General features: G+C 69.0%; 62 protein-coding genes and 2 tRNA genes (1 of these 64 running past the window's edge). 34 read left to right on the forward strand and 30 right to left on the reverse strand.

Going from position 1 to position 53,198, the window contains the following annotated elements:
• The 3 genes from ACWEVS_RS31335 to ACWEVS_RS31345 all read left to right on the forward strand — a co-directional run.
• The coding region (locus ACWEVS_RS31335) for an ATP-binding cassette domain-containing protein (RefSeq protein WP_452554361.1) at positions 1-522 on the forward strand (522 nt) is incomplete at its 5' end.
• Between the two features lie 211 nt (positions 523-733).
• A complete protein-coding gene (locus ACWEVS_RS31340; protein ID WP_452554430.1) occupies positions 734-1,138 on the forward strand; it encodes a Rid family hydrolase in 405 nt (134 codons plus the stop codon).
• Between the two features lie 118 nt (positions 1,139-1,256).
• Entirely contained in the window at positions 1,257-1,787 is a 531-nt protein-coding gene (locus ACWEVS_RS31345) for an NUDIX domain-containing protein (RefSeq protein WP_452554362.1), read from the forward strand.
• On the opposite strand, the gene ACWEVS_RS31350 is transcribed toward ACWEVS_RS31345, so the two are convergent.
• Positions 1,772-1,999, reverse strand: a complete 228-nt coding sequence (locus ACWEVS_RS31350) for a hypothetical protein (protein ID WP_452554363.1) — start codon at positions 1,997-1,999, stop codon at positions 1,772-1,774. The genes ACWEVS_RS31345 and ACWEVS_RS31350 overlap by 16 nt on opposite strands.
• A gap of 486 nt (positions 2,000-2,485) precedes the next feature.
• Between ACWEVS_RS31350 and ACWEVS_RS31355 the strand changes: the two genes are divergently transcribed.
• The 8 genes from ACWEVS_RS31355 to ACWEVS_RS31390 all read left to right on the forward strand — a co-directional run bounded on the left by ACWEVS_RS31355 (position 2,486) and on the right by ACWEVS_RS31390 (position 8,098).
• Positions 2,486-3,016: a DUF6879 family protein gene (locus ACWEVS_RS31355; protein WP_452554364.1), complete on the forward strand. Its 531-nt coding sequence runs from the start codon at positions 2,486-2,488 to the stop codon at positions 3,014-3,016.
• A gap of 22 nt (positions 3,017-3,038) precedes the next feature.
• Complete coding sequence (locus tag ACWEVS_RS31360; protein WP_452554365.1) at positions 3,039-3,890, forward strand: helix-turn-helix domain-containing protein; 852 nt, start codon at positions 3,039-3,041, stop codon at positions 3,888-3,890.
• A gap of 64 nt (positions 3,891-3,954) precedes the next feature.
• Positions 3,955-4,263: a hypothetical protein gene (locus ACWEVS_RS31365; RefSeq protein WP_452554366.1), complete on the forward strand. Its 309-nt coding sequence runs from the start codon at positions 3,955-3,957 to the stop codon at positions 4,261-4,263.
• Positions 4,260-4,499: a hypothetical protein gene (locus ACWEVS_RS31370; protein ID WP_452554367.1), complete on the forward strand. Its 240-nt coding sequence runs from the start codon at positions 4,260-4,262 to the stop codon at positions 4,497-4,499. Before ACWEVS_RS31365 ends, ACWEVS_RS31370 begins: the two co-directional genes overlap by 4 nt.
• 52 nt (positions 4,500-4,551) lie before the next feature.
• A complete protein-coding gene (locus ACWEVS_RS31375; protein ID WP_452554368.1) occupies positions 4,552-5,613 on the forward strand; it encodes an alpha/beta fold hydrolase in 1,062 nt (353 codons plus the stop codon).
• Between the two features lie 36 nt (positions 5,614-5,649).
• Complete coding sequence (locus ACWEVS_RS31380) at positions 5,650-5,922, forward strand: hypothetical protein (protein WP_452554369.1); 273 nt, start codon at positions 5,650-5,652, stop codon at positions 5,920-5,922.
• Between the two features lie 11 nt (positions 5,923-5,933).
• On the forward strand, positions 5,934-6,926 hold the full coding sequence (tgmB, locus tag ACWEVS_RS31385) for an ATP-grasp ribosomal peptide maturase (RefSeq protein ID WP_452554370.1): 993 nt from the start codon (positions 5,934-5,936) through the stop codon (positions 6,924-6,926).
• A complete protein-coding gene (locus tag ACWEVS_RS31390; RefSeq protein WP_452554371.1) occupies positions 6,914-8,098 on the forward strand; it encodes a protein-L-isoaspartate O-methyltransferase family protein in 1,185 nt (394 codons plus the stop codon). Before tgmB ends, ACWEVS_RS31390 begins: the two co-directional genes overlap by 13 nt.
• Positions 8,099-8,187: 89 nt before the next feature.
• Here ACWEVS_RS31390 and ACWEVS_RS31395 read toward each other — a convergent pair whose 3' ends face one another.
• The 5 genes from ACWEVS_RS31395 to ACWEVS_RS31415 all read right to left on the reverse strand — a co-directional run bounded on the left by ACWEVS_RS31395 (position 8,188) and on the right by ACWEVS_RS31415 (position 11,473).
• Entirely contained in the window at positions 8,188-8,727 is a 540-nt protein-coding gene (locus ACWEVS_RS31395) for a hypothetical protein (RefSeq protein ID WP_452554372.1), read from the reverse strand.
• Positions 8,727-8,987, reverse strand: coding sequence for a hypothetical protein (locus tag ACWEVS_RS31400; protein WP_452554373.1), 261 nt, complete (start codon positions 8,985-8,987; stop codon positions 8,727-8,729). The genes ACWEVS_RS31395 and ACWEVS_RS31400 overlap by 1 nt, the downstream gene beginning before the upstream one ends.
• A 71-nt stretch (positions 8,988-9,058) precedes the next feature.
• A complete protein-coding gene (locus ACWEVS_RS31405; protein ID WP_452554374.1) occupies positions 9,059-9,670 on the reverse strand; it encodes a hypothetical protein in 612 nt (203 codons plus the stop codon).
• Positions 9,667-10,776, reverse strand: coding sequence for a hypothetical protein (locus tag ACWEVS_RS31410; protein ID WP_452554375.1), 1,110 nt, complete (start codon positions 10,774-10,776; stop codon positions 9,667-9,669). Before ACWEVS_RS31410 ends, ACWEVS_RS31405 begins: the two co-directional genes overlap by 4 nt.
• A gap of 409 nt (positions 10,777-11,185) precedes the next feature.
• Entirely contained in the window at positions 11,186-11,473 is a 288-nt protein-coding gene (locus ACWEVS_RS31415) for a helix-turn-helix domain-containing protein (RefSeq protein WP_452554376.1), read from the reverse strand.
• A gap of 519 nt (positions 11,474-11,992) precedes the next feature.
• Between ACWEVS_RS31415 and ACWEVS_RS31420 the strand changes: the two genes are divergently transcribed.
• Genes ACWEVS_RS31420 through ACWEVS_RS31430 form a run of 3 tightly spaced genes read left to right on the forward strand, consistent with a single transcriptional unit; the run spans position 11,993 to position 14,044 of the window.
• Positions 11,993-12,544, forward strand: a complete 552-nt coding sequence (locus tag ACWEVS_RS31420; RefSeq protein ID WP_452554377.1) for a hypothetical protein — start codon at positions 11,993-11,995, stop codon at positions 12,542-12,544.
• Positions 12,541-13,809 (forward strand): tyrosine-type recombinase/integrase, encoded by a 1,269-nt coding sequence (locus ACWEVS_RS31425; RefSeq protein WP_452554378.1) that lies wholly within the window; start codon positions 12,541-12,543, stop codon positions 13,807-13,809. The genes ACWEVS_RS31420 and ACWEVS_RS31425 overlap by 4 nt, the downstream gene beginning before the upstream one ends.
• A 58-nt stretch (positions 13,810-13,867) precedes the next feature.
• The gene (locus ACWEVS_RS31430) at positions 13,868-14,044 is read left to right on the forward strand and encodes a CopG family ribbon-helix-helix protein (protein WP_452554379.1); all 177 of its coding nucleotides are present in this window, start codon (positions 13,868-13,870) and stop codon (positions 14,042-14,044) included.
• Positions 14,045-14,138: 94 nt separating this feature from the next.
• Here the strand turns inward: ACWEVS_RS31430 and ACWEVS_RS31435 are convergent.
• Positions 14,139-14,211 (reverse strand) — tRNA-Arg (locus tag ACWEVS_RS31435).
• A gap of 154 nt (positions 14,212-14,365) precedes the next feature.
• On the opposite strand from ACWEVS_RS31435, the gene ACWEVS_RS31440 reads away from it, so the two are divergent.
• Complete coding sequence (locus tag ACWEVS_RS31440) at positions 14,366-15,505, forward strand: sensor histidine kinase (protein ID WP_449929988.1); 1,140 nt, start codon at positions 14,366-14,368, stop codon at positions 15,503-15,505.
• A gap of 179 nt (positions 15,506-15,684) precedes the next feature.
• Positions 15,685-16,308 (forward strand): response regulator, encoded by a 624-nt coding sequence (locus tag ACWEVS_RS31445; RefSeq protein WP_452554380.1) that lies wholly within the window; start codon positions 15,685-15,687, stop codon positions 16,306-16,308.
• A gap of 14 nt (positions 16,309-16,322) precedes the next feature.
• On the opposite strand, the gene ACWEVS_RS31450 is transcribed toward ACWEVS_RS31445, so the two are convergent.
• From ACWEVS_RS31450 to ACWEVS_RS31460, 3 genes are read right to left on the reverse strand one after another with little or no spacing between them, the layout of a single operon-like run.
• The gene (locus ACWEVS_RS31450; protein ID WP_354908899.1) at positions 16,323-16,787 is read right to left on the reverse strand and encodes a MaoC family dehydratase; all 465 of its coding nucleotides are present in this window, start codon (positions 16,785-16,787) and stop codon (positions 16,323-16,325) included.
• Positions 16,788-16,797: 10 nt separating this feature from the next.
• Positions 16,798-18,006, reverse strand: coding sequence for a TolB family protein (locus ACWEVS_RS31455; protein ID WP_452554381.1), 1,209 nt, complete (start codon positions 18,004-18,006; stop codon positions 16,798-16,800).
• Positions 18,006-18,491, reverse strand: a complete 486-nt coding sequence (locus ACWEVS_RS31460; protein WP_452413242.1) for a SigE family RNA polymerase sigma factor — start codon at positions 18,489-18,491, stop codon at positions 18,006-18,008. The genes ACWEVS_RS31455 and ACWEVS_RS31460 overlap by 1 nt, the downstream gene beginning before the upstream one ends.
• Before the next feature lie 196 nt (positions 18,492-18,687).
• Here ACWEVS_RS31460 and ACWEVS_RS31465 point away from each other — a divergent pair, with 196 nt between their 5' ends.
• Positions 18,688-19,869, forward strand: coding sequence for an ATP-binding protein (locus tag ACWEVS_RS31465; protein WP_354917099.1), 1,182 nt, complete (start codon positions 18,688-18,690; stop codon positions 19,867-19,869).
• Between the two features lie 78 nt (positions 19,870-19,947).
• On the opposite strand, the gene ACWEVS_RS31470 is transcribed toward ACWEVS_RS31465, so the two are convergent.
• Both ACWEVS_RS31470 and ACWEVS_RS31475 read right to left on the reverse strand, forming a co-directional pair.
• A complete protein-coding gene (locus ACWEVS_RS31470) occupies positions 19,948-20,727 on the reverse strand; it encodes a MauE/DoxX family redox-associated membrane protein (RefSeq protein WP_452554382.1) in 780 nt (259 codons plus the stop codon).
• A 5-nt stretch (positions 20,728-20,732) separates the two neighbouring features.
• Positions 20,733-21,674, reverse strand: coding sequence for a hypothetical protein (locus tag ACWEVS_RS31475; protein WP_449930000.1), 942 nt, complete (start codon positions 21,672-21,674; stop codon positions 20,733-20,735).
• Positions 21,675-21,853: 179 nt separating this feature from the next.
• Here ACWEVS_RS31475 and ACWEVS_RS31480 point away from each other — a divergent pair, with 179 nt between their 5' ends.
• Positions 21,854-22,360 carry a SigE family RNA polymerase sigma factor gene (locus ACWEVS_RS31480; RefSeq protein WP_449930002.1) on the forward strand — a complete coding sequence of 169 codons (507 nt, stop codon included), beginning with the start codon at positions 21,854-21,856 and terminating at the stop codon, positions 22,358-22,360.
• Here ACWEVS_RS31480 and ACWEVS_RS31485 read toward each other — a convergent pair.
• Entirely contained in the window at positions 22,317-22,811 is a 495-nt protein-coding gene (locus ACWEVS_RS31485) for a MarR family winged helix-turn-helix transcriptional regulator (RefSeq protein WP_452554383.1), read from the reverse strand. The two genes, ACWEVS_RS31480 and ACWEVS_RS31485, sit on opposite strands and share 44 nt — an antisense overlap.
• 102 nt (positions 22,812-22,913) lie before the next feature.
• Between ACWEVS_RS31485 and ACWEVS_RS31490 the strand changes: the two genes are divergently transcribed.
• Entirely contained in the window at positions 22,914-23,477 is a 564-nt protein-coding gene (locus ACWEVS_RS31490) for a YceI family protein (RefSeq protein ID WP_449930006.1), read from the forward strand.
• 162 nt (positions 23,478-23,639) lie between these two features.
• Positions 23,640-23,728: transfer RNA gene (locus ACWEVS_RS31495), tRNA-Ser, on the forward strand.
• A gap of 84 nt (positions 23,729-23,812) precedes the next feature.
• On the opposite strand, the gene ACWEVS_RS31500 is transcribed toward ACWEVS_RS31495, so the two are convergent.
• Positions 23,813-24,403 carry a tyrosine-type recombinase/integrase gene (locus ACWEVS_RS31500; protein ID WP_452554384.1) on the reverse strand — a complete coding sequence of 197 codons (591 nt, stop codon included), beginning with the start codon at positions 24,401-24,403 and terminating at the stop codon, positions 23,813-23,815.
• 59 nt (positions 24,404-24,462) lie between these two features.
• Positions 24,463-25,044 (reverse strand): tyrosine-type recombinase/integrase, encoded by a 582-nt coding sequence (locus ACWEVS_RS31505; protein WP_452554385.1) that lies wholly within the window; start codon positions 25,042-25,044, stop codon positions 24,463-24,465.
• 781 nt (positions 25,045-25,825) lie between these two features.
• Here ACWEVS_RS31505 and ACWEVS_RS31510 point away from each other — a divergent pair.
• Positions 25,826-26,428, forward strand: a complete 603-nt coding sequence (locus ACWEVS_RS31510; RefSeq protein WP_452413239.1) for a hypothetical protein — start codon at positions 25,826-25,828, stop codon at positions 26,426-26,428.
• 439 nt (positions 26,429-26,867) lie between these two features.
• Here the strand turns inward: ACWEVS_RS31510 and ACWEVS_RS31515 are convergent, their stop codons facing one another.
• Positions 26,868-27,272, reverse strand: coding sequence for a hypothetical protein (locus ACWEVS_RS31515; RefSeq protein ID WP_452554386.1), 405 nt, complete (start codon positions 27,270-27,272; stop codon positions 26,868-26,870).
• A 47-nt stretch (positions 27,273-27,319) separates the two neighbouring features.
• Complete coding sequence (locus ACWEVS_RS31520) at positions 27,320-27,856, reverse strand: hypothetical protein (RefSeq protein ID WP_452554387.1); 537 nt, start codon at positions 27,854-27,856, stop codon at positions 27,320-27,322.
• A 209-nt stretch (positions 27,857-28,065) separates the two neighbouring features.
• Here ACWEVS_RS31520 and ACWEVS_RS31525 point away from each other — a divergent pair, with 209 nt between their 5' ends.
• Both ACWEVS_RS31525 and ACWEVS_RS31530 read left to right on the forward strand, forming a co-directional pair.
• The gene (locus ACWEVS_RS31525; protein ID WP_452554388.1) at positions 28,066-28,614 is read left to right on the forward strand and encodes a GNAT family N-acetyltransferase; all 549 of its coding nucleotides are present in this window, start codon (positions 28,066-28,068) and stop codon (positions 28,612-28,614) included.
• A gap of 1,209 nt (positions 28,615-29,823) precedes the next feature.
• The gene (locus ACWEVS_RS31530; RefSeq protein WP_452554389.1) at positions 29,824-29,958 is read left to right on the forward strand and encodes a hypothetical protein; all 135 of its coding nucleotides are present in this window, start codon (positions 29,824-29,826) and stop codon (positions 29,956-29,958) included.
• A gap of 150 nt (positions 29,959-30,108) precedes the next feature.
• Here the strand turns inward: ACWEVS_RS31530 and ACWEVS_RS31535 are convergent, their stop codons facing one another.
• Both ACWEVS_RS31535 and ACWEVS_RS31540 read right to left on the reverse strand, forming a co-directional pair.
• Positions 30,109-30,606, reverse strand: coding sequence for a hypothetical protein (locus ACWEVS_RS31535; RefSeq protein WP_452554390.1), 498 nt, complete (start codon positions 30,604-30,606; stop codon positions 30,109-30,111).
• Positions 30,607-31,421: 815 nt separating this feature from the next.
• Complete coding sequence (locus ACWEVS_RS31540; protein ID WP_452554391.1) at positions 31,422-31,829, reverse strand: MerR family transcriptional regulator; 408 nt, start codon at positions 31,827-31,829, stop codon at positions 31,422-31,424.
• A 79-nt stretch (positions 31,830-31,908) separates the two neighbouring features.
• Between ACWEVS_RS31540 and ACWEVS_RS31545 the strand changes: the two genes are divergently transcribed.
• Positions 31,909-32,799: an NAD(P)-dependent oxidoreductase gene (locus ACWEVS_RS31545; RefSeq protein WP_452554392.1), complete on the forward strand. Its 891-nt coding sequence runs from the start codon at positions 31,909-31,911 to the stop codon at positions 32,797-32,799.
• Positions 32,796-33,236, forward strand: a complete 441-nt coding sequence (locus ACWEVS_RS31550; protein WP_449930016.1) for a PPOX class F420-dependent oxidoreductase — start codon at positions 32,796-32,798, stop codon at positions 33,234-33,236. Before ACWEVS_RS31545 ends, ACWEVS_RS31550 begins: the two co-directional genes overlap by 4 nt.
• A 65-nt stretch (positions 33,237-33,301) precedes the next feature.
• Here the strand turns inward: ACWEVS_RS31550 and ACWEVS_RS31555 are convergent, their stop codons facing one another.
• On the reverse strand, positions 33,302-33,790 hold the full coding sequence (locus ACWEVS_RS31555) for an N-acetyltransferase family protein (RefSeq protein WP_452554393.1): 489 nt from the start codon (positions 33,788-33,790) through the stop codon (positions 33,302-33,304).
• Between the two features lie 151 nt (positions 33,791-33,941).
• On the opposite strand from ACWEVS_RS31555, the gene ACWEVS_RS31560 reads away from it, so the two are divergent.
• Positions 33,942-34,619, forward strand: a complete 678-nt coding sequence (locus ACWEVS_RS31560; RefSeq protein WP_452554394.1) for an alkylmercury lyase family protein — start codon at positions 33,942-33,944, stop codon at positions 34,617-34,619.
• A gap of 21 nt (positions 34,620-34,640) precedes the next feature.
• Here ACWEVS_RS31560 and ACWEVS_RS31565 read toward each other — a convergent pair whose 3' ends face one another.
• Positions 34,641-35,186 carry a helix-turn-helix domain-containing protein gene (locus ACWEVS_RS31565; protein WP_449930022.1) on the reverse strand — a complete coding sequence of 182 codons (546 nt, stop codon included), beginning with the start codon at positions 35,184-35,186 and terminating at the stop codon, positions 34,641-34,643.
• 1,023 nt (positions 35,187-36,209) lie between these two features.
• Between ACWEVS_RS31565 and ACWEVS_RS31570 the strand changes: the two genes are divergently transcribed.
• Positions 36,210-36,938 (forward strand): hypothetical protein, encoded by a 729-nt coding sequence (locus ACWEVS_RS31570; protein WP_452554395.1) that lies wholly within the window; start codon positions 36,210-36,212, stop codon positions 36,936-36,938.
• A 15-nt stretch (positions 36,939-36,953) separates the two neighbouring features.
• On the opposite strand, the gene ACWEVS_RS31575 is transcribed toward ACWEVS_RS31570, so the two are convergent.
• Positions 36,954-38,210 carry an MFS transporter gene (locus ACWEVS_RS31575; protein WP_452554396.1) on the reverse strand — a complete coding sequence of 419 codons (1,257 nt, stop codon included), beginning with the start codon at positions 38,208-38,210 and terminating at the stop codon, positions 36,954-36,956.
• 442 nt (positions 38,211-38,652) lie between these two features.
• On the opposite strand from ACWEVS_RS31575, the gene ACWEVS_RS31580 reads away from it, so the two are divergent.
• Positions 38,653-40,290, forward strand: a complete 1,638-nt coding sequence (locus tag ACWEVS_RS31580; RefSeq protein ID WP_452554397.1) for a PHP domain-containing protein — start codon at positions 38,653-38,655, stop codon at positions 40,288-40,290.
• A gap of 94 nt (positions 40,291-40,384) precedes the next feature.
• Here the strand turns inward: ACWEVS_RS31580 and ACWEVS_RS31585 are convergent, their stop codons facing one another.
• The gene (locus ACWEVS_RS31585; RefSeq protein WP_452554431.1) at positions 40,385-42,583 is read right to left on the reverse strand and encodes an FtsX-like permease family protein; all 2,199 of its coding nucleotides are present in this window, start codon (positions 42,581-42,583) and stop codon (positions 40,385-40,387) included.
• Complete coding sequence (locus ACWEVS_RS31590) at positions 42,583-43,314, reverse strand: ABC transporter ATP-binding protein (RefSeq protein WP_449930030.1); 732 nt, start codon at positions 43,312-43,314, stop codon at positions 42,583-42,585. Before ACWEVS_RS31590 ends, ACWEVS_RS31585 begins: the two co-directional genes overlap by 1 nt.
• A 97-nt stretch (positions 43,315-43,411) precedes the next feature.
• Here ACWEVS_RS31590 and ACWEVS_RS31595 point away from each other — a divergent pair, with 97 nt between their 5' ends.
• A complete protein-coding gene (locus tag ACWEVS_RS31595) occupies positions 43,412-44,020 on the forward strand; it encodes a response regulator transcription factor (RefSeq protein ID WP_354917050.1) in 609 nt (202 codons plus the stop codon).
• Here the strand turns inward: ACWEVS_RS31595 and ACWEVS_RS31600 are convergent.
• On the reverse strand, positions 43,998-45,992 hold the full coding sequence (locus ACWEVS_RS31600) for a histidine kinase (protein WP_452554398.1): 1,995 nt from the start codon (positions 45,990-45,992) through the stop codon (positions 43,998-44,000). The genes ACWEVS_RS31595 and ACWEVS_RS31600 overlap by 23 nt on opposite strands.
• Before the next feature lie 94 nt (positions 45,993-46,086).
• On the opposite strand from ACWEVS_RS31600, the gene ACWEVS_RS31605 reads away from it, so the two are divergent.
• The gene (locus ACWEVS_RS31605) at positions 46,087-46,614 is read left to right on the forward strand and encodes a hypothetical protein (protein WP_452554399.1); all 528 of its coding nucleotides are present in this window, start codon (positions 46,087-46,089) and stop codon (positions 46,612-46,614) included.
• Between the two features lie 43 nt (positions 46,615-46,657).
• Here ACWEVS_RS31605 and ACWEVS_RS31610 read toward each other — a convergent pair whose 3' ends face one another.
• Both ACWEVS_RS31610 and ACWEVS_RS31615 read right to left on the reverse strand, forming a co-directional pair.
• The gene (locus ACWEVS_RS31610; protein ID WP_354917043.1) at positions 46,658-47,722 is read right to left on the reverse strand and encodes a sensor histidine kinase; all 1,065 of its coding nucleotides are present in this window, start codon (positions 47,720-47,722) and stop codon (positions 46,658-46,660) included.
• Entirely contained in the window at positions 47,719-48,408 is a 690-nt protein-coding gene (locus ACWEVS_RS31615; RefSeq protein WP_354917040.1) for a response regulator transcription factor, read from the reverse strand. The genes ACWEVS_RS31610 and ACWEVS_RS31615 overlap by 4 nt, the downstream gene beginning before the upstream one ends.
• Positions 48,409-48,467: 59 nt before the next feature.
• Between ACWEVS_RS31615 and ACWEVS_RS31620 the strand changes: the two genes are divergently transcribed.
• The 3 genes from ACWEVS_RS31620 to ACWEVS_RS31630 are packed head-to-tail and all read left to right on the forward strand — an operon-like array spanning position 48,468 to position 49,505.
• Positions 48,468-48,635 (forward strand): hypothetical protein, encoded by a 168-nt coding sequence (locus ACWEVS_RS31620; protein WP_354917037.1) that lies wholly within the window; start codon positions 48,468-48,470, stop codon positions 48,633-48,635.
• Positions 48,636-48,857 carry a DUF6412 domain-containing protein gene (locus ACWEVS_RS31625; protein WP_354917034.1) on the forward strand — a complete coding sequence of 74 codons (222 nt, stop codon included), beginning with the start codon at positions 48,636-48,638 and terminating at the stop codon, positions 48,855-48,857.
• A 33-nt stretch (positions 48,858-48,890) separates the two neighbouring features.
• Complete coding sequence (locus ACWEVS_RS31630) at positions 48,891-49,505, forward strand: YidC/Oxa1 family membrane protein insertase (RefSeq protein ID WP_354917031.1); 615 nt, start codon at positions 48,891-48,893, stop codon at positions 49,503-49,505.
• Here ACWEVS_RS31630 and ACWEVS_RS31635 read toward each other — a convergent pair.
• Both ACWEVS_RS31635 and ACWEVS_RS31640 read right to left on the reverse strand, forming a co-directional pair.
• On the reverse strand, positions 49,475-49,903 hold the full coding sequence (locus ACWEVS_RS31635) for an ATP-binding protein (RefSeq protein ID WP_354917027.1): 429 nt from the start codon (positions 49,901-49,903) through the stop codon (positions 49,475-49,477). The genes ACWEVS_RS31630 and ACWEVS_RS31635 overlap by 31 nt on opposite strands.
• Positions 49,904-50,044: 141 nt before the next feature.
• Positions 50,045-51,883 carry a PAS domain S-box protein gene (locus ACWEVS_RS31640; RefSeq protein WP_449930039.1) on the reverse strand — a complete coding sequence of 613 codons (1,839 nt, stop codon included), beginning with the start codon at positions 51,881-51,883 and terminating at the stop codon, positions 50,045-50,047.
• Between the two features lie 62 nt (positions 51,884-51,945).
• Between ACWEVS_RS31640 and ACWEVS_RS31645 the strand changes: the two genes are divergently transcribed.
• Entirely contained in the window at positions 51,946-52,488 is a 543-nt protein-coding gene (locus ACWEVS_RS31645; protein ID WP_354917021.1) for a methylated-DNA--[protein]-cysteine S-methyltransferase, read from the forward strand.
• Here ACWEVS_RS31645 and ACWEVS_RS31650 read toward each other — a convergent pair.
• A protein-coding gene (locus tag ACWEVS_RS31650; RefSeq protein WP_452554400.1) for a purine-cytosine permease family protein crosses the window boundary here: on the reverse strand, positions 52,485-53,198 show its 3' portion. 642 nt of this gene lie beyond the right edge of the window; 714 of the gene's 1,356 nt are visible here — the last part of the coding sequence; its start codon lies beyond the right edge, outside the window; the stop codon is at positions 52,485-52,487. The two genes, ACWEVS_RS31645 and ACWEVS_RS31650, sit on opposite strands and share 4 nt — an antisense overlap.

Raw genomic sequence — 53,198 nt, forward strand, 5'->3', positions numbered from 1 at the left:
CCGCAGGAGTTCGCCCGCTGGCCGATGACCGCCCGGGAGAACATCCACCTCGGTCAGCCCCAGCCCGGCGGGGATGACGCCGTCCATCGCGCCGCAGCTGCAAGCGGCGCCGACGCGGTGATCAACGTGCTGCGCAGTGGCCTGGGCACGCTGCTGGCCCGTGAATGGTGGGGTGGCCAGGCCCTGTCCTCAGGCCAATGGCAGCGCATCGCGGGCGCCCGGGCAATCCACCGCAACGCCGGCCTGCTGGTGATGGACGAGCCCACCTCCGACCTGGACGCCCGCGCCGAACATCTGGTGTTCACCGGGTTGCGCCAGCTCGCGCAAGACCGGGCGATCGTTCTGGTCACCCACAACCTCGCCAACACGGTCGTCGCGGACCGGATCGTGGTCATGGAAGGTGGGCGCGTGACTGCCGAGGGCACGTTTTCCCAGCTGACGACCCGAGCCGGTCTCTTCCGCGATCTTTGGCTCCTCCAGCAGGACCGCGGTAACGCACCGCTGGACGAGGAGACATCATGACCGGCCGCCAGGCAGGGGTCCTCGGCCATGATGGGCGGCCGTACCGCTGGAGGGCCGCATCCGCCACCTTCCCCTGGCCGGGTGGCGGAACTTTGCCTCCGGTTCCGGCCGCATCTCCGAGGCAGCCGCGCGGGGCGTCGCCCCGCGCACGTGGTCGGTCACAGACGCCCTGGCCGCAGTCCGCGGCTGGGGCCTGAGGAAGGGACGCGTGATGGTTCAGACAAGGTGCGTGCGCGAGGCGACGAGGGTCTTGTCGGGCGGCGTCTGGGAGGACAAGTACGGCTACGCCAGGGCGGTGGTGGTAGGGCCGAGGGTGGTGGTCTCCGGGTGCACGGCCACGGTCGACGGTGAGGTACAGCACGAGGGCGACGCCTACCTGCAAGCCATGACGGCCTTCAGCATCGCGCTCGACGCGGTCGAGGCGGCTGGTCTGACCCGGGAGGACGTGGTCATGGTGCGCTACTACGTGGTGGATGACAGCCACTACGACGCGGTCGGCGCGGCGCTGTCGGAGGTGCTCGGGCACGTCAGGCCAGCGTGCACAGGCGTCAAGGTGGCGGGGCTGATCGACAAGCGGATGCTGGTCGAGATCGAGATCGAGGCGTTTCGGGGATGAGTCGCGGGTCGAGTTCCGGCCTGCTCGCTGCTGCCTGACCCCGCGCCCCGCGGGCCCCGAGAGCGGAAGCTCAACCGTTCACCAGATACCCGGGCCTGCGCGGGGCAATACTGCCTCCATGACCGACCCGACCGCGCCTTTCTCCCGCGTGAAGATTCGCACTGGCGCCCTGGTGTTCTGCGGCGACGATGTCGCGCTGATCCGCCGTGACCGGCCGACCGGCTCGCACTACACACCGCCTGGCGGCAACGTGAACACCGGGGAAGACCTGATCGACGCCCTCCGCAGGGAACTCGCCGAGGAACTGCTGCTCGACCTCAACGACGCGACCCCGCCCGAGCTGTGCTGGATCCAAGACCAGATGGTCACCCGCCCCGGCCCTACCCCATCCCCGCGCAAGATCCACTTGATATTCCGGTGCCATATCACCCCGGATGTGAGAGCCCGACTCGCCACCGTCGAACACGATGACTTCCCGGACGGCGGCCAGGAACTCGGGATCATCGACTGGGTCGACTACCGCAAAGCGGCCGAGCTTCCGCTGTTCCCCCTGATCGGTGGACAGCTGAGCGCGCTCCTCACCCCACACTCGCCCACGGGGAACCCATGGCTGCCGCCCATCACCGACGCCAACTACACCTGGAAATAGCAGCCGCTCGCCAGCCACGTGCACTCCAGACCGGCGACACGTGGTGCCGCACGAGTGTCCACCCGCTCAGACGCTGAGCCGTGCGGCAGCGGGACGATCTCCCCAATCGCGTCCTGGTCGGTCTTGGAACGGCGGATCGCGACCTCCAGCCCGCCACCGGTGGTGGTCATGTGGGCGATGTCGAGCGCGGCCAGCTCGGAGCGGCGGCCCATGAGTGCGAAGCCGCGGACCAGGACGATGCGGCTCGCGCAGGCCGACGAGGCTTTCCAGGTTGGTGGTGTCCACGAGGGCGCGCAGCATGGTCAGGTCGGCTGGCAGGTGCGTTGCGGGTGCGGTGTCCGGCGGAGCTGCGCTCCCGGCGGTAGTTGCGCAGGGCACCGCCCTTCGGCGGACCACAACCACCCTTGACCGCCCGCACATCCGCAGTCAGGCTCACGGTGAAGTCGCAAGGAGCCGCAAACCCCCGACAGCGGAGGACGTCATGACGCTACGGTTCGTTGGCATCGACCCCGAGACGCCGGGCGGCAACTGCCCTTCGGTCTGGGTGGATGAGGTGGACGGTTCGATCGTGGTCTAGGGCTGGGAGGTGACCGACCCGGAGGAACGGGCGCAGATCGCTACCCGCAGCCCCATCCTTGACCACGAGCGCATCGTCCGAATCCCGGCGCGGATGCGGCACATTCTGGCGGAGGCATGCAGTGACCCAGCAGCACCCGGAGCAGGACCAGACGACCATCATTGACATGATCGCTGCCGCCCGCCGCGAGGCCGTCCACCTGGAAACGCGCGACGCCTACACCCCCGACGACCCGGTGTTCGCCGACTGGCAGGCGGGCAAGCCCATCGACGCGGTGGAGCGCTGGCGGGACTGGTACGAGGTGGTCAAGGCAGCTGTGGGGCGCGGGCTGCGGATCCGCCGGGCACGCATCGTCTCCGAGCCGATCACCGACTTCATCCGCTACGAGTACGACCTGACCGGGGCGATGAACCTGGGCGCGGGCGAAGAGGTCCGCTGGCTGCCACGACGACAGGCGTCCGATCTGCTTGTGCCGGTCAATGACTTCTGGGTGGTCGACGGCGCACTGGTTCGGTTCAGCCACTTCGCTGGGGACGGCCGCTACCTCGATGACGAGGTGAGCGACGACCCGGCGATTGCTCAGATGTGCGCGACCGCGTTCGAGGCGGTCTGGAGCAGGGCCATCGACCACGCGGAGTACCAGCCGAAGTAGGCACAACCAGCACCCCCGGCCCATGTCCAGCCCTCACTCTGGCGCCCAGCTAGCTCGCCAGGCCCTGGCCGACCGCCTGCGTGAGCTTCGCCTGGATGCCGGTCTCACCTCCCGGGCTTTGGCCGCCGCTGCTGGCTGGCACGAGGCCAAGACCAGCCGGATCGAGCACGGCAAGAAGGCCCCCTTCGAGGCCGATGTGCGGGCGTGGGCGGACGCCTGCGGCAGGTCAGAGCTGGTCGCCGAGCTGATCGCCGAGCTGCGCGCGGCTGACTCCATGTGGCTGGACTGGCGCAGGGCCGAGCGCAGCGGGCTGAAGCATCTGAACGTCGCGGTCCGGGACCTGTATGAACGGACGCGGCGGTTCCGCATCTACTCCTCTGTCATGATCCCCGGCCCCGTCCAGACAGCCGATTACGTGACTGCCGTCTTGACGGCGATCCGCCGTCGTCGGGGCGTGACTGTCGATGATGTGGCCGCCACTGTGGCCGAGCGGATGGCCCGCCAGCACATCGTCTACGAAGGTGATCACCGCTTCGCCATCCTTTTGGAAGAGGCGACCTTGCGGATGCGCATCGGCGGCTCCGCCGTACTGGCTGGCCAGCTCCGGCACCTTCTGGCCATCCAGAACCTTCCGTCGATGGCGCTGGGCATCATTCCCGCCGAGGCGGATCGCTCCGCCTATTGGCCGGTGGAGATGTTCTTCTGCTTCGACGACGCCCAGGTCAGCGTGGAACTCGTCAGCGGGTTCCTCACCGTCACCAGCCCGCGCGAGGTCGCCATGTACACCGACGGGTTCGCCGATCTCGCGGCGTCTGCGGTGTACGGCCAGCAGGCCAGAGAGTTGATCGTCAGGGCGCTGGAGGCCCTCGGGTAGAGGCTTTTCCGCAAGCATCCGCAAGGCGGTGGAGTGGCGGCCGAGCTGGGCTCACCCTGAGTTCATGACCTCCACAGCCGCCGAGATCAGTATCGAACAGGCCGACAAGCTGGTCAGGGACTTTGCCGCCGTGGTGGAGCGGCTCCAGGGCCAGGCTGACCGCGTGCTGCTCGTCATGAGCGTGCGGATCACCCTGCGCGAGAGGCAGTACCTCGGGCCGGGCTTTCTCGTGCCGGACTTGGAGGTCTTCGAGGGCAGCGACTGCCGGTCGCTGGTGACGCCGGAGCGCGGAGGCTTTCGGGTCGTCACCCAGAACGCCCGGACGTTGGCCAGCGATGGGAGGACAGCCGTACAGGCGGTGATCGACGGATGAGGTGGGATATCCCGGAGCCGTTCACCATCGAGGGCTGGATCGTGATGGACGGGGCCGGGGGCGGTTTCATCGCCTTCCGTCGCGACACGGCGGGTGACAAGGTCAACCTTGTGTGCGCAACGTCCCCGGCCGAAGTGCGCGCCGGGGTGGCCAGGGCCGACGGGGTCCGGCCGATCGAACTCGCCACCCGAGCGCGTCGTCGGCGCCCGGGCGGCCACCTGCGCAGCGTCAGTTAGTGCTCCATGAAGTGAGGTCTACGCCCGCATCACGACGACCAAAGGAGTGAACGTGCCCCCTCGATGGCTCACCGCTGCTGCCATCACCGCTGCTGCGGCCGGTATCGCCAGTGCCGCCTACCAGGCATTCAGCGAACGGGCAGACAGCCGGCGGTTCCCTGCGCCCGGCCGATTCGTCACCGTCCGGGGCCGCCGCCTGCACGTACAGGCCGAAGGCGAAGGCGGCCCGATCGTCGTCATCCTGCCCGGCATGACCGACAACGGCCTGAACTGGGTCAACGTCCGGCGGGGGCTGGTGCCCGGCCAGCGAGTGTGGCAGTACGACCGGGCGGGACTCGGCTGGAGTCAGCCCGCGCCGTGGTGGGAGTGGCGCGGCGCCTCGGCGCTGGCCGACGAACTGCACGAGGTGCTGGAGGCGTCGGGCGAGCCCGGCCCCTACCTGCTCGTCGGCCACTCGATGGGCGGGGAGATCGCCCGTCTCTACGCGGCTCGCCACCGCGACCAAGTCGCGGGGATGGTGCTGGTCGACGCGCCCTCCGAGCGCATGACCTGGATGGCCGAGGAGTTCGGCCGGTGGCAGTACGGGCCCCTGCAGCACTGGCAGAAGGCCCTCACCTACGCCCTGACGCCGTGCGGCCTGGTCCGCGCCCGTCTGCGTCTGGCGATCCGAAGCGGTCAGGAACCGGACCTGCTGCGCCGGATGCGGCACCAGCTCCCGGCCGAGATGGTCGAGCTGGGCCTGGCGCTGGAGCTGACCAGCGGGCAGCGCCGCGCGGAGGTCCAGGAGGACCTCGGCCGGACAGGAGTCGTCACGGCGCTGGAGACCGAGCGCACGCACTTCGGCAGCATGCCGCTGACGGTCATCTCCAAGGCCCCGTACCCGGCCCCCGGCACCTACTACTACGAGTACTTCGCCAGCCGGTCGCCGGACGTGGCCGAGCGCTACAACCGCGTCTGGGCACGCATCCAAGCCGACCTGGCCAGCCTGTCCGACGACAGCACGCTGATCGTTGCCGAGCGGGCCGCGCACAACGTCCAGGTCGACGAGCCCGAGCTGATCGTGAAGGCCGTCACCGACATGTGCGACAAGATCCGCGACCACCAGCGCCTGTAAGCGGCAACCAAGCCGACCAACGAGAAGGGGTTCACGATGTCCCAGACCACGACCGAGCTGGACCTGATCACCCATTCACCGGACGGCGAGTCACGCGGGCTGATCTTCCGCGTCGGCGACGTCTTCCCGATGCTGCCCACCCGGCACCTCCTGTCCGCGCCCGCCACCCCTGCCAGCGACGCGCGACCGTGGGGGCTGCGCTTCCTCGTGCTGCCCCCGATCACGGCGGGCGCACACGAAGGACAGACCCGGCCCACCAGCGCCAGCAATCCGGACGGCACCGCCCCCGAAGAGGTCGGCACGGACTGAGACGAGGCTCCATGTCACACACCGTGCTGATCGTCACCGACGAGACCGACGTCGTCGCCCAGAGGGTCGCCGCTGAGCTGGCCGGGCGGGGCGTCTGCGTGGTCACTGTCGATACCTCCGACTTCCCCGGCGCGCTGAGCATGTCGGCCACCATCGACGCCAACTCCTGCGGCTGGGCCGGAACCCTGAACGGGTCCCGGGCCACCGTGCTGGACCTGGCCGAGGTAGGGGCCGTCTACTGGCGGCGGCCGACCCAGTTCGCCCTGGATGAGCGCATGTCCAGCCCCGAACGAGCCTTCGCCTACGGCGAAGCCCGGCGCGGCTTCGGCGGCGTCCTGATCGCTCTGGGAATGGACGGCTGCCTGTGGGTCAACGACCCGATGGCCGCGATGCGCTGCGAGTACAAACCCGTCCAGCTCACCACGGCCGCCCAGTCCGGCCTGACCATCCCCGAGACCCTGATCACCTCCGATCCGCAGGCCGCGCACGCCTGGGCCAAGGACCTGGACCGGCCGATCGTCTACAAGCCCCTGAACGGCGTCTGGCACGCCGACGAGGGACGCATCCGGGCCCTGTACACCTCACCCGTCACCGACCCGGAAAGCCTGCTCGACCCGGCGCTGAGCCTGACCGCGCACCTGTTCCAGGAGCAGATCAGCAAGGACTTCGAGGCACGGGCCGTCATCGTCGGCTCTCGCGTCTTCGCCGTGCGCATCGACTCCAGCAGCGAGCAGGGCCGGACCGACTGGCGCAGCGACTATGACTCCCTCACCTACACCGCGATCGAGCTGCCCGCCGAGGTCAGCACGGCCCTGGTGGAGCTGCATCGGCGCCTCGGCCTGGTCTACGGGGCGGCCGACCTGATCTGCGACACCTCCGGGGAGTGGGTCTTCCTGGAGACCAACCAGCGCGGGGAATGGTTCTGGTTGGCTGATGAAATCGGCCTGCCGATCGCCGCCGCGCTGGCCGACATCTTGGAGAAGGGACCCGCGTGGACAAGCTGACCGCACCCGACACGGCCGCCGTCAAGGAGATGGCGCAGCGCCTGGCCGACGACCTTCGCAGCCGGGGCCGGCTGACGGATGAGCGGTGGGCCCAGGCATTGGAGAGGGTGCCGCGCCACCTGTTCACGCCCATGGCGGCCTGGGCCAAGCCGGACCGCTGGCAAGACGTCGGCCACCGCATCGACATCGCCACGGACGCGGAGGCCTGGTGGCAGGCCGTCTACTCCGACGCGGCCATCATCATCCAGGCCGACGACGGCGCCACCGACCCGGCCGAGGGAAGCGGCCGGTCCAGTTCCTCGGTGTCAGCCCCGGGCGTCGTCTTCCCCTTCCTGGAGCTGCTGGCACCGCACAAGGGTGACCGGGGCCTGGAGATCGGCACCGGATCAGGCTGGACGGCTTCCCTACTGTCGTGGTGGGTCGGAGCCGACAACGTCACCTCCATCGAGATCGACCCCGCCGTAGCGGCAGGAGCGGCGGCCAACATCGAAGCGGCCGGGTTCGCTCCGCACCTGGTCGTCGGCAACGGGCTGAAGGGCTGCCCCGAGCGGGCGCCGTTCGACCGGGTCCACGTCACGGCGGGCGTGGCCGATATCCCGGCCGCCTGGATCGAACAGACCCGGCCGGGCGGCGTGATCGTCCTGCCCTGGCACCCGGGCGGCGCGACCGGCCACAAGCTGAAGCTCACCGTGGTCGACGACTCCACGGCAGTCGGGTCCTTCCACGGCCCCGCCAACTACATGATGGTGCGCTCCCAGCGGGGCAGCTACGTGTGGAACTCCCCCCACAGCGAGGAGGCCGACAAGAGCACGACCAGGCTCCACCCACGCACCGTCGTCACGGCCGACCTCGGGGCGCACCTGGCCAGCGTCGCCCTGGCCCCCCGCATCGACTGGATGGTCATCAGCGAACCCGGCTGCTACTCCCTGCTGCTCCAGGAGACAGGCAACCCGGAAGGCTCCTGGGCGGCCTGCGACGCCGAACCGGGCGCCAATGACTTCCAGGTCACCCAGTACGGCCCACGCCGCCTGTGGGACGAGGTCGCCGACACCTACCTCAAGTGGGTGTCCTGGGGCAGCCCTGCGGCCGACCGATTCGGGCTCACGATCCAGAACGACGGCACCCGCATGTGGCTGGATCGGCCGGGCGACATGTGGTGGTCCCTGCCCTAAACACTCCCGGGGGCTCTGGACTGATCGCGATGGCATCCGACCAGTGCAGAGCCTCCACTCGCTGCTTCCTGACCCCGCACCATGGACTCCTACTCCCCGTCATCACCTCCCGTAGGGGGTGCGCCGGCGGCCCGCTCAGCCTCGACCGCCCGCCGCTCCTTGGACTTCCGGATCCTGTCCAAGATCCCCTCAACCACCCCTTCCTGATGCGTCAACTCCACCGGCCCCGACCCCGGCCCCGACAGCTCGATCGCCTTCCTGGGCAGCCACTCCTCCGGATCCAGCAACGCCATCATCTGCAGCGCGACCTTCCCGTTCGGCGGAGTCACCTGGGTCTCCTCCGATCCGTCCGGCCGCACCATCCGCTTGACTGCCACCCCACCGACCGCGTCCTGGAACGCCGCGTTGAACAGCTCCCCCAACGCCCTCGTGCGCGCGCGCGTAACCCTGTCCGAAAAGTCCGAAAACTCGGGTGGGGCGTCGTCTTCTTCGCCTTGGGCGATCCAGGCGTGGGCGGTGCTGCGGGTGATGCCGACGTGGGCGGCTGCGCGGCGGATGCTGTTGCCGTTCTCCAGGGCGCGGATGAAGGCGTCGGCGAGTTCGGGAGTGAGCTTGGTCGGGCGTCCCATCACCCATCCCCTCCACTTTGAGCGGCAAGCAGGCGCCGGGCCTGCTCGGCTCCTTGCCTGGCGGTGCTGGCGTCCCGTACGCCGACTCGCCGAGGAGCGAGTGCGGCGGAGCGGGCGGTGGTGGGGCGCGGACCGTGGCGCGTGGGCAGCCTGATGGCGTCGGCGGTACGGCGGCGGGGGTTCGGCACGCCCCATTCGGCCAGGAAGACGGCCAGGGCGCGCTCGGCGGCCGTAATGGTGGCAGCCTGGCTGTTGGTCATCCTGTGGCCTCCTCGGGTCCGTAGGGGATGCCGAGCATCGCGGCGAGCTTGGTCGTGGGGTGAGGCGGTGCTCATCCGGTTGCCTTCTGCGGGCGTGCGAGGTTCATGCGAGCCTCTCGGGCTTCCCGGCAGGCGATGATGCGCTTGGAGTGGGTGCGCTGCCACGGCAGGTGGTTACCGTCGTGATCTCGGCAGGGTCGCTCGGCGTCGGCGGCGCACCAGGCGACCGGGCAGCCGACTCCCCACCACTCGCTGCGCTTCCGAGCGGCGTTCTCGCTAGCGAGCCGGGCGGCAGGTAGCGCCAGGTATTCCTCGCTGGGCCCGTTCTTGTCGCCGGGGGCGGGGAGAGCGCGGTGGATGTCGTGCCGGTCGGCGATCTCGGCGATGGCCTTAATGAGGTGCAGCTTGTAGACACCGGGCTGGTCGGTGACCTCGGCGGGCGGCGCGACTGGCACGGCCCGGCTGGCGCGGTCGTGTCGGGCCTTGCGTACCGCCTGGCGGACGTGCGCGGGCATGAGGAAGACGGTCGAGTCGCGGTAGTGCTGGCGGACGGCTTCCATCACGTCCTCGAACCGCAGGTCACCGATGGCATCACCCCAGACGACGAGGTCGGCCTTGCCGAGGGTGCGCCGGTCGGCGGCAGCGATGTATTGCAGGACCTGGCCTAGCTGGTCGGCAATCACCGGGTACCTCCGGGGAGCGAGGCAGAGCCCGACGCAGCAGGCCGTCCGTGGTCGGAGAGGGTTTCGGGGGTGGCGAACCACTCCTCCAGGCGGCCCTCAGCCTGAGCCTGGGCGTAGTCCGCCATCATGGACTGCACCTGAGAAACTCGCAGGTCGGACGTGGCGACGCGCTGCTGGCCCGAGGTGGGCTGCTGCGGCACGATGCCGCGGACGGCCATGAGCGCCGTCTCGAACGTCTGCAGTGACGGGAAGCGGCGGGTCGGGTTGCGGCCCAGTGCGTACGCCACTTCCTTCTGGGTGTAGTCGTCAGCGAGCGCCGACTCGATCAGCTTGACCAGGCCTGGGAAGCCGTTCGACGACGCCGACTTACCGATCTTCGGCACGCCCGCCTCGTCGCACTTGCCCCACCACCAATCGGCCACCTTGGTCGCCTGCTCGAACCGAAGCTGCTCCTCGGGGGTACGTCGCTTCGTCGAGCGGCTACGGGGCTTCTTCGCCTTTGCGGGCGGGGGTGCGGTGTCGTCGCCGAGGCGGATCTCCTGCTGCGTGTCGCCCGCAGGAGATGCCGACGAAGGAGGCATCTCCTGATTTCTTTTGTTGGTCTTCTTGGGGTTGGTCTTCTTATGCGTGCAATCTTCCGCGCACGGCTGATCCGCGTGCGGCTCAGCCGACGTCGGAAAATCGCATGACGGCTCCGACCAGGACGATCGCTCGCCCCTGCCCGTCGTGTGATCTTCTAACGACGGCTCTGAGCTGGCCTCTTCGTACTCCTCGGGGCAGTCGGTGATCCAGTACTCGGTCTCGCCGAGGCGGCCTGTCGCCGGGTCGCGGTTCTGGACGCGCACGAGGTAGCCGTACTTCTCCAGTTCCTCGACGGCACCGCGGATCGCGTGCACCCCTTCCGGCCCCAGTTGGGCAAGCTGGGCGATGCTGGTCATCCATCCCTCTACGTGGGAGGCGAGTTCGACGAACAGGCCCCGCGCCTTGCGGGTGAGCCTCCTGTCGCGGGCCAGGTCGTTGGAGACCTGGACGAAGTGGTCCGCGCGCATGCGACCGCGACGGATGACAGACCGGGCCGAGCCCGGCGATTTCGGGTTGCTGCTCATCTGCGTGGACCTCCCGGCCGGAAGGGCGGGGAGGACGCGCTGGAAGCGCGGACGCGTCCTTGCTCGCGTACAGCGTTGAGTACGCTCATGTACGCCTCCTCGTGTTGCTGTGGAAGGTGGCTGAGGGGCATCCAGGGGGTCAGAGCGTTGGCGCGCTCTGCCTGGCTGCGACGGCGGTCCCGCGAGGGGCCGCCGTTGTTGGTTAGCGACGGTCTGGAGGCATTCCTCCGCCGTGATCCTCGCGGGCACGTCCTCGTTCGGACGGCGATGATCGGGCGATGATCCGGTCCAGGCCGATGAAGATTCAGGGGTCAGGGCACCCCGCCCATCGACGATGGACAAGGCGACGTCAGGACCCCGTGGAAGGCGACGGTGAAGGCCGCTGCGGATCAGCGGCCGGAGCCCTGAGTCAGGCAGCCGGGGCCGCGCGGAGATACTGGACGTAGGCTAGGAGGGAGTCGCGAGGCACTCGCCTACTGCGCCCGATCAGGACCGACTCCAGCTCTCCGGACTTGATGAGCTCGAAGTAGACGCTGCGCCCGATCTGGAGGAGCTTGACGACGTGCTCCTCCTTCAAGAGAAGGGGCAAGCACTCGCAGGAGGAGGCCGTCGACGACGTTCCGTCGCCGGACGGCATGTGGGCGTGTTGGCTGGTCGCAGATCCCCCAACCATGCTGAGCCCCGTACCCTTGGACATGGCTCAGGTCCTTTCAGTCAGACGAGCGGTCTTGAGCGCATAGCCCTCGGCTGGAATCGGGCGATGTTCGCAGGCTGCAACTGCGTCCACCACGCTCCCCGCCGGGGGCTTTTGCACTGTCCTAGCCGTGACACCGAGTGGGGTTCCCCCCTCCAGGTCCACAGCAGTACGAAGATCACCCTACAAGTCCGTGGCGGCTCACGCAAGTCGATGATCTTTGAAATCGGCGTTAGACGCAAGCGTAGTCTTCTGACAAGGATGCACATCTGATTGACCGGCGCCCAGTGTGATCATCAACCCTCCGAGCAGGCACTAGAAGCCTCTTGAAGCGATGAACCGGGCAGGATACAGACTCTAGGCGCTTGCGTCACATCTCACTGGATGCCACCTCGCACAAGGGGTTGCCGAGGGCGACGGGCCCGCCATGTGTCTTCAATCCGAACCCCAAAGCTTGCGGTTCACGCCTGACGTTATTAAGATCATGATGCATAAGTGTCAAACAGGTAAGGAGCGGCGAGGATGGCGGAGGACAACCCGTTCTACGAATGGCTGTCACTGACAGCCCGAGCCCGGGGGTACGCGTCAGACGCGGCCCTGGCCGAGGCGCTCGAACTGCAACAATCGACGGTCTCGCGGTGGCGGAAGGGCACCCGCCCCCACATCACGCACCTGGTCAAGCTCGGCCGGCTGTTCCGCATGAGCATCGAGCCGATGCTCGTCCTGTCCGGGCACGTCCCGGCCGAACTACTCGGCAACACCGAGCCGCCCGAGCCGCCCGTTCCGCAGGCGGTGCGCCAGTTCCAGGAGGCGTCACTCCCTGACGGGGTCAAGAACGCCTTGCTGCGGTACTGGGACCAGCGCCACACCGAGGAGGACGCGAGGGTCACGGGCCTGGTGAAGCTGCTCGAATCCGCTGCCGGCGGCGGTGGGCTCACTCAGGCCGCGATGGCTAACGCGTTCGTCCTCGCGGGTTCCGACCTGCCGCGCCACTTCGCCGAGCTCATGCAGCAGGCCGGCCAGGAACTTGAGCTGGTCAGCCGACGTACGCGGAGAACGGGGGCGACCCGATGAAGACTCCGAAGAAGCGCGGTCGCGGCAATGGGGAAGGCAGCTTCTACCAGCGCGGCGACGGCATGTGGATCGGCGCGGTAACCCTGCCGGGCGGCGAGCGGAAGACCGTTTCGTCGAAGTCGAAGGACAAGGCACGGGAGGAGTGGCGCAAGCTACTCCGTCAGGTGGAGGAGGGTAAGCCGATCACCTCCGGCCGCGGGGTCACCCTGGAGCGCTACCTCAACCAGTGGGTCTCCCTCACCCTGGCTCAGCGGGTGGCGGCGGGAAAGATGGCCGAGTCCACGTGGATCTCCTACTCGGACAACATCAGGCTGCACATCACCCCGCACATCGGGAGCGAACCGCTGACCAAGCTCACCCCGGCCCGGCTGCGCACATGGCTTCTGGAACTTCAGCGCAAGCCTGCGGCCCGGCAGAAGAAGCCGGTCAAGGGCGAGGAGCCGCCACCCGTGGTGCTGCTTTCCGACCGGACGGTGAACTACTGCCACGCCATCCTCCGGGCGGCGCTCAACGACGCGCTCAAGGACGAGCTGGTCGCGCGGAACGTGGCGATGCTGGTCGAGCCACCCTCCGGGAGGAGCAAGCGCGGGACCGCGTTGACGGCCATGGAGGCCGACAGGCTGTTCGCCGCGGCGCAGAGCGACCGGTGGGGCGTGCTGTGGCTCACGATCCTCGGCCTCGGCCTGCGGCGCGGTGAGGCGCTCTCGCTGCGCTGGGAGGACATCGACCTCGAGAACGCGGTGATCAAGGTAGGCCCGTCCCTCCAGCGACTGCGCGGCGATCTCGACCCGGAGACGGGCCGCCGGCGGGGTCGGCTGGCCGTGGTGCGCGCCAAGACGGATGGGTCGGACGCCACGCTGGCGATTCCGCGGGCGGTGGTGACGCTACTACGGCAGCACAAGGTGGAGCAGGCCGCCGAGCGGCTGGCGGCGAAGGTGTGGGCCGACCCGGGCCTGGTCTTCACGACTACGGTGGGCACGCCCATCGAGCCGAGGAATGCCAACCGCGCCTGGAACGCGCTGTGCGACGAGGCGGACATCGCGCGGCCGGACGGCAAACGGGTGCGGATTCACGACCTGCGGCACACCGCGGCCACCTGGCTGCACGGGCAGGGCGTGGACATGAAGACCATCCAGGGCACGCTCCGACACAGCCGACTCGCCACAACCTCGGAGATCTACACCCACCTCACCGACGAGGTGCAGCGGCGCGCGGCGGACTCCATGGACGGGGCACTGTCCCAGTTCGGCCGACTCGCCCGGTGAGTGGCTGCGCCCCTCTGGGAATGTAGTCGAACGTAGTCACATGTAGTACAATCTAGTAGTGGCGAAAGAACCGACAAGCATTCGGCTGACGGATGCACAGAAGGCGGGACTCGACGCGATCGGCAGACGTCAGGACCGGACACGGTCCTGGCTCATCTCCAAGGCCGTGGACGAGTACATCGCGCGGAATCTACCCAGTGAAGAAACGGCCACGAACGGAGGTGAACCTCAGTGAACAAAGGGGCGTTGCTACAGCCGTTGCTACAGTCGGCCCTTAGAAAGGACTCAGGGAGTCCCTTGCGATCAAGGAACTCCCTGGTCAAACCGTGCGCGGCCGAGAGGACTCGAACCCCTAACCTTCTGATCCGTAGTCAGATGCTCTATCCATTGAGCTACGGCCGCTCGCTGCGTAAGCAAGCATAGCGGACCCGGAGCCATGCCTCGAACCAATTCGCCGCCTAGTCCGCTCCGATGACCCTGTGTACAACCTTCGGCGTATCCACAGCCCAGCCCCAGGTGCCATCGACACCCCTGCGACTGATGGTGAGATGGGGGGATGAGACGAGACCTCCTGGGCGCTGTCGCGACCTTCGCCGTGGGTCTCGTCCTGCTGGCGGCCGGTTCCTTCTACCCCCGGGCCGGCGTGCCCGTGTGGCTGCCGGTCGTCCCGTTGGCGCTCACCTGCGCGGGTGTCGCCGTACGGCGGAGCGCTCCGCTGGCGGCTCTCGCGCTCGGCGTGTCGGGGGTGGGTCTCGACATCGCCTTCGCCGGCCCTTCGCTGCCGACCATCGTCATCTTCACCGACAACCTCTACGCCGCCGCCCTGTACGGCCCGCCGAGGTTGAGCAGGTGGCTGCTCGGCGTCACGGGGGCCGGCGCGGTGATCATCGGTTGCGTGTTCGGTTTCGTCGAGCGGGACCTGTTGAAGATCTCGGTGTTCGGTGTGCAGGCGGGGCTGGTGCTCGTGGTGCCGGTCACGACGGCGATGGTGCTGCGGCAGCACCGCGACCAGGCGGCGGCGGAGCGGGCCAGGGCCGAGCAGGTGGCGCATCTGGCCGAGCTCGACCGCAACGCCGTGATCGTCGCCGAGCGCACCAGGATGGCCAGGGAGCTGCACGACATCATCGCCAATCACTTCAGCGCGATCGCGATCCAGTCCACGGCCGTGCTGTCGCGCAAGGATCTCGACGCGGGAGCCGTCCAGCAGATCATGGCGTCGATCAGGGAGAACAGCGTGCAGGGCCTGGCCGAGATGCGCACCATGATCGGGTTGCTGCGCCAGGACGGCGAAGACACCGACGCGTCGACCAGGCCGCGGCTCCAGGACGTCGCCGACCTGGTGGAGCGGGCGCGGCAGGCGGGAGTCGACGCCGGCATGACGGTGGAGGGCACCCCGAGGGAGCTGCCGGTGTCGGTGGATCTCGCCGGGTACCGGATCGTGCAGGAGGCGCTGACGAACGCGATGAAACACGGCGACGACCGGGCGACGGTCACGATCACCTTCGCGCCCGATCACGTCAGCGTGGTGGTCGACAATCCGCTGGCCGGCGGCGGGTCGGCGCTGCCGGGGTCGGGCGCCGGGCTGGTCGGGATGCGGGAGCGGGCGGGGCTGGTGGGCGGCCGGTTCGAGGCCGGGCCGTACGACGAGAAACACTGGCGGGTGCGCGCGACGCTGCCGACGCAGGGGGAGCCGTGACGATCAGGATGCGCGCGACGCTGCCGACCGTGGAGGAGCCGTGACGATCAAGGTGCGCGCGACGCCGCCGACCCAGGAGGAATCGTGACGATCAAGGTGCCGGTGACGCTGCCGACCCTGGAGGAGCCGTGAGCCTTGGCGATCAGGATGCGGGCGGCGCTGCCGACGGAGGAGGAGCCGTGACGATCAGGGTGTTGGTCGCCGACGACCACGCGGCGGTCAGGGCGGGGATCGTGCTGATTCTCGGCGGCGCCGGCGACGTCGAGGTGGTGGGCGAGGCGGGCGACGGCGAGGAGGCCGTCGCCATGGCGCGCGAGAAGCGGCCGGACGTCGTGCTGATGGACGTCAGGATGCCGAAGAAGGACGGCATCACGGCCACCAGGGAGCTGGCGGGCGTGACCGACGTGCTGATCCTGACGACGTTCGACGTCGACGAGTACGTCTTCGGCGCGCTGCGCGCCGGCGCGGCGGGGTTCCTGCTGAAGAACACCGACGCGGAGGCGCTGGTCGACGCGGTGCGCCTGGTGGCGAAGGGTGACGGGCTGATCTCTCCGGCGGTGACCCGCCGGTTGATCGCCGCCTTCGCCGAGCAGCCGGTACGGCGGGAGCCGCCCGGCGACCTGCTCACGCCACGGGAGCGTCAGGTGCTCGCCTGCGTGGCGAGGGGCCTGTCCAACGCGGAGATCGCCAAGGAGCTCGACATGGCGGAGGCGACGACCAAGACGCACGTCAGCAGGGTCCTCGGCAAGCTGGGGCTGAGGAGCCGCGTCCAGGCCGCCATCTACTACTCCGAGGGGAGCTGACGGCGGCCCGGGGGTTACTGGGCGGCGGCGGGGACGTAGAGCAGGAGCGCTTCCGCGACGCAGACGGGGCGACGCTCGCCTTCCAGCTCGACCGACACCTTGATGGTGGCGAGCTGGCCGGCCGGGCTGTTCTTGATGTCGAGCAGTTCGCCGCTGGCCCGCACCCGCGATCCGACGGGCACGGGCTTGGGGAAGCGGACCTTGTTGAGGCCGAAGTTGACGGCCATCTCGATCTGGCCGACGGTCATCAGCTCGGTCAGGAAGGAGGGGAGCAGCGACAGCGTCAGGAACCCGTGGGCGATGGTCCCGCCGAAGGGGGTCTCCTTGGCCCGCTCGGGGTCGACGTGGATCCACTGGTGGTCGTCGGTGGCGTCGGCGAACAGGTTGACCTGCTCCTGAGTGACGGTGCGCCACTCGGTCGGGCCGATCGTCTCGCCGGCGGCCGCCTTCAACTCCTGCACGTTCGCAAAGCTCCGCATGGGTCGAACCCTAGTGCGCGGCCGCGAGGTTGACCATTCGGAACGCGTCCGGCTTGTCTCCCTTGGCGGCTCCCCAGTATTTGATCGTGCTGGGTGCCGAGGAGGTGCCGACGCCGCTCCAGTTGTCGGGGTTGTCCGGCAGGTCGAGGATGGTGCCGGCCTCCAGGTCGACGACCGAGTGGTAGAGGAACACGTACCTGTCCAGGATCGGGTACGGCGACAGGCCGCCGACGAACCCGTCGAACGTCCTGACGTCGGACCCGTCCAGCCGCTGGCCGAGGCCGGTGCCGAGGCACCAGACGGGGCCGCAGCGCAGTTCCTTGGCGTTCGGCGCGGCTGTGACCTGGCGGGTCTCTCCCGTCTCCAGGTTGACCACCTTGGTCTGGTTCTTCCCGAGGTCGCGCTCGCCCACGTCGCTCGCCCAGGGCCAGCTGATCAGGTGCAGGCCGTCCGCGATCTTCTCGGGGTCGCCGCCGGTCCGGAGCAGGCGCCAGACCGTGCCGTTCTGCTCGGACCAGTAGATGTGCTCGCCCTTGACCGCGATCGCCTCGATGTCCAGGTGCTCGCCGGTGAAGGTGGCGACCATGCGCGCCTCGCCGCCTGCCAGCGGGGCCGTCCAGATCTCGCGCACCTGCCCTGCCACCGCCCACCAGACGACGCTCTGCCCGTCGACGGCCGCGCTCTGCGGGAAGTACCGCTTCAGCCCCGGCGTGGCCGGCACGTCCGCGACCGTGCGGAACGTTCCGGTCGCGCTGTCGTAGATCTCGATCCGGCCGGCCTTCTCGAACGACGACTCCGCGTTGAGCAGCACCTCGGTGGGGCTGATGCCGGTGATGGGGCGGTATCGCCAGCCTTCGGCGTTCTTCGCGGGCATCGTGAAGAACGCCTTCGGCCAGACGTCCTCGATCCCGCCGCCCGGCGTCGGCGCCGCGGTCCTGACGTCCCGCGGAGGTGCTTCGACGCTCGCCACGGCCTCGCCGGGGCTTCCCGAGACAGGTGACGCCACGCCGCCTTCGCCCCCGCTGGTGAAGATGCCTCTGGCGATCAGGGTCCCGGCCCCCGCCACGCCGATCACGGCCGCGACGGCCAGCGCCGCGCCCATCCACCTCTGCCTGGTACGGCGGCGCCGCCGTACCGAGATCGCGGCCGACAGGTCGTGCTGCGGCGCCCGCTCGGCCGCCTGCCGCAACGCACGGACCAGGTCCTCCTCAGTCCTCATCACGCTTTCCCCTTTTCGAGCACGCCAGGGCGGACGCGGAGTTTCTCCAGCGCGCGTGCGGCCTGGCTGCGCACGGTGCCCCGTGAGACGCCGAGGATGTCGGCGATCTCCTGGTCGGACAGGTCCTCGTAGTAGCGCAGCACGATCACGACGCGCTGCCTGCGGGGCAGCGCGCGCACCTCGTTCCACAGCTCACCGAAGGAGTGGCTGTCGTGGTAGGAGCCCTCAGGAAGGTCGTCCGTGAGGTGCTCTCTGCGGCGCCTGCGCCACCAGCTGATGTGCTGGCGCGCCATGATCGTGCGCACGTACCCCTCGGGGTTGTCCTTGTTGCGCACGCGGGTCCAGGTGTCGCCGAGCTTGAGCAGGGCCTCCTGCACCAGGTCGGCCGCGTCCTCGGCATTGCCGGTGAGCACGTAGCCGTACCGCAGCAGGGCCTGCCCCCTGGCGCGGACGAATTCGTCGAACTCCACGTACCGGGGACGCACGGGGCGCTCGAGCTGTTGCAAAGATCTTTACTCGAATCACTCGCGCACGTGTTCGACCGCGCGCTACAGTTCTGGGCAAGCACTCGAACAGAGGTTCGGCCAGGTGGGAGGGGGTGCCATGCTCGTCCAGACACGCCGTAGGTGTTTCTTCCCAACTCTAAGTCGGCCGCTATACCCGGCTATAAAGTCCGAGAGCGTGGACCCTGTGCGCAATCCCTACGCCCCCGGCGCCGGACAGCGCCCGCCCGAGCTCGCCGGGCGTGATCGCGAGCTGCAGCAGTTCGAGGTCGTGCTGGAGCGGGTGGCCCGTGGCCGTCCCGAGCGCAGCATGGTCGTCACCGGTCTGCGCGGCGTCGGCAAGACGGTGCTGCTCAACACGTTCAAGTCCATGGCCATGCAGCGGCTGTGGGGCACCGGCAAGATCGAGGCCAGGCCCGACCAGTCGATCCGCCGGCCGGTCGCCGCCGCGCTCCACATGGCGGTGCGCGAGCTGGCGCCGAGGCACCGCGCGCCCGAGCGCATCGAGGAGTTCCTCGGCGTGCTCAAGGCCTTCGCGATGCGCGACCCCTCCGCGGCCAAGGGCACCTCGCACTGGTCGCCGGGCATCGACGTGCCGGCCAGCAGGGGCCGGGCCGACTCCGGTGACTTGGAGATCGACCTGACCGAGCTGTTCGTCGACGCGGCGGGCGTGGCCACCGACCTCGGGGTGGGCGTGGCGCTGTTCATCGACGAGATGCAGGACGTGCAGGCCGGCGACATCTCCGCGCTCTGCGCGGCCTGCCACGAGCTGTCCCAGACGGGTGGGCCGCTGATCGTCGTCGGCGCCGGCCTGCCCCACCTGCCGAGCGTGCTGTCGGCCAGCAAGAGCTACTCCGAGCGGCTGTTCCGCTACGCGCGCCTCGACAAGCTCGACCGCGACGCGGCCGACATGGCGCTCCTCGTCCCGGCCAGGGAGGAGGGCGTGGAGTTCACCCAGGACGCGCTCGACGCGCTCTACGAGGCGGCCGACGGCTACCCCTACTTCGTGCAGGCGTACGGCAAGGTCGCGTGGGACTACGCGCCGCGCACGCCCATCACGCTCGACGACGTCAAGGTGTCCGCGCCCGAGGCGGAGGAGGAGCTGGCGGTCGGTTTCTTCGGCAGCCGTTACGAGCGGGCCACCCCCGCCGAGCGCGACTACATGCACGCCATGGCCGCCATCGGCGACGAACCGGTGGCGACCTCCGACGTGGCCGACGCGCTCGGCCGCAAGCCGTCGAGCCTGTCGCCCGCCCGCGACAGCCTCATCAAGAAGGGGCTCATCTTCTCCGCCGAGCGCGGCCTGATCGCGTTCACGGTGCCACACTTCGGGAGGTTCCTGCGCGCTCAACCCATCTGACTCTCTCTAGCCGTGTCTAGAGGGGAAGCTAGGCACGGCTAGAGAGGCACATATCGCTTTGTATAGCGCTCTCTAGCGTCAGGCCGATACGGCCGTATATTCCGGCATGGAGTCCGTGTCGTCCCTGCCGACCACCGCCATGCGCACAACGGGGTGCCGTCCCGTGAGGTAGACGGCGAACACCACGTCGTCCCCGCCGTGGTCGCGGAAGACGAAGAACCGCCAGCACAGCTCGCGCCAGCTGTCGTACGGCTCGGCGGAGAGGAGCCCATCGGCATGCGATCGCCAGGTCGCGCTCGCCTTCAGCTTGGCCAGGCCCGCGCTCTCGGGGGCGGGGCGCTGCTCGCACGGCGCCCGGTGGCGGATCCGGGCGACGGCCTCGTCGAGCTCGGGCGACAGGACGGCCAGCACGGCCACGCCGGCCAGCGTCCACCACGAGATGCCCGACATGCCCGGCACCGGCGCCCAGACGGACATGAGGGCCATCCCGGTCAGCACGACCGTGCGGCTGATCGAGCGCACCCCGACCGGTGCCGAGCTGACCTCGCCGAAGCAGCCACAGCCCGCGTCGGGCCGGCGCCTGCGCAGTTCGAGCAGCACGTAGGTCGACAGCGCGAAGAAGGCGACGGTCCCCCACCGGAACAGCGGATAGGTCGTGACGAGCAGTCCGGTGGCCAGCACCAGCTCGCCGGCTGCGCAGCAGACCAGCGCCGGCTTGCGCAGCGGACCCGGCACCAGCACGGCGGGCCCGAGCCTGGTCAGCGCGCCGGGTTCGGCGTCGGTGTGCACGGTGGCCAGCTTGGCGACCGTCCCGAGCAGCAGCAGCACGATCAGGATCGGCAGTTGCGATTCGAGCATGCGTGTCATCCCCATCCGACCCGGGCGTTGAAGCACCCCTTGGTCAGTTCCCCACCCAGTTCCACGAACGACGACGGCGACAGCTCGACGAGGCGCCCTCTCGGTGAGGTACCACACTCGACGCACCGGTCGCAGAACCGTCCGGCCATGCAGCCGCACGCCACGATCGGCACGTTCGCCGCCCTTTCCGTGCAGACATTACGGATATGCAGTAACGAACCAATTGCCAGGTACGGCAGGCCGACGCACGACACCTCCGCGTCGGGACACGCCGCGTCAGAACGCTCCACCATGGGATAGGCCGTTCCGCGTTCGTCGCAGTCGAAGGCGTCGGACCAGGTGGCGGTTCCGTTGATGCGTTGCTGCGCTCCGCCGTACGCGGGGGGAGGGGTCGGTACGGCACGCGCGGGATGGCCGGGCTGCGACGTCGCGGGCAGCAGCGCTTGGCCCACCCCCTCGTCACGGACGCCGATGGCGTCGAAGAGGTAGCCCGGCTCGAGCTGGGGATAGCGGACACGGATACGCCCGGTGGCCCGGTAGGGGATCACCACAGCGCGGCGCCCCCGGTGGGGGCCGCAGTCGAGCTCCACGTGGAGGTCCCGGCGGCCTTCGACGGACAAAATCGCGCCGGTCATGCGGGTGATGTCGGCCCAGATCCGTTCGGCGACCTTCCCGTCACGCAGCGCCCGGATGGTGACGGTGGCACCGAGCGGGAGATCGGCCGGCGCCACGTCGACGCCGTGCCACGCCGTCGCCCACGGCGCGATGACCAGCCGCTCCTCCACGCCCTGCTCGGTGTCGACGATGATCAGATGCGGGCTGACGTCGATGATCTGCCCGCTGACCGCGCGGAGGGGCTCACCGCCTTCCGGGTCGGGCCCCGGATGCCGTGTGTCGCGGCCGAGCGCCGCCGCCGCGAGGACCCGGCGGCGTTCCGTGCTGTTCACTCCCCTAGCGTCACATAACTCCCGGCCCTTCCCTGCAGATGAGAGCAAAATACGCATCCTCGGTGGAACGCATGGACAACCGGTGTGTAGCAGACCTTGACTGCCCTTTGCTGTTGGCTAGGCGAATCCTGGATTCTGGTTCAGCCGCAATAGGGGCTCAGGCTGCGATTCTGACCACGATGCAGATTGCCGAGCTGGAAGAGGAGTTCCGCGAGTACGTCAGGTCTCGCGGGCCGGCTCTCCTGCGCGCCGCCCGCCAGCTGACCGGCCATCCCTGTGACGCCGAGGACCTGCTGCAGACCGCACTCACCAAGACCTATCTGGCCTGGGATCGCATCAAAGATCACGCCGCGTTGGATGGATATGTCCGCCGGGCGATGGTCAATATCAACATTTCGCAGTGGCGCAGGCGCAAACTGGACGAGTTTCCCGCCGAGGACCTTCCCGACATCCCCGTGGCGTTCGAGGCCCCCTGCGAATGGGAGGAGTCGCTCGAGGAGGCGGTGAGAGCGCTGCCCGACCGCATGCGCGCCGCGGTCGTGCTGCGCTACTACGAGGACATGACCGAACCGGAGATCGCCAGAACGCTCGGCATCAGCGTCGGCACGGTCAAGAGCACCGTCTCGCGGGCCGTGGCCAAGCTCAGGGGCGAACTATCTGTCCCGGCTCAACCGCCCCCGCGGTAGCGCAGGGATGGACGACGTCCCTGATGATGCGCAAGGTGGCAAGGAACTGGCCGAGCCGCTCCTCGTCGAGCACCCCGGTGAACGACTCCTCGATGTCGGCGAGGTGCTGGGGCAGGATCTCCTGAAGCTTCTGCTCGCCTTTCTCGGTCAGGGCCGCGTAGGAGGCGCGGCGGTCGGTGGCACACGCCTGGCGCACCACGAGGCCGTCACGCTCCAGCCGGTCGACCACGCGTGTCACGCCGCTGGTGGACAACCCGGTCTGCGCGGCGAGATCGCCCATCCGCAGGCTCTGCTGCGGCGAGCGGGCCAGCCTGATCAGCGTTCCGAAGTCGACGTCCGACAGCCCGGCCGCTGTGAGGGCAGGGGTCATCCTCGCCACCAGGCCCGCGTGCACCTCCGCCAGCAGGCCGAACGCGGTCAGCCGGGGATCGTCAAAGGGGATCACGTTCATATCGTAGACGACGATAGTTGACGCGCGGAATATTCCTCATGTAGACATCTGTTGAAGCAAACGTCCGCAGCGCAAGGATCTCTACGAGGGAGAACGACAGCCATGAGCACGCGTACCTGGGAAGGCCTCTCCATCCCCGCCGCCGGCACCTACGCCATCGACGTGAACCACACCACCATCGGGTTCGTCGCCAAGCACATGATGGTCAGCAAGGTCCGCGGTACGTTCGAGAAGTTCAACGGCTCCATCACGATCGCCGACAACCCGCTCGAGTCGTCGGCCGAGCTCACCATCGACGCCTCCAGCATCAGCACCAACGCCGCCGACCGCGACAACCACCTGCGCAGCGGCGACTTCCTGGACGCCGAGACGCACCCGCAGCTCACCTTCAAGAGCACCCGCGTCGTCAACCACAAGGGCGACGAGTTCACCGTGCTGGGCGACCTGACCATCCGCGGCGTCACCCGCGAGGTCGAGCTCACCGTCGAGTACGGCGGCGTCGGCACCAACCCGTGGGGCCAGCAGGTGTGGGGCTTCTCCATCGCCACCGAGATCGACCGCGAGGCGTTCGGCCTGACCTGGAACGCCGCGCTGGAGACCGGCGGCGTGCTGGTGGGCAAGAAGATCAAGATCGAGGTGGAGGGCGAGGCGAACCCCGCCGCCTGACCCCCCTTGTCCACAGGCCATTGCGACCTGGATGAGCCTGTCATCCACAGGATCGAGCACGTTACCCACAGGCGGTGGATAACCTTGGTGACGACCCTCGGGGCAATCACTTTGCCGCACCGCCAGAAGGCCGGTACTCTGTCCTGAGCCAGGTGGCTGTCGGGAGGATTCGCCTAGTCAGGTCTATGGCGCCGCACTGCTAATGCGGTTTGGTGGCAACACCATCCGGGGTTCAAATCCCCGATCCTCCGCGGTAAAAAGGCCCTCCCCGTTTCGACGGGGAGGGCCTTCCTGGTGTCCGGGGCCGTCGTAGTTGCAGACCTAGTTGCAACGACCTAGTCCCACAGGGCGGCAGCCAGGCGTTCGCCGGCGTCCCGCATAAGCGGTGTGGACACATGTGTGTACCGCTCGGTGGTGGTGACCCGCGTGTGGCCGAGGACCTCCTGAACCACCCGGATGTTCACACCCTGCTCGATCAGCAGCGTGGCAGCGGTGTGGCGAGCGTCGTGAACGCGGGCATCTCGCACGCCCGCCTGCCGGAGGATGGTCTTCCAGGTCTTCCAGTCATCCGTGCGCTCGATGGGGCTACCGTGCCGAGTCGCGAAGACGAGGTCATGCTCTTCCCAGCGCTCCCCCGCTCGTTGCTTCTCCGCATCCTGGAGATCGCGATGAGCCTTGAGTTGGCCCAGGAGGTCGGGCGGGCATTGGAGGGTGAGCTTGGCCTTGCCCTTGCGTTTACGGAAGACGATCCCGCCACCCGTCCGATTGGGGCACTTGTCCGCGTGACCGGTGCAGTCTTTCCGGCACGGTCGCTTGTAGCAGGTGTCTCCGGGCTTTTTCGCACCCCGGCTTGCAGGTCGAGCGGTGGCTGTGAATAGGGCACCGCTTCTTACAGGGCCAGCGGTGCCACTTCTGCCCACAGGCATGTGGATCGTCGCACTGGTGCTTCCGCTCCTAGCGCTGCGCCTGGAACCACACCCGGATCTCACCCGTCTCGAAGTCGACCGACGTACTGCCAGCGGAGACCGAGCGCCTCCCCCTGCCGGATCCCGAGAGCGAGAGCGACGGACCAGCGAGCAGCGTTCCGCTTCGTCTTGGCCGCGGAGAGAATCCGGCGAGCCTCCTCTCGAGTCAGCGGTTCGATCTCGGTCGAGGCCGCGGTTGGTGCTTCGACCAGTTCTGCCACGTTCCGTGAGATCTTGCCGCGCCGTACCGCGATCTTCAGGGCTCGCGACAGGATTCGATGCACTTTGAGCACTGTGCTTGTGGACAGGCCCTTGTCCAGCATCACGGTGTACGCCGCGTCGAGGTGTTCGGGCGCGAGTCGGTTGGGCCGGTGCCGGCCGAGCAGCGGGGTGATCCAGTGCAGGGTCTTCGAGCGGTAGTCCGACAGCGTTCGCGGCGCCATCTTGCCGGACGCGACCAGGCGCTCACAGATGACGTCGAGATACTCGGTCATCCACTCGGCGACCGTAGGCATCCTGCCAGCCTTGGTGACCTTGCCGGACTCTCTCTTGCCTTCGAGCTCACTGACCTTCTGGGTGACCTCGGCCTCTGTCTTGGCCATCCGGTGCCAGCCGTCAGGAGAGTCTCACACAGCACGCCGACCGCCACGACCAGCACACTCACCATCACGATGCCGATCAGCAGCCTCCACGGCGGACAACACGTAATCCAGGCCGATGATCCATAGATGCATGCTTACATCGCGATCCCACCCCAACCAGTGCCATATCCGTTCACAGCCGTACTCGTGCTCGGGTCATCCGAATTCTTGGTGACGGTGACCACAGCCGCCCGATCGATGTCGGGAAGCACATGCGTATAGGTGTTCATGGTCGACGAAGGGTAGGCCGTCGCCAGTTGCAGTTTCCGTTGCAGTTCCATGCCGTCCAGGAGCGTTCAGGAAGACCGCACACAGCCACTGACCCGCATTGAACGATCCGGAACGGCTCAAACTGGATCTTGTAATCCGCAGGTTCCCAGGTCGACTGCTTCCCCGTCATAGAGAGTGGTGACGGCCTCCGGTGCTATCCAGCATCCCCGGCGTCGTGCCCGATCGCCTACGGCTTGGCGCACCAAGCTGTACCCATGCGGGGAGGCGCGGCGCAATGCCGAAGGCCATCCCATCGAGGGTACCGCCGTGCCCGTCGCGTGCCCGATGGGGCAGGAAACAAGGGAGAACAGCGGTGCACCACGGGGAACGCAATCGGTGCTGTGAGCTGCCTCTTCGCTGATTGGACGGATCGGTTTGCAAGCAAGAAGTCGCGGGGTCGACTTTCCTGGCGTCGCCTCGAACCGTCCTGTAACTGATCATGTTGCGGAGAGATGCCCTACACTCATCGCGCATGCGACTGAAGACGATCTTCACTCTGGTCGCTCTCTACGCCATCACGGCAGCACCCGAGTTCCTGCCGGGCGCGTGGCGGGTGATCGTGCAACCCGCGACGGATGACGCGGTCGAGGTCTACTACCAACCTGTGTCCCCCGTGATGCTCAGATCGTACGAGGGCATCGGACCCTTCCAGCGCGCTCAGGAAGCCGCCCAGCGACGGGCCAAGGCCCACCCACACGATCTTGCTCCACCGTACATCCTGCACAAGCCGTACCGGCTGGTCGCCCCCTACGTCACCGCGCGAGGACGCGAGCTGGCCATCCCGCCGATCTCCGGAGTGAACTGGTCGGACGGGAAACCCATCCCGTACACGATCGTGCCCCAGGTCCGGCTGGCGAAGAACAGCCAAGCCGAACTGACCGCATTGATGGAGAAGGAACGCAGGCCGATCGACGAACCCGAAGTGTTCGGCATGGGAATCGACCCGGAGCTCAACCGGATCGTCCTCGAAACCAATGCCTTCGACCAGGGCCTGCGCCGCAGGCTGGCCAAGCAATATGGCGGACTCGTCACTATCGAATGGGATCCCTTCGGCCAACGTCCTCAGCTCGACTGAAGAGACTCGGGCCGGAACGATCACGTAGCGGAATGCCGCCCGAACGCTGAAGAGCCCATCTCAACATGACGCTGGGACCGTTCTAGTTGCAGCGCTAGTTGCAATCCGAGGACGTACAGAGCCGTCCCAAGGGCACTAGCAGAGCCAGATGGTCCAGATTGAACCGATCAGGACGGGCGAGATCCGAGCTGCTAATGCGGTTTGGTGGCAACACCATCCGGGATTCAAATCCCCAATTCTCCGCGGCAAAGAGGCCCTCCCCGTTTCGACGGGGAGGGCCTTTCTGGCGTCCGGGTTGCAGTTATCCCCAGAGGGCCGAGTCCATGCGACCGCTCGCGTCCTTCATCTGGAGGGTGGCCACGTGTGTACCGCTCGGCGGTGGTGACCCTGGTGCGGCCGAGGACCTCCTGAACGACGCGGATGTGGACGCCTTGCTCGATCAGCCGTGTGCCCGGGTTCGGGGCACGACACGGATCGGTTCGCCGTTGTCGTGCACGGTGATGTGACAGGTCGGCGGTGGTCCGGCGGGGCGGGCGTCGCGCAGGGCGAGGCACTCGGCGAGTGGCAGCGGGCAGGGCACAGCGCGAAGGAGCAGGCGCTGCTCGTCCATGACGCGGGCGGTGATGCCGTCCAGGCGGACGATGACGCGCCGGCCGGCCAGATGGGCGCCGATGCACAAGGCCCGGCTGGCCAGGCTGATCGTGCCGGTCGAGCTGACCTGCCGGTCCACCTCGACGGCGCTCGCCTCGATCGGCGGTTCGCCGGCGGGCTCGGCCGGTGCCGGGCGGGCTTGGCCCGAGGCGAGCAGTGCGGCCAGGTCCTTGACGGTCAGCCGGGAGGCCACGCTCTTGAGCCGTCCGCCGCTCGGGCCACGGACATGCTGTAGCCGCTCTAGACCGAAGGCGTGCAGGTCAAGGGAACAGAGTCGGGTCCTCCGACTATCCAACTGCCGAACCGATTGCCGGACGCCCACTCCAGCAGCCATTCGGTCATCGTCTCCGGGATGGGTGAGTCCTCGTCGTAGTGGCGAGGAACGACCATGACTGGCCACTCTTCGGGTTTTCCCACCGTCATCCAGCCCATGGCATCGCCATCGATAGTGCTGCCCCATTGAAGGAAACCACCTGGTTCAGGCCACATCGCGAGCTTGAAGTCTTCCGGAGAGTCCTCCCTGAGATCCCGGTAGTAGTCCATCCACTCCGGCATGTGAGCCAGCTGAAGATCGGTAACGCTCCGGGGATCTGAGATGTAGAGCCACTCGGCAAACTCGCAGGACCCGTAACGTTCGGTGAAGGCGATGCAATCAGCCGGAAGCCGAAAGCCGATGATGTCGAAGAGATCATCCCAGGTGCGAGTACCGAACACCGGTTGAGCTGGCGGGGGCACGAGCGCGGTTAGTCGATCGAGCGCTGAGAGATCCTTAGTCACGGCACCGACGGTAATGGCTCGTCCTGCTTGAAACCATGCCTCCGGCGGGGCGCTCCGGCTCCGGGACGACCACCGAGCGTTCCTGGGGGCCGTAGACGGCTGAGGTGGAAGCCTGATCATCCTCCTCACGGGTCAGCGGTTCGGTCGAGAGCGCCGGTCGGGATGGGCTTGGATTGCCGCCGGACAGCCCGGTCATATAGGAAGCTTGCGTGCTAAAAGGTAACAAGGTCGGGCTCAGGGCCCGGTACGAGGACGACATTCCGATCCTGCGGACCGAGCTCTACGACGACGTGGTGAACGGCTCGCGGGCCGAAGGTCGGCCGTGGCGGCCGATCACACCCGGCACGAAGGATCCGCGGCTCGTGGTGGACGACACGGAGCAAGGGCATGTGCCGTTCTCGGTCGTGGAACTGGACGGCGGCACGCTGGTCGGCACCGCGACGCTGTGGGGCATCGACAACCACAACCGGTCCGCGCACATCGGGCTGGGGCTGCTGCCGTCGGCCCGCGGCCAGGGCTACGGCACCGACGTGGTCGCGGTGCTGTGCCATTACGGTTTCGTCGTGCGCGGCCTGCAGCGACTGCAGATCGAGACGCTGTCGGACAACGCCGCGATGCTGCGCTCCGCCGAGCGCAACGGTTTCGTCCGCGAGGGCGTGCTACGTTCTTCGGCCTGGGTGATGGGCGAGTTCCTGGACCAGGTGCTGCTCGGGCTTCTCGTCCAGGACTGGAAGCCGGCCTCGAAGGCCGACCTCTGATCGTCACGTTCAGGACTTCGTCTACTCCGTGATGAAGAGGACTTCCCTGTTTCGACGGGGAGGTCCTTTCTGGTGTCCGGTCTGGTGTCCGGGTGGCAGTTGCCCCAGAGGGCCGAGTCCATCCGGCCGCTCGCGTCCTTCATCCGCAGGGTTGCGACATGGGTGTACCGCTCGGTGCTGGGTGACCCTGGTGTGGCCGAGGATCTCTTGGACGACGCGGATGTTCACGCCCTGCTCGATCAGGCAGTACGGCGGCGGTGTGGCAGGCGTCACGGACACGGGCATCTCGCACGCCCCCTTGCGTTCGCGGAAGACGAGATGATCAGGGAGCAGGAGCAGAGCAGCCGAGGCGGTCCCAGACCAGGCGCCGGCGTTCCGCTGACAGACTCTGGTCACGCATGGCTCGATGTAACAGGTCGAAATCGCACCCCTGCGCGCTCATATGGTCGAGGAGGGGTTCGTAACGATCGGCCCTGTCCCGTAAGAGTTCCGTTGCCAGCCGTAGCTCCAAACGAACCGCAGGAACCTGATGCGAGCCACATGCGATCCATACGTAGTGCTGCCACGGGCCGCGTCCAACGCATTCCATCGCGTCAGAGTCAACCTGCCTCTCGACGGTACTCATCTCCACCTTGACCCCGTGCGCCTCGAAGCTGGCGAAGTACTGCGAGGACGCTGGAAACCACGAGGCGGCATGAAGGCAGGGGAAAGAGGCAAGCGCGGCAGCGAACGTGTCCACATCTTCTCGCCGCGGCGCCAGGAGGTCGATGTCCCCGACAGGAAGATGAACACCCTGGAGGAGAGCTGCGCTCGTGCCCCCCAGACGGTAAGTGATGTCAGCACCTGCAACTCGCACAGTGGTGAGCGTCGTGTCCAGCGCCCCAGTGACGTCCGCTACTTGAAGTGACCTTCCACCGTTGTCCATGGCGAGCAGCGTAAGAGCATCAGAATGCGATTCGTCAGTCCTCTTGGCCACACCAAAGCTTCCAGATCAACGAGTTCAGGAGCGAGCGGACCGGTTAGCGCAGCTCAATCCATGGTTCTCCACGACTCAACGAGGTAGCGAACGGTTCAACACGCCCCTCGGACACAGACCCATCCCCACATGCGCTTGTGACTCAGAGGGGATGAGCAGTTCTAGGCACAGGCCGCCCAGGGGCCTGCTCGGCGCAACACCGCGATCCCAATCACCCTCATAGAGTCATCGTCATGGACGGAAATGATGCCTACATCCACCTTCCCAGCGGTCCCGAACTTGTCTTCGGCGAGATCATCGTGTGGACGGCCCTCCTTCTACCGACCGTCATCTGGCTCACGGTTGTGATGCTGTGCCGGTCGAAATAGAGCACCTGCCCAGACCTCGAGATCACGGATGGACGCGACGAGCGACAGCGCACTACTCCGGATAGTTCGTATTTCATTGACAGATCAGGTATTCCCGAAGTAGCGCCACATTGGCCGTCACACCTCTCGCCGAGCTGCAGAATCCAGGGCCTACCTGCAGCGGAGATCCCAGGCACTTCGAGTGCTTGACATGACCAGCAGATCGACGATGACGGCCTGCGTGGTATAGAAGCCCGCGCCCTCTTCCGGGTCATCGAATGGCACCCAGACGTTGACATCGAACCAGGCGTAGCTTCCAACAAGGTCAGCGGTTTTCGCCTTTTGATAGTACTTCAGCATATCCTTGGCCGACTCATCCGTATGCACGTCGAATCGAATATAGTAAACGCACATATTCGACTCGCCAGAGATCTCTCCCTGTGGTTCGCTGAAGCCGAACTCTGCACCTGATGGCAGCGGATAGCTTAAAACACGATCCATGATGCGCGCTAAATAGTAGTCATGGACCCAGGTCGGCGCCATGGCGACCACGAACAGCAGAGTAAGCGGCGCAATCACTAAGGCCACTTTACGACCCAATTGCGGCTTCCGATGGCCCGTTGCGCTTGAGGGCACGCGAGGAAGCTCCTCTTGCGATGCGATTGACATGGCCGACATCGTGTCTCGGATGCGACTACCAGATCAAGGGCGACTACAGTCCGCTCTCCGATCGCCTTCGACAACCGGTGACTCGATGTACTCGTCACGGAGGGGGCAGCAATGTCGAGGAACCCGGAGCCAGCGCGGGACGCTGCGATCACCACGTACGAGATACGGCCACCCCGCCGGAACGGCGTACATCACCGAGACCACGCCGCTCGTGGCGACGTTTACCCCGTTGCGCTTGTCGTTGCAATCCAGTGCCACCCGATTCCGTTCTGGACGGACCGGCCACGCCCGATGGCCTTGAATCGCGGGATGGGCAAGATCGGAGCTGCTCATGCGGTTCGGTGGCAACACCATCCGGGGTTCACATCCCCGATCCCCCACAGGTAGAAGGCCCTCACCCGTTCGCCTTTCTGGTTTCTGCGTTGCCGTTATCCCCAGAGGGCCTGCCCGCGTCCTTCGTCGGCGGGGTGGCGACGTGGGTGTAGCGCTCGGTCGTGGTCATCTCGTGTGGAGGGGGATCGCCTGAACGACGTGGATGTGGACGCCTTGCTCGATCGCGGATGGCCGCGGTGTGCTTGGCGTCATGAACCTGGCGTCCCGTACGCCAGCCTGTCTGAGGATGGATTTCCACACCTTCCAGCCCCCGGTGCGCTCGACCAGCGTGCAGCGGTCCGTCTGGTCTTGATCAGCCGGAAGACGGCGTACGGCTCATGCCGAGCATCACAGCCGCGTCCTTCAAGCGGCAGAACAGGCGATCCATATTTGTGGTGAGGAACGCAGAGAATGAGCACCTCAATATGTCCGCCGGGTGGTGATCAGGCTGGTGTCTGGTCCGGCAGCGTGGTGTCGCATCGCCGGTGGTGCGGTGACACGCGGCGTTCGGTGGCGTCGATGTAGTCGTGGAGGGCCTGGCGGGAGCGGGCGAGCGTGTCGATGTGCTCGTCCAGTCCGTGCAGGCGTGCCCGCAGGGTGTCCAGGAGTTCGGGGCAGGGCTCGAGGTCGGGGCCCGCGCCGGTGGCGCAGGGCAGCATGTACCCGATCTCCTGCGTCGACAGTCCGGCTTCGAGCAGCCTCCTGATCTGGGTCACGGTCAGGATGGCGTCGTCGGCGTACTCGCGGTAGCCGCTGGTGCCGCGTCCAGGCTTGAGCAAGCCCTGGGCCTCGTAGTAACGCAGCTGATGCGCGTGGACTCCGGTCCGCCGGCTCAACTCCCCGATCAACACCCCACACGCCCCCTTGACCTTCATATCGGTATGAACGTTGAGGATTCTGCCATCACCGCCAACCCACTCGAGGGAGCACATGATGCAGAATCTCGACACTGGCCGCACGCCCGTGACGGTCATCGGCCTGGGCCTGATGGGCCAGGCACTGGCCGGGGTGTTCCTGCGCGACGGGTATCCCACGACGGTGTGGAACCGTACGGCGGAGAAGGCCGAGCAGCTTGTCGCCCAGGGCGCGAGGCTCGCCGACTCGGTCGGCGACGCGGTCGCCGCCAGCCCGCTCGTGGTCGTCTGCGTCTCCGACTACGCCGCCGTGCACGGGCTGCTCGATCCGCTGGGCGAGGTCTTCGCCGGCCGGGTCCTGGTGAACCTGACCTCGGGCACGTCACAGGCGGCCCGGGAGACCGCCGAGTGGGCGGTACGGCGGGGCGGCGACTACCTCGACGGCGCGATCATGACCGTCCCCGCGGCCATCGGCACGGCGGACGCCGTCATCCTCTACAGCGGGTCGCGACCGGCCTTCGACCTGCACGAGCCGGCCCTGAGCAGTCTCGGCGCGGGGACGACGTATCTGGGCGCCGACCACGGCCTGTCGTCGCTGTACGACGTGGCCGTCCTGAGCCTGATGTGGAACATCCTGAACGGCTTCCTGCAGGGCGCCGCCCTGCTCGGCGCGGCGGGTGTGGACGCCACGACGTTCGCCCCGCTCGCGAGCAAGGGGATCGACACCGTGAACGGCTGGCTGGCCGGGTACGCGCAGCAGATCGACGACGGGCGGTACCCCGCCCTTGATTCCACCATCGACACGCACCTGGCCGCGATGGAGCACCTCGTCCACGAGAGCGAGTTCGTGGGCGTGAGTGGCGAACTGCCGAGGTTCGTCAAGGCCCTGGCGGACCGGGCCGTGGCCGAGGGGCACGGCGGCGACGGCTACGCGGCGATGATCGAGCAGTTCCGCAAGCCCTCATGACCCAGCACCACCGGGGCCCGTTCGACCCACGCACGCTGCTCGCGGACAGCAGGCTCGGCGTCCTCGCGACGATCAAGTCGGACGGCCGGCCCCAGCTTTCGCCCGTCATGCCCTTCTACGACCGGCAGGCCGATGTCATCTACGTGTCGATGACCGAGGGACGCGCCAAGACGGCCAACCTGCGCCGGGACCCGCGGGCCACGCTCGAGGTCACCAGCCCGGACGGCCGGGCATGGGCCACCGCCGAGGGCGTCGCGACACTCACCGGGCCGGGCACCGACCCCCACGGTCCCGAGGTCGAGGCGCTGGTCGGCTACTACCGCCGCGCCGCCGGGGAACACCCTGACTGGGACGAGTACCGGTCGGTGATGGTGTCCGACCGCCGGGTGCTCATGACGATGACGGTCGACCACGTGTACGGCGCCGAGATCCGCTGACCGCGCTCCGGCACTCCCCCGTTGTCGGCCGGTCCCCTGGTGATGGGGCCACTCGGGGGCAGCGGTCAGAGGGCGAGGCGGTACCGCTGTTCGAGCCGGCCGCTGCGCGGGTGCGGGGTGGCCTCGCCGTACGGGAGCCAGCCGAGCCCCTCGTAGAGCTTGACGGCCCGACGATTGTCCACGTACACGGCCAGCTCGGCCTGGGCGAAGCCGGCGGCGGGAAGGCGGTCGGGAAGCGCCGACATCAGGTGCCGGCCGACGCCCTGGCCCCAGCTACCGGGGTGCACGCCGAGGTAGCGGACCTCGGCGGTCGACTCGTCCGCCGGCACGGGCTCGACCGCGGCGAACCCCACGATCCGCTCGTCGGCACCGAGCGCGACGAACAGCAGCGACCTGGGCGAGCGGTCGACCACCGCCTGGATGACGGGCCGGGCGAGGCTCAGCGGCGCGACCTCGTCGTCGCCGTCGCGGGCGGCCGTCGTTTCGGCCCAGATGGTGGCCGCCTCGTCGATGTGCTGTCCATGGCCGGCCACCTGCACGCGTACGTTGGTCACCGGGCCCAGTGTGCCGACACCGGCTCCGGGCGGCGACCGGATTTCGGGCGCCGTCCCCGGGGTGGGCCAGGGTGGCTACCGGATTTCCGGCACCGTCCATGGGCCGGTGCCAGGGCGGGCCCGACAGCACGACAAGCTCAAGGAGCGCGAGATGACCGATGACTGGACAGTCCGGCGGCTGATCTACACCACCCTGGCCGACACCGGGCGCGCCCCCTCTCCGGCCGAGCTCGCCGCGCACGCAGGCATCGGCGACGACCAGGTCCGGGCGAGCCTGCGACGGCTGCACGACGGCCACCTGATCGTGCTGGGGCCGTACGGCGACGCCGTCCGGATGGCCCATCCGTTCTCGGCCGCCCCGATGGGGTTCGTGGTCGCCCCGGCCGAGCCGTACGACGACCGGCTCTGGTGGGGCGGCTGCACCTGGGACTCCTTCGGCATCAGCGCCGCGCTCAAGCTCGACGTCGTCATCGACACCCGGTGTCGCGGCTGCGGTACGGCCCTGCGTTACGAGGTGAGCCCGGGCCGGCCGCCTGGCGAGGACTGGGTGGCGCACATCCCGCGACCGGCCTGCCAGTGGTGGGACGATGTCGTGGACACCTGCACCCATATCCGTACCTTCTGCTCGCCCGACCACCTGGCGGACTGGGCGGGCCGTACCCGGCGACCGATCGGCCAGGCGGTCCCGGTCCGCGCCCTCTGGGCGCTCGCCCAGCCCTGGTACGGCGACCGCCTCGACCCGGACTACCGCCCGCGCCCGGTCGCCGCGTCCCAGCGTCTCCTCTCCGAGCACGGCTTCGACGGCGACTTCTGGAGGCTTCCGGCCTAGCGCAGGAGTGCCGGTTCCGCACTATTCTCTGATTCCCGCCTGCCGGTACTGAGCCCACTCAACGATGACCCGAGACACGTGGGCAGAAAGCCGAGTCTCGAGAATGTTGGCGAGACTCTCACTGAATCGTTCATCCGACAGCGGCACGAAATCAGCCTTTAAAAGATCGATAAGTCTCTGCACACGCCGGCGTTCTTCATCGATACGCTGAGCCCAGTAGGTATTCATGATCGAAGCCAGCTGCTGATCGAGCTCGGCCTCGAGAATGATGCGCTCGGTGGGAGTCACGTGGTCCGGCGGCTCCGGAACGCTGGGATCTTGGACAAGCTCCGCAGGTACGTGACCACTCAATACCAGCAGCGATTCAAGCCGGACCCCAAAAAGACTGCTTATCTTCAGCAATTGGGCGATGGTGGGACGTGCGCCCTTTCGCCATCTCAACACGGTGCTCGGACTAGCATCCAGCGCACGTGCCAGAGACGCATCTGAACGATAACCCAATCCTGCCGCCGTCCTGGAGAACCAATCCCAGAATTCGTTGCTCTCCTCGGGCGGCGTCTCACTCATTGGGACATCTCCACGACTCTCCGCCCTCCACTCGTTCCACGGCAGCGTCATCCTACGCAGCGACCCGCGACCTCACTCAGCAGGGGGCGCATGATGCACCTTTTTGGACATTGCGTCAACGCAAGCCGTACGCAGCCATCAGGGCGATCGGATCAGACGGTCAGACAGAACCCGATCACACGTTCACACCGGCTTCCGGCCCGAGCCGGCCCGATGCGGCCATTGACAAACCGCCTGCTCTACAGACGAGCAGGTCAAGCGCCACCCCGCCTTCGCAGAGTGACCAGTTCTTCACGATCTGTCCAAACAGTTCGGCTATTGCCTACGCGCAATGGCTTCCATCACATGCATGCCGTGTTGCGCACTCGAGCCCCGTTATGCCCTAGACTCGCCTTCAGCCTCGGGCGTCGCCCCTCGCTCTGGAGACAGGGTGGGGGGCATGTTGCGTCCAGGGAGACCAAAGGGCCCGGCTATGAAGACGCGCAACCCCGCGAAGGTCACGTCTTCTACAACCGGGCCCGAATGGATCTGGTCCGCACGTCAGCTACAGCCGGGGGCGGAACCTGTCGGGAAGAATACCCATGTCGGGAGAGGTATGACACCCTCCTGGCGGGTTTTGCCCCAGGTCCCCATCCGATGTTCCTACTCGGGACCATCGGGTTCGTCCACTTCCGCGTTACGGCTGACGTCCAACGCGAAAGGACGAAGAAGTGGCGCAGCGTCCCACCAAGCCGGAGGACTCCGACCCTCCTGAAGACAACTCTCTCGTCTCCCTGCGAAGCGCGGTCATCCTCCTCGCTTCCATCGGGGGAGGTGGCGTTGCGGGCGTGTTGGCGTACGCCGCCGAATGGAGCGTTCCTGCCAGCGTGCTGATAGGGATCAGCGCGTTCGCTGCGTGCGTATCCAGCCTCAGTAAATGGATAGACCGGCGGCGCTGATCGGCGGAGGGGGCCGTTCGCCACGGACGGCCCCAACTCCGTGACCGAGCACAGGGTCAGCTGCCGAGGCGCATATCCTCGATTCGTGAAGATCGGGGGCATCGTGGCGGGCGCGCTCGTGCTCGGGTCGGGATTCGGTGCGGCGATCTCCTTCCTCAACGCCGTCTCCTCCCCTTACGCGGCGGTCGGGAGCCGGATCGCGGGCACGGGGTGGGCGGCTGCCGCGGAGGTCGCCAGTCTGCTCCTCGACTCCGGCTGGGCCTGGGCCGGGCTGGCGGTCGCCGCAGGCTGGTCGGCCACGGCACGTACGGCAGGCATCCGCGCAGCGACCCGTGGAGCAGCCACGGCACGTACGGCGGGCGCCCCCGCGACGACCCATGGAACGGATACGGCAGGCGGCCCCGCGGCGACCCGGGGGACAGGGACGGCGGGCGGTCGTGCGGTGGCTCGTGGGGCGGTCGCCGGGGTGCTGGCCCTGATCGCGGCCACGGCGGCCTACTACTGCCTCGACTCCGTCCTCCGTGACGAACCGCTGTCGTGGTACTGGCCGGAGACGGTCCGGTGGTGGGTGGCGAGCGTGCTTTTCGGACCGCCGCTGGGCGCGGTGGGCGCGAGCATCCGGCGCCCCGGCCTCGCCGGTCTTCTCGCGAAGCTGACCGTGCCGGTCGGCGCGGCCGTCCAGATGGTCGTGCTCCCGCCCCGGGAGAGCGACCTGATCGCGACCCCGCTCGTCGTGTGGGCCGCGGCGGCCACGGCAATCGGGTTCACCGTCGTCTGGTTCGTCCGAACGGCGGCCCGACGGCCCACGCCATGACGTAAAACCGGCGTGTCAGGGAGCGTCGCCGCTTCCCGCAGAGGGGGGAAGCTTGCCCCGCCACGGCAGGAGTACGGCGCTGCCGGCGCAGAGCACCCCGGCGACCAGGAGCGACCAGCGGCTGGTCCACAGGGTCGCGACAACGCCGCCCACGGCGATGGCAAGCGGTTGAACCGTCCTGGCCCCTACCGACCAGGCGGTCCCGACACGGATCATGAGGCGCTCCGGAGTGACGTCCATGCGGTAGGCGGCGAAGATCGGGTTGAAGATCCCCGCGCACAGCAGCAGGAAGAAGTCCGCCGTGGTGATGAGGAGAACGGCCTGCGGTCCGGTGCCGACGAAGGCCATCGGGATGATCCAGATCGTTCGTGCGGCGCCGAAGGCCAGCAAGCACCGTTTCACGCCCAGCACGGCGACCGCCTTGGGCGAGATCAGCGCCCCGAGCAGACCGCCCAGACACGGGACGCCCAGCGAGACGCCGTACTCCAGCGGCGTGGCCGCCAGGTCCTGGAGGATCAGGACGGCCATGATGGGCGAACTCCACGTGATCGCGCCGCCGAACAGCATGGCGTTGGCGTAGAGGGGCCGCAGCCCGCGGTGACCGAGGACGAAGGCCCACCCGGCGAGCAGCTCCTTCCACGACCACCCGCCCTGGACGGTGCCGGCCCTGAAGGGGGTCAGCCGGCGCAAGAGCAGGGCCGAGGCCAGGAAGCTCAGCGCGTCGGCGATCAGGGTGACCAGGGGTCCAGTGAGTCCGATCAGCGCTCCCCCGACGGGTGGCCCGGCTGACTGGGTGGCCCAGGTCACCGTGTCGATGCGGGCGTTCGCCGAGGTGCGGTGCCCGGGTGCGACCGCGTGCTTGATGTAGGCCTGTCCGGCCGCGTTGCCGGCGATCGCGCCACTCGTCTGGACGACGGCGACGAGGCACAGCTGGGCGTAGGTCAGGGCGTCACAGAGCGCGGCGACGGGCACGCTGAACAGCGCAGCCAGTCGCAGGAGGTCGGCGGTCATCATCGTGGCGCGCTTCTCCCCGCGTTCCACCAGGTTGCCCAGCGGCAGGGCGATGACGGCGCCGGCGATGGCACCGAACGCCACGAGGAGGGACACCTCCAACGGGCTCGCGTCCAGCATCATGATCGCGATGAGCGGAAGCGCGCCGGCGCTGAGGGCCGAGCCGGCGGCGCTGACCGTGTACGACTGCCAGAGACGGCGGAAGTCCCTGCCGAGTTCGCCATCCGACGCTTGGGGGTCCGGTGCGGGCGGCACTCTCACCGGCGGTTCCCTCCCGAAGCTCGGCGGCTTTCGCAGTGTCGCACGGCCGCGGGGTCCGGCACGGCCGACGACCCTCACCTAGGACCGGGTGAGGGCCGTCGCGATGTCCGGTGCGTGGCGTCGGTGGCCCAGACCTTGAGCGCCAGCCTGGCCCGCACCACGAACCATGGCCGCCGCCGCTGACACCGGCCTGGTGGCGCGCTCACAGGCGCTCACAGCCCCTATCGAGAACCATCGTTCACCTGCGCATCGCCGGCGACCCACCCACCGTTCACCCGGACCGGCCCGAAACCGTCACGATCCGCTGCCAGGATGCGCACGGCTGGTACGACGTGTCGATCACCTGCTCTGAGGACCCCCACCTCCTCCGCCGGCTCATGGGCCACATCGAGAACGGCGCTTTCAGCATGTCCGAATGAAGCACCCCAGGAAGGTGTCCCCCATGTGCCGCAATGCCGCTCACTCCCATGAGCATGCCCACGACGTTCCCGAAGGCACGGCCGCGTTCGCGGACCTGTCGGTGCCGGAGAAGGAGCTGTCGCCCGGCGACCTCAGCCGACGCCGCTTCCTGCTGAACAGCGGCCTGCTCGGCGCCGCCACCCTGGGGGTGACCGCCCTGGGCGGGCTCGCCGCCGCGCGCCCCGCCGCCGCCTCCACCGGGGGCTCGCGCTACTACCAGTGGCTCGCCGGCGACCACCACGTGCACACGCAGTACAGCTACGACGGCATGTACACCATCGAGCAGCAGGCCGCGGGCGCCATCAAGCACGGCCGCGTGGACTGGCTGGTCATCACCGACCACGGGCACGCCGCGCACGAGAAGTTCGCGGTCGAGTCCACCTACGCCGACATCGTCGCCTCCCGCGCCAGGCATCCGGAGCTGCTGCTGTGGCAGGGGCTGGAGTGGAACGTCCCCGGAGGGGAGCACGCCACGGTGTTCTTCGACGGAGCCCGCGACGAGATCCAGCTGCTGCGCGCGTTCGAGCGGCTCTTCGACTCCAGGATCAACGGCACCGGCGCGAGCACCCCGGCCAACGAGGCCAAGGCCCTGGAGGCGCTCGGCTGGCTCGAGACCGCCCTGCGGACCGGCTCGGCCGACTCCGCCCTGTTCCTGATCAACCACGTGATGCGGCGTGGCCGGTTCTCGCCGCGCGACCTGCGGGCCTTCCGCGATGCGGCCCCGAACGTCGCGGTCGGCATGGAGGGCGCGCCCGGCGCCCAGAACGAGCCGAGGGCCCGCGGTGACTTCAACAACACGGCGGACGCGAACTCGTGGACCGGCTGGCGGCCCGAGCACTATCCCACCTACGGCGGCTTCGACTCGATGACCGGCATCCTGGGCGGCATGTGGGACTCGATGCTCGCCGAGGGCAAGGGCTGGTGGATCACCGCCAACTCCGACGGCCACTTCTACAACAACGACACGACCGTCGAGCCCGAGCGGCCCGGCGACTGGTACGACCAGCACGGGAAGTATCCGGACCCGATCGACGGAGGCGTCCCGATCAGGCACGCCGACTTCTGGCCAGGCCAGTTCAGCAGGACCGTCGTCGGCGCGGCCTCGCGCAGCCACGGCGCGGTCATGGAGGCGCTCAAGGCCGGTCGTGTCTGGGTGTCGATGGGCGGGCTGATCGACGGCCTGCACGTCGACGCGCACGCCCCAGGCAACGCCCCGGTCACCCTCGGCGGCCGGTTGTCGGTGCGCCGCGGCGACGACGTCACCGTCACCATCTCCGTCGACCTGGCGGGTCGCCCCAACGCCAACGACGACGTGCCCCGTCTGGCCAGACTGGACCTGATCCGGGGAGCCGTCACGGGTTCCGCCGCGGACCCTGACACCTTCACCGCCCCGGACGTGCGGATCGTCGAGTCGTTCACGCCGCGCGGCAGAGGCCGGGTCGCCGAGTTCCACTACAGGTTCCGCGACGTCCGTGAGCCGTTCTACTTCCGGCTGCGCGGCACCGACGGCAAGCGCAGTGCGGCCGGGGGCCTTGAGCCGGCCGCCGACACGGGTCCCAACGAGAACCCCTGGAACGACCTGTGGTTCTACGCCAACCCGATCTTCGTGGACGTGCTGTGACCGCTCGACCGGTGCCCGCCCGGTTCGCCGACGCCGACGCCCCGGGTGACGCCGGCCCGAGCACCAGGCCGGGAAGTGAGCCGGGACGTCACCGCTACTCGCGGGAGGCCACCGCGTCCGACGGGCGCCGGCGGAGCACGAGCCTGGCGGGGACGACCGTGGCCGCCAGGGCCAGGACGGCCGCCGCCGCGATCACGCAGGCGTAGGTCACCGGCGCGATGGACGGCACCGCCGAGCCGGTCATGCCCAGGCTGAAGGCCGACAGGGTGATCAGCGCGATCACGGTTCCGGCGACCGCCGCGATCAGTACCGCGGCCAGCGTCTCGATCTTGAGCATCCGCAGCACCTGCCGTCGGGTCGTGCCGACCAGGCGCAGCAGGGCCAGTTCGCGGGAGCGTTCGGAGGTGGACATGGCCAGGGTGTTCACCATCGCGATCATGGTGAACGCGATGATCAGGCCCATCGCCACGTAGTTCACCTCGGCGTTGGCCGGCTTGGCGCCGATCTGCTGCTCGACGTGCTGCTTGAGCAGGGGGTACGGCAGGTGCAGGTCGCCGAAGGCCAGGCCGCGGCTGTAGACGGCGCTCACGGTCAGCGTGACGGGTGTGCCGTCGCCCAGCGTCATCGTCACCTCGTCGCCGGGCCGCACCCGCAGCCGCTCGGCGGCGGTGGCGCTCACGGCCAGCTTGGCCGGGTCCAGGCCGCCCGCGACCACGCCCAGGTCCAGGGTGGGCCGCTGGGCGGCCTGCGCGCTGTACTTCTCCAGCCCGACGCGGACCGACGTGCGCAGGATCTCGGTCGGGGCTTTGGTTCCCGCTTCGGCCTGCGCCTGGGCGGCGTTCTCCATGGTGGTCTGGACGAACAGGATCGTGCAGGTCATCGCGATCATCAGGGCCATCGGCACGACCACGGAGGCCAGCCGCCGGGTGTTGGCGCGCAGGCTCCTGGCGGCCAGGTAGCCGCTCGTGCGGCCCAGCCGCAGCGGGACGTCCAGGACGGCGACGGCGGCACGGGCCACCAGCGGGCCGAGGACGCTGAGCGCGAACACCCAGGTCAGCGCGGTCAGCATGGTCACCGGGCTGGAGGCGGTCTCGACGCTGAGGCCGGACAGGACCGCGGTCAGCGTCACCGCGCCGGCCAGCATGACCAGGCCGAGCGCGATGCGGATCCACGGCAGGCGCGCGGTGGGCCGGGCGGCCTCGCCGAGCGCCTCGACCGGGCGGATCCGCGCGGTACGGCGGGCCGACAGCCGCGCCGCCGCCCATGCCGCGGCGACGGTGGCCAGGAGCGCGGCGGCGATCGGGAACGGGCTGACGACCAGGTGCAGGTTGTCAGGCATCGCGCCGAGCCGGACGAACTGGGCCCGCAGCCAGAACCCCAGCCCCACGCCGGCCAGCGCGCCCAGCGCCCCTGCCACCGCGCTGACCATCAGTGCCTCGCCGCCGATGAGCGTGCGCACCTGCTTGGGCGTGGCCGCGACCGCCCGCAGCAGGGCCAGTTCGCGCTGGCGTTGCTGGATCGACAGGGCGAAGGTGCCCACCACGACGAGGATCGCCACCAGCAGCGAGGTGCCGCCCAGCGCGCCGCCCAGGGAGACCAGCTTGACCCTGGCCTGTTCGGCGTTGAGGAACTCGACCGGCCCGCGCTCGTCGCCGGTGTAGGCCAGCGCGTCCTTCATGGCGGGCAGCCGTACGGCGGGGAAGACCCCGATGGCGCTGACCTTGCCCTCGTGACCGGCCAGCCGCCGCGCCTCGGCGGTGTCGAAGAAGACGGTGTCCTGGCTGGGCAGCGCCTGCGCGGTCACGCCGACGACGGTGTAGGCGCCGAGCCGCTCGCCCGGCGCCAGCGCGGACCGGGCGTCGACGACGATCTCCTTCGGCCCCGAGGGCGCCTGGCCCCGCGCGATCGTGAACGGGGTCAGCGCGGCCGACTCCCAGCCGTGCCCGACGGCCCCGCGGAACGGGAAGGTCACCTCGGCGATCACCTTGTCCACGCCCGGGACCCGCTCCAGCCGCGCCACCAGGGCGGCGGGGATCCACCGCCGGTCGGCCAGCGGCTTGGCCTTCTCCTTGGTCTCGCCGTCGCCCTTGTCGACGGTCTCGCGGACGAACTGGTCACCGGCGACGACCAGCGGGGTGCCCGCCCACCTCTCGGTGGCCACCTTCCCGCGCAGCCCGGTCTCCAGCAGCATGCCGCAGGCGCAGACCAGCGCGGCGGCGCAGAACAGGGCCAGGAACGCCCCGGCGAAGGCGGCCTTGCGGTGCCGCAGCGACTTCAGCGCGAAGGACATCATCAGACCCACGCCCCCAGGTGCGTCATGCGGGCGGCGACCTTGTCGGCGGTCGGCGCCGCCATGGTGTCGACGATCCGGCCGTCGGCGAGGAAGAGCACGGTGTCGGCGTACGAGGCCGCCACCGGGTCGTGGGTGACCATCACGACGGTCTGGCCCATCGTGGAGACCACTTCGCGCAGCAGGCGGAGCACGTCACGGGCGGTCATGGTGTCCAGCGCGCCGGTCGGCTCGTCGCCGAAGACCACCTCCGGCCGGGTCGCCAGCGCGCGGGCGATCGCCACCCGCTGCTGCTGGCCGCCGGACAGCTCGCTGGGCCGGTGCTTGGCGCGGCCCTCCAGCCCGACACGCTTCAGGATCTCGGCCACCCAGGCGCGGTCCTCCTTCACCCCGGCCAGGCGCAGCGGCAGCGTGACGTTCTCCATCACGTTCAGCGAGGAGACCAGGTTGAACATCTGGAACACGAAACCGACCCGCTGCCTGCGCAGCTCCGTCAGCTCCTTCTCCCCCATGCCCGACAGCTCGGTGCCGCCGAGCCGTACCGAACCCGAGCTGGGCACGTCCAGCCCGGCCGCGCAGTGCAGGAAGGTGCTCTTGCCCGAGCCGGAGGGGCCCATCACGGCGGTGAAGCTGCCCCGCGGGATGGACACCGTCACCTCGCGCAGGGCGGCGACCGCGCTCTGGCCCCTGCCGTAGACCTTGCTCACGTTCTCGAGTCTCACCACGTCCGTCATGGCTTCCACTCTGCTGAGCTGCGCCTTCGCCAACCAGAGACGCCGTCACGACCTCGACATGACGACATCATGATCCGGACACTGGTAGACATTTCTCGTGATTCGAGTGCTTCTCGCGGAAGATCAGCACGTCATCCGCAGCGCGCTGGCGACCCTCCTCGCGCTGGAGGACGACCTGGAGATCGTCGACGCCGTCGCGTCCGGCGACGCCGCCCTGGACTCCGCCCGGGTCCACCGGCCCGACGTGGCGGTCCTCGACATCGACATGCCCGGCACCCTGGACGGCCTGGCCGCCGCCGCGAAGCTGCGCGCCGAACTGCCCGGGTGCCGCGCCCTGATGCTGACCGCGTACGGCAAGCCCGGCCACCTGCGCCGGGCGCTGGCCGCGCAGGTGGACGGGTTCCTGCTGAAGACCGCGCCGCCCGAGGAACTGGTGGCGGCCATCCGCAAGGTGGCCTCAGGGGAGCGGGTGCTCGACCCCTCGCTCGCCGTGACCGCCTGGGACCTGGCCGACAACCCGCTCACCGAGCGAGAGGTGGAGGTGCTCAGGCTGCTCGCCGGGGGCGCCCAGGCCACGGAGATCGCCTCCCGGCTGTTCCTGAGCGCGGGAACGGTGCGCAACTACCTCACCACGATCGTCGCCAAGCTGAACGCCCGCAACCGGACCGACGCGGTGCGCGTCGCTAGCGAGGCAGGCTGGATCTGAGCTCGAACCAGCCGTCCTCTACCGAGGTGGTCAGGGCGCCGGAGAGCACGGCCAGCCGGGTGGTCAGGTTGCCGATGCCCGACGACCCGCGCCGCGTCCTGGAGCGCTGCGCCCCGTCGTTGCGCACGCTGAGCAGCACCTCGTCGCCTGACGCCGAGGTCACGATCTCGACCTGGCGGGCCGCGCTGTGCCGCAGGACGTTGGTCACCGCCTCCCGCAGGACGGCGCTCAGCGCGGTGTCGGCCTCCGCGGTCAGCTCGTCGTGCCCCAGCTCCACGTGCGCCTCGATGCCTGCCGCCTTGAGCACCGACCGGGCCGAGCCTGCCTCCTGGGCGAGGGAGAGGACGCGGTGCTCACCGGAGACCGCCCGCAGGTCCGCCTCGGCCTGTTCCGTCATCTCCAGGATCTGCCGCAGCTGCGCGGCGGGGTCGGCCAGGCGCCGGGCCAGCTCGCAGGTGAGCAGGATGGCGGCCAGGCTGTGGCCGAGCAGGTCGTGCAGGTCGCGGGCGGCGCGCAGGCGCTCCTCCACCACCGCGGAGCGGGCCAGGTCCGCCTTGGCCTCCTCCAGCTCCCTGACCACCTGGGCCAGGCGGAGCAGGCCGTACACGACCAGTCCGGTGACCAGCGTGCTGACCGCGTAGTTGACCGTCACCGGCACCGGCAGGCCGAGCCGTACGCCGATGGCCGCGACGGCCCCGATGACGAGGGCGACCAGGGGCCAGGCGAGCGACCAGCGGAAGGCCAGCAGCAGCGGCCCGGCGAGGAACCCCGCGACGCCCAGCCAGACCATGCCGAAGAACGCGATCGGCGCGAAGGCGAGCACGGCCATGACGGCCAGCGCCACCATGTGGCGGCCGCGGGTGGAGCGCACCTGCAGGTACCCGATCACGCCGAGGAGGACGGCGGCCGCGGGCAACTGGGCCGCCGGGAGCTGCAGCAGGGCCTTGACGCTGAACCCGGTCAGTACGGTGGCCAGCAGCGCGACCGCGAACCGGTGGGCGTGCCGTCCGGCGGTGGTGTCCGGCCGGACGGCGGGCAGCGGGAGCGCGGCCTCCACGACCAGCCGGCCCTGGGGCGTCAGGCCGGTGGTGAGCGAGCCGCCCGCGTCGGCGAAGCCGGACGGGAGCTCGCCCAGGAAACGGTCGTCGGCGGTGCGGGCCCCGTCGCCGGTGACGCGCAGGCGCACCGTCTGGCCGTCGGCCATCGTCTCGATCAGGCACTCCGACCCGGTCTCGATCACCTCGGTCACCGCCTCGCGCAGGACCGCGGCCAGCAGCGCCCCCGCGGGGCCCAGCGGTTCCGGGTGGGCGGCGCGCACCTCGAACCGGATGCCGGCGGTCGAGAGCATCGCCTTGGCCGTGGTGAGCTCGGGCGTCAGCGAGGTGGCGCGGTAGCCGGCCGCCGCCGAGCGCGCGTCCGCCAGGGCCGTGCGGGCGGTCGTGACCACCTCGCCGAGCAGTTCGCCCGCCTTTTCCGGGGCCGCCAGCGTCCGGCGGCAGCCGTCGGCGATCGCGGCCAGCCCGGCGCCGAGCCCGGTGTTCAGCTCGGCGGCGATCCGCAGCCGCTCCTCGGCCACCGCCGCGGCGGCCAGCGCGAGCCGGGCGGCCTGCATCTCGCCGACCCGCTCGGTCAGGCGGGTCAGCCCGAAGATCACCAGCGAGATGAGCGCCGCGCTGATGGTCGCGTCCAGCGTGCCGACCCAGGCGGCGATCACGACGACCAGTGGGGCCAGCAGCCGTAGCCGGGTCAGCAGCAGGGAGCCGCCCAGGAACCCGAGCAGCCCCACCGACAGGCCCAGCGCGAGCACACCCGCGAAGCACACCACCGCCTGCGCCCCCACCAGCCACCAGGTACGGCGGCGCGGCAGCTGCAGCAGGAAGGCGGGTAACGCGGCCAGCACGCCGTACGGCGTCGCCGCCACGTAAACCGCGGCGAAGGCGGCGAAGACCGCGACAGCCGTGACCCGCGCCATGACATCCCTTCCAAAACTCCGGCGAAAGGCAACATTCTCGACGAACACCCCGAAACCCACACCGGCAGCCTTTTTAGAGGCTAGTCTCTAAAACATGAGAGTTCCGAGGGTGTGGGGGGCCAGCGCCGGCGAGATGGCCGAGCCCTACGCGTGCGACAGGTTCGTCGAGGAGCCGTTCGAGGGCTGGTTCCGCGCGGTCAGCATCCCGGCCGCCGCGGCAACGGTGTTCCGCTGGCTGTGCCAGTTGAAGGTGGCGCCCTACAGCTACGACATCCTGGACAACGCGGGACGGCGCAGCCCCCGGAAGCTCACTCCCGGGGTCGAGCGTCTGGAACGGGGCCAGCGTGTCATGTCGATCTTCGAGCTGGTCGACTTCGCGCCCGACCGGCACCTGACCCTGCGGATATCCGACGCACGGGCGGCGGCCGTGTACGGCAGGCTCGCCGTCAGCTACACGGTGCGGGAACACCGGCCGGGGCAGTCGCGGCTGGTCGTCAAACTGGCCGTGCCGAACGCGGGACTGGGGCGCCACGCCGTCCTGCGACCCCTGCTGGCCTGGGGTGACCTGGCGATGATGCGCCGCCAGCTGCACACCCTCCGCGACCTGGCCGCCGCGAGCTGACCTCGGGAACCGCACGGGGGCGTTCCCGAGACCGGCGCACGGTCTACAGCGGCAGCCGGATGTCGAAGCGGCAGCCCGGCCCCTCGTTCGCCACGGTCACGTGGCCGTCGTGCGCGGCCACGATGCCCTGGGTGATCGCCAGGCCGAGACCCGCGCCGCCCTCCCGCGTCGGGGTGCGCGCCTTCTCGCCCATGAACGCCACCTCGAACACCCGCTCCAGATCCTCCTCGGGGATCCCTCCGCACGCGTCGGCGACGGTGAGCGTCGCCGCCCCTTCCTCCACCGCGGCGCCGACCACCACCTCGCCACCGGCGGGCGTGTGCCTGATCGCGTTCTCGACGAGGTTGCGCAGCGCCCTTCCCAGCGCCGCCGCGTCGGCGCTCACGGGCACGATCCCGCACTCCGTCCGCACCTTCACGCCCTTGCGCACGGCGAGTGCCTCGACCCCGGCGACCGTGTCCGCCACCAGGTCGCCGAGCCCGATCCTGGTCCGGTGCAGCCGGAGCGCGCCCGCGTGGATGCGCGACAGCTCGAACAGGTCGTCGACCATCGAGGAGAGCCGTTCGACCTCCACCCTGATCTGGGTCGGGTACCGGTGGGGGTCGCCGACGCCGTCCTCCAGCGCCTCGGCCATGGCTCGCATGCCCGCCAGCGGCGTGCGGAGGTCGTGGCTGACCCACGCCACCAGTTCCCTGCGCGCCCCCTCCAGGGCGCGCTCCCTGGCGTAGGACTCCTCCAGGGCCTGGGCGATGTCCCGCAGCTCGGCCGGCAGACCCGCGGGCACGACGAAGGACGGCTCCCGCACCGCGGCGGCGAGGCGCCGGCTCGCCCCCACCACCTGCCGTGCCAGGGCGAAGGCCACGCCGAGTCCGACGAGGCCGCCGACGGCCACCACGGACAGCACCAGGTCCCTGGCCGAGCCGTCGATGATCATCTTGAGCGTGATGGCGGTGACGCCGGCGAGCGTGGCCACGACCGCGACCACCGCGACGACGGCCAGCATGACGCCGATGGACCGGGTGCGCAGGCACCGCATCAGGGCGAGACCGGCACCCGCCACGACCATCCCGAGCCCGGCCGTCACAGCCACTATTTCCAGAAAAGTCATGACAATGGCTCGTATCTGTAGCCGACGCCCCACACGGTGACGATCCTTCGCGGAGCGGTCGGGTCGGGCTCGACCTTCTCCCGCAGCCGCCGCACATGGACGGTCACCGTCGACGAGTCGCCGAACGACCACCCCCACACCTGGTCGAGCAGCGCGGCCCTGCTGAAGGCCTGGCGCGGGTTGCGCATCAGGTAGGCCAGCAGCTCGAACTCCCGCGAGGTCAGCATGACCGGCTCGCCGCCGAGCCGTACCTCGTGCGCGCCCACGTCCACGACCAGGTCGCCGTCGCGCAGCACCCCCGTACCGCCGGTGACGGCGGCGCCCTGGGCCCTGCGCAGCACCGACCGCACCCGCAGCGCCAGCTCGCGCGGGCTGAACGGCTTGGTCACGTAGTCGTCGGCGCCGGTCTCCAGGCCCACCACGCGGTCGATCTCCTCGCCGAGCGCGGTCAGCATGATCACCGGAACCGGCCAGCGCTCCCGCAGCTTCCTGCACACGTGCAGGCCGTCGACCTTGGGCAGCATCAGGTCGAGCACCATGAGGTCGGGCGGTTCGGCGAGCGCGCGCCGCAGAGCCTCCGCGCCGTCGCCGACGCACTCGACCCGGTGGCCGTCACGCTCGAGATAGCGGGCCACGACCTCGGCGACGGTCGGGTCGTCGTCGACCACGAGGATGCGAGTGCTCACACCGTCACGGTACGGCTAATTCCCGCGCGAAAGCATGGTCCCGGGCGTACGGTATGCGTATGGGTCGATTGGTCATGCTCGTCGTCGGCGTCGCGCTGGCGCTGTGGGTGCTCGTCGCCTTCATCCTGCCCATGCTCGTGGGCCTGGTGAAGCTCGCGCTGATCATCGGCGTGATCGCGCTCGTGGTCTTCGTCGCCGTCGCCCTGGTGGGCAGGACGGCCCGCTAGGTGTTCAGCCTCGCGCTGGCGGACCCGGCCGGTCTCATGCTGATCGCCGGCCTGCTCCTCCTCCTGCTGGCGGCCTGGGCCGTCGGCGTGCTCCTGGCCCAGCGGGGCGGCACGCCGAGCTTCCCGCTGACCTACGCCAGGAGGACGGCGTTCCTTCGCCAGCGCGACCCTGACGCGGCGGGCAGACCGCGGCCGAGAGCTCCGTCACCGCACTTCTCGTGAACGAAGAACCTTTTCTTTCTCCGAGGAGTTGTGGTGATCGATTCTTTCGTCATGTTCATCACCGGGTTCGGCGGTAACACCGCGCTGGTGATCGTGCTGTTCACGCTGGCCGTACGGCTGCTGCTGCTGCCGCTCAGCGTGCGCCAGGCCAGGGCCGCCAAGGTGCGGCAGAGACTCGCCCCCGAGCTGAAGAAGCTGCAGGAGCGGTACGGCCGCGACCCCGAGCGGCTCAGCAAGGAGGTCAACGCCCTGTACGCCAAGGAAGGCACGTCGGCGTTCGCCGGCATCGGGCCGGCCTTCGCGCAGCTGCCGTTCCTGTGGCTGATGTACCAGGTCGCCACCCACCCGCTGGTCGGCACCGACCTGCTCGGGCAGCACCTCGCGACGGTGGTCGCGCAGTACGGCCTGGTCAGCGCGCCCGCGCTGGCCTTCGTGGCGATCATCGCGCTGATCGCGCTGATCGCGTGGTACACCTCCCGCCGCATGGAGGCCGGCCAGTTCAGGATCCTGAAGCTGCTGCCGTTCGGCACCGTGCTCGCCGCGGCCTTCCTGCCCCTGGCCACCGGGATCTACCTGCTGGTCTCGACGGCCTGGACGGCGGCCGAGCGCCGGCTGCTCTACCCGGCTTCCTTCAACGCGGCGACCTGACCGTTGGCGACGTTCGGGGCAGGGAGCACGGCCCATACCGTGGTCGTCTCCCCCTCGTGTCGCACCCCCCAGCTCTCCGCGACGTACTCCACGATTCCGAGCCCGCGCCCGCCGAGCGACGACAGCGTCGGACGGCCCGCGCGCGGCTCGGTCGCGGCACCTCCGTCACTCACCGCCACCTCGACATGATCGTCACTCCACAGCCACGCCACCCTGACCATGCCGGAGGTCAGCGGTCGCGCGTGCCGTAGCGCGTTGCTCAGCAGCTCGCTCACCACCAGGACCGCGTCATCGATCGCGGCGGCGTAGACCCCCCACTCTTGCAGGTCAGTGCAGAGGCGCTGGCGTGCGACGGCGACGCTGGACAGTGCGTACGGCAACATCACGACGCTCGACACACCCACCTCCCCGCTCCCAGTTCCCCCCAGGGAAACCCCCCCGGTACGACCGAAATGCCCCGTTACCCGGTCCCAGAAACCGCGTCTCGATCACGGCTTGTACACATTGGACGATAGATCAGGGCATCCGTGACCGGCTCGTTACCGCCTCGGTGTGTCGGGCGCGATAGTGAGAACGAGCCTCATCCGGGTGCCTCCGACGGGTCGCGGATGGGCCGTGACCTCGCCCCCTTGCGCCCTGGCCAGGCTTCGCACGATGTACAGGCCGAGCCCCACGCCGCCGAATCTGCGCCGGTCACCGCTGTCGGCCTGCACGAACCTCTCAAAGATTCGGTCACGGTCGGCGGGGGCGATGCCGACGCCCTCGTCGTCGACGACCACGACCACCCGCCCGTCCTCCGCCCACGCCGCGACGCGGATCAGCCCGCCGTCGGGTGAGTACTTGAAGGCGTTCTCCAGGAGCTGGCCGAGCACGATGTCGGTGGCCAGGGCGTCGCCCCTGACGTCGGGCAGCCCCTCGGGGACGACCACCTCCACCCTGTGCGCGTCGGACAGCACCGGCAGCCCGAGCGTGGCCGCGCGGATGCGCTCGGCGACGCTGAAGGTCTCGATGCGGACCTTGAGCTCCTCCGCTCCCGCGCGGGCGCCCAGCAGCAGGTGGTCCATCAGCTGGCCGAGCGACCTGGCCCGCTCGGCGATGGTGTGGACGGCGGAGCGCCGTTCGGGGTCGGTCAGCTTGTCCCACCGGGAGTCGAGCGTGCTGGCGAAGCCCCGCACGATCGTGATCGGGGTGCGCAGCTCGTGGCTGGTGGTGGCCAGGAACAGGTCCTTGGCCTCCTCCAGTTCCTTGGCGGCGGTGATGTCGCGGAAGTCGATCACCATCTCGCCGGTCTCCTCGATCTTCGCGCTGACCACGTCGAGCCAGCGGCCCGACTCGAGCTGGAAGGTCAGCTTCCGGCCCGGCTCGGGCAGCGGGAACGGCGGCGGCCTGCCGATCGCCTCGTCGGCGGCCACGCCGGTGAGCTCGCCGGCCGCGGGGTTCCACCGCAGGACCCGCCCCTGCCCGTCCAGCACCGCGATGCCGTCGGCGCTGGCGTCGAAGACCGCGCGCTCGTGCGCCCGCTGCCGCAGCACCTCCTGGTAGGCCTCCGCGTTGCCGACGGCGATGCCCGCATGTCCCGCCAGCAACTCGAGCAGCTCCAGCTCGAGCGGCCCCGGTTTTCGCTCGGCGAACAACGCGTAGAGCGCCCCGTACGGGCGCCCGCCCACGGCGGCCAGGCCGAGCGCGATCGTGTGCAGGCCGGGTAATTCCGCCCACACCAGGTCGTCGAGCCCCTGCGACTCCAGCATCACGGTCCTGCCGGTGCGCAGCAGCTTGCCCACCAGGCTGCTGCGCAGGTCCGCGGTGGCGTCCCTGAGCGTCTCGGGCAGCTGGTAGGCGCTGACCAGCCGCAGCCGCTCCTTCTCGATCAGCACGAACCCGCCCGCGTCGGCTCCCGTCAGCTCGGTGAGGCTGGCCGCGATCCGGTCCAGCACGGCCGGCAGCTCCAGCTCGGCGTTGATGTCGCCGACCACGTCGGTGAGCCGGCGCACCAGCATGGCCCTGCGCGCCGACCGGTCGTGCGCGGCGACGTCGTCGCCGGTCGGGTGGTGGACGTGCACGTAGCCGATCACCGCGTTGCCCTGCAGGAGCGCGCTCGTGTCGACCCGCACGTCGAGCAGCGTGCCGTCCTTGCGGAAGCGCCTGGTGCGCAACGAGACCTGGCCGCCCGTGCGAACCCGCTCCAGCACCGCGTTGTGCTCGGCGGTCAGCTCGCCGGGAACGATCGGCGCGCGCCGCCCGACCAGTTCCTCGAAACTCCACCCGAACAACCGCTCCGCCGCAGGGTTCCAGGCCAGCACGGCCTGGTCTCTGTCGAGCACGACGACCGCGTTGGGGGCGCTGGAGAGTACGGCCGCGGTGATCTCCTCGTCACCCACCTTTCCATAGTGCCGGTGGCGGCCTCGCTCCGTGGCCTGATCCGTCCGATACGCTGCGGGCTATGTCGGCTGGCGACCTCGATGCCCTGTTGAGGGTCACCTCACCCACCTACCGGCCCGAGCGACCGCCGGAGGTCGCCATCGGCACCTACGACGGTGCCGTGGGCAGGCTGGTGCTCGCGGTGACCGGCAAGGGCGTGGTCGCCTGCAGCTTCGACGACGAGCACGCCGTCTTCGAGCGGATCTCGCGGGCCGTCGGCGGGCTCGTCGGGCCCGACCCGCGCCGTCTCGACCCGGTGCGGCGCGAGCTCGACGCCTACTTCTCCAGGCGCCTGCGTGCCTTCACCGTCTCCGTCGACCTGCAGCTGGCCACGCCGTTCGCGCGCACCCTGCTGCAGATGACCATGGCGGTGCCGTACGGCACCGCCACGACCACCGGCGACCTGGCGGCCCGCATCGGACGGCCGCAGGCGCTGCGCGCGGTGAGCAACGCGCTCAACGGCAACCCGGTGTGCGTGATCGTGCCCTGCCACCGGGTCGCCGATCGCGAGAGCTACCCCGGCGGGCCCACCGCGCTCGAACGCCTGCTGCGCGTCGAAGGCTAGCGGCGCCGCCGTACCGCGCCGCCGAGCCGGCCGACCAGCAGCGTGACCAGTCCGGCGACCAGGAAGGCGCCCAGCGCCGCGCTCATCCACGGCTGGCGGGTGAAGCCGAGCGCCGCGCGGGCGCCGTCCCAGATCGCGGCCCACCACGGGATCGTGGACGGGGCGGCCAGCAGCCACCACGCGCAGAACCCGAGCGCCCACGGGACCGTCATGATCCAGCGGGAGGGGGCGCGCTCGCTGGTGTTCCAGGTCCTGCCGCTGCCGAGCAGGAAGTAGTCGACGACGAGCACGCCCAGCATCGGCACGAAGACGGCGCCGATGATGCTGAGGAAGGCGCTGTAGGAGTTGACGTCGACGAGGAGCGCCACGCCGATCGTCACGACGCCGAGGGCCACCGAGAAGACCCGCCGGTCGACGCGCGGCATGAGGTTCTGCAGCGACATGGCCGTGGAGTAGACGTTCGCGAACGACTGGTCGGTCTCGCGCAGCACCAGGATGCCGAAGAACAGCGCGCCCAGCGGCGCGGCGACGAACGGGCCGAAGACCGCCGTCGGGTCGTTCAGCACGGCGTCATGGCCGGCGATCGCGACCGCGTAGACGCCGATGGCCAGGCACGCCACCTGGGCGATCGTGTAACCGCCCACCACGCCGGTGAAGGCGGCCGAGCTGCGGCGCGAGTGCCGGGCGAAGTCGGCGGCCAGCGGTACCCA

This window comes from Nonomuraea sp. NPDC003754 (assembly GCF_053605785.1).

What these genes read in the sequence shown, in the direction of transcription:
- ACWEVS_RS31340 (WP_452554430.1), top strand. Translation starts at nt 734, where the DNA reads ATGGTTCAGACAAGGTGCGTGCGCGAGGCGACGAGGGTCTTGTCGGGC.
- ACWEVS_RS31345 (WP_452554362.1), top strand. Translation starts at nt 1,257, where the DNA reads ATGACCGACCCGACCGCGCCTTTCTCCCGCGTGAAGATTCGCACTGGC.
- ACWEVS_RS31350 (WP_452554363.1), bottom strand. Translation starts at nt 1,999, where the DNA reads ATGGGCCGCCGCTCCGAGCTGGCCGCGCTCGACATCGCCCACATGACC.
- ACWEVS_RS31360 (WP_452554365.1), top strand. Translation starts at nt 3,039, where the DNA reads ATGTCCAGCCCTCACTCTGGCGCCCAGCTAGCTCGCCAGGCCCTGGCC.
- ACWEVS_RS31365 (WP_452554366.1), top strand. Translation starts at nt 3,955, where the DNA reads ATGACCTCCACAGCCGCCGAGATCAGTATCGAACAGGCCGACAAGCTG.
- ACWEVS_RS31370 (WP_452554367.1), top strand. Translation starts at nt 4,260, where the DNA reads ATGAGGTGGGATATCCCGGAGCCGTTCACCATCGAGGGCTGGATCGTG.
- ACWEVS_RS31380 (WP_452554369.1), top strand. Translation starts at nt 5,650, where the DNA reads ATGTCCCAGACCACGACCGAGCTGGACCTGATCACCCATTCACCGGAC.
- tgmB (WP_452554370.1), top strand. Translation starts at nt 5,934, where the DNA reads ATGTCACACACCGTGCTGATCGTCACCGACGAGACCGACGTCGTCGCC.
- ACWEVS_RS31395 (WP_452554372.1), bottom strand. Translation starts at nt 8,727, where the DNA reads ATGGGACGCCCGACCAAGCTCACTCCCGAACTCGCCGACGCCTTCATC.
- ACWEVS_RS31400 (WP_452554373.1), bottom strand. Translation starts at nt 8,987, where the DNA reads ATGACCAACAGCCAGGCTGCCACCATTACGGCCGCCGAGCGCGCCCTG.
- ACWEVS_RS31410 (WP_452554375.1), bottom strand. Translation starts at nt 10,776, where the DNA reads ATGAGCAGCAACCCGAAATCGCCGGGCTCGGCCCGGTCTGTCATCCGT.
- ACWEVS_RS31415 (WP_452554376.1), bottom strand. Translation starts at nt 11,473, where the DNA reads ATGTCCAAGGGTACGGGGCTCAGCATGGTTGGGGGATCTGCGACCAGC.
- ACWEVS_RS31420 (WP_452554377.1), top strand. Translation starts at nt 11,993, where the DNA reads ATGGCGGAGGACAACCCGTTCTACGAATGGCTGTCACTGACAGCCCGA.
- ACWEVS_RS31425 (WP_452554378.1), top strand. Translation starts at nt 12,541, where the DNA reads ATGAAGACTCCGAAGAAGCGCGGTCGCGGCAATGGGGAAGGCAGCTTC.
- ACWEVS_RS31440 (WP_449929988.1), top strand. Translation starts at nt 14,366, where the DNA reads ATGAGACGAGACCTCCTGGGCGCTGTCGCGACCTTCGCCGTGGGTCTC.
- ACWEVS_RS31450 (WP_354908899.1), bottom strand. Translation starts at nt 16,787, where the DNA reads ATGCGGAGCTTTGCGAACGTGCAGGAGTTGAAGGCGGCCGCCGGCGAG.
- ACWEVS_RS31455 (WP_452554381.1), bottom strand. Translation starts at nt 18,006, where the DNA reads ATGAGGACTGAGGAGGACCTGGTCCGTGCGTTGCGGCAGGCGGCCGAG.
- ACWEVS_RS31470 (WP_452554382.1), bottom strand. Translation starts at nt 20,727, where the DNA reads ATGCTCGAATCGCAACTGCCGATCCTGATCGTGCTGCTGCTGCTCGGG.
- ACWEVS_RS31480 (WP_449930002.1), top strand. Translation starts at nt 21,854, where the DNA reads ATGCAGATTGCCGAGCTGGAAGAGGAGTTCCGCGAGTACGTCAGGTCT.
- ACWEVS_RS31485 (WP_452554383.1), bottom strand. Translation starts at nt 22,811, where the DNA reads ATGAACGTGATCCCCTTTGACGATCCCCGGCTGACCGCGTTCGGCCTG.
- ACWEVS_RS31490 (WP_449930006.1), top strand. Translation starts at nt 22,914, where the DNA reads ATGAGCACGCGTACCTGGGAAGGCCTCTCCATCCCCGCCGCCGGCACC.
- ACWEVS_RS31500 (WP_452554384.1), bottom strand. Translation starts at nt 24,403, where the DNA reads ATGCCTGTGGGCAGAAGTGGCACCGCTGGCCCTGTAAGAAGCGGTGCC.
- ACWEVS_RS31505 (WP_452554385.1), bottom strand. Translation starts at nt 25,044, where the DNA reads ATGGCCAAGACAGAGGCCGAGGTCACCCAGAAGGTCAGTGAGCTCGAA.
- ACWEVS_RS31510 (WP_452413239.1), top strand. Translation starts at nt 25,826, where the DNA reads ATGCGACTGAAGACGATCTTCACTCTGGTCGCTCTCTACGCCATCACG.
- ACWEVS_RS31530 (WP_452554389.1), top strand. Translation starts at nt 29,824, where the DNA reads ATGGACGGAAATGATGCCTACATCCACCTTCCCAGCGGTCCCGAACTT.
- ACWEVS_RS31535 (WP_452554390.1), bottom strand. Translation starts at nt 30,606, where the DNA reads ATGTCAATCGCATCGCAAGAGGAGCTTCCTCGCGTGCCCTCAAGCGCA.
- ACWEVS_RS31545 (WP_452554392.1), top strand. Translation starts at nt 31,909, where the DNA reads ATGATGCAGAATCTCGACACTGGCCGCACGCCCGTGACGGTCATCGGC.
- ACWEVS_RS31550 (WP_449930016.1), top strand. Translation starts at nt 32,796, where the DNA reads ATGACCCAGCACCACCGGGGCCCGTTCGACCCACGCACGCTGCTCGCG.
- ACWEVS_RS31560 (WP_452554394.1), top strand. Translation starts at nt 33,942, where the DNA reads ATGACCGATGACTGGACAGTCCGGCGGCTGATCTACACCACCCTGGCC.
- ACWEVS_RS31565 (WP_449930022.1), bottom strand. Translation starts at nt 35,186, where the DNA reads ATGAGTGAGACGCCGCCCGAGGAGAGCAACGAATTCTGGGATTGGTTC.
- ACWEVS_RS31580 (WP_452554397.1), top strand. Translation starts at nt 38,653, where the DNA reads ATGTGCCGCAATGCCGCTCACTCCCATGAGCATGCCCACGACGTTCCC.
- ACWEVS_RS31585 (WP_452554431.1), bottom strand. Translation starts at nt 42,583, where the DNA reads ATGATGTCCTTCGCGCTGAAGTCGCTGCGGCACCGCAAGGCCGCCTTC.
- ACWEVS_RS31590 (WP_449930030.1), bottom strand. Translation starts at nt 43,314, where the DNA reads ATGACGGACGTGGTGAGACTCGAGAACGTGAGCAAGGTCTACGGCAGG.
- ACWEVS_RS31600 (WP_452554398.1), bottom strand. Translation starts at nt 45,992, where the DNA reads ATGGCGCGGGTCACGGCTGTCGCGGTCTTCGCCGCCTTCGCCGCGGTT.
- ACWEVS_RS31605 (WP_452554399.1), top strand. Translation starts at nt 46,087, where the DNA reads ATGAGAGTTCCGAGGGTGTGGGGGGCCAGCGCCGGCGAGATGGCCGAG.
- ACWEVS_RS31610 (WP_354917043.1), bottom strand. Translation starts at nt 47,722, where the DNA reads ATGACTTTTCTGGAAATAGTGGCTGTGACGGCCGGGCTCGGGATGGTC.
- ACWEVS_RS31620 (WP_354917037.1), top strand. Translation starts at nt 48,468, where the DNA reads ATGGGTCGATTGGTCATGCTCGTCGTCGGCGTCGCGCTGGCGCTGTGG.
- ACWEVS_RS31645 (WP_354917021.1), top strand. Translation starts at nt 51,946, where the DNA reads ATGTCGGCTGGCGACCTCGATGCCCTGTTGAGGGTCACCTCACCCACC.